The sequence below is a fragment of the Microbacterium dauci genome, assembly GCF_030065535.1.
GTDB classification, from domain to species: Bacteria; Actinomycetota; Actinomycetes; order Actinomycetales; family Microbacteriaceae; genus Microbacterium; species Microbacterium dauci.
This window is the reverse complement of record NZ_JASJND010000001.1, coordinates 619944-674379: the sequence shown is the minus strand read 5'-3', so window position 1 is coordinate 674379 and position 54436 is coordinate 619944. Positions and strand designations below refer to the sequence as shown.

Here is a 54436-nt window from a genome sequence, read left to right as displayed (position 1 = left end):
TCCTTGCCGACGAAGGCCTCCTTGTCGGATGCCACGACCCGGCCGAGGCCAGCCTGCGCGGGATGGGTCTCGAGGCCGAGCTCGTGGCCGTACAGCGGCATGCCCGCCTCGAGACGGAGCGTGTCACGTGCGGCGAGGCCGGCGGGGACGAGGCCGTGCGCGGCACCGGCATCCGTCACCGCCTGCCACAGGGCGGCGGCGTGCCCGTTCGGGATCATCAGCTCGAAGCCGTCTTCGCCCGTGTACCCGGTGCGTGCGATGAAGAGGTGCGAACCCTGGAACGTGCCTGCGGCCCAGGCGTAATAGCCGAGGTCTGCGAGGGCCGGCTCGACCCCCTCGATGCCGGCGGTCTGCTCGAGGATGGCGCGGGCGTTCGGGCCTTGCACGGCGATGAGCGACATCGCATCGGTGATGTCCTCGACGGTCGCGTCGACGATCTCGACAGCGTCGAAGGCTGCGGCGACGGCCGCTCGGTTGCTCGCGTTCGAGATGACGAGGAAGTCTTCGTCGCCCCGACGGTAGACGATGACGTCGTCGACGACGCCGCCGCCGTCCGTCAGCAGGAGCGAGTACTTCGCCTTGCCGACCTTCATCGTCGAGACGCGACCGGCGAGGGCGTAATCGAGGAACGCGGCCGCGCCGGTTCCCGTGACGAGGAACTCCGCCATGTGCGAGATGTCGAAGAGGCCCGCAGCCTGCCGCACCGCGTGGTGCTCGGCGAGGTCGGACGTGTAGCGCACCGGCATGAGCCAGCCGCCGAAGTCGGTGAACGAGGCGCCCAGCGCCGCGTGCACCTCGTGCAGCGGCGAGTGCCGGGGCTGTGGGGTGGGGTCGGTCATCGGCTCCTCAACATTCCACGACGCTGACGGCGAGGCCGCCCTGCGCCGTCTCCTTGTACTTGCTGTGCATGTCGCGCCCGGTCTCACGCATCGTGACGATGACCTCGTCGAGCGACACCCGGTGACTGCCGTCGCCCCACAGCGCCATCTTGGCAGCGTTGACCGCCTTGGCGGCACCGATCGCGTTGCGTTCGATGCACGGGATCTGGACGAGGCCGCCGATGGGGTCGCAGGTGAGACCGAGGTTGTGCTCCATCGCGATCTCGGCGGCGTTCTCGACCTGCCGCGGCGTCCCGCCGAGCACTTCGGCGAGCCCTGCAGCGGCCATGGACGACGCGGACCCGACCTCGCCCTGGCAACCGACCTCGGCGCCCGAGATCGAGGCGCGCGCCTTGTAGAGCACACCGATCGCCGCCGCGGTCAGCAGGAACGGGACGGCCACGTCGTCGCGTGCGCGGTCGGGGGCGGCGTAGTGGGTCGCGTAGTGGAGGACGGCGGGGATGATCCCGGCCGCGCCGTTCGTCGGCGCGGTGACGATGCGACCGCCGGACGCGTTCTCCTCGTTGACCGCGAGGGCGACGAAGTTCACCCACTCCTGCCAGAGCGCGGGATCGTGGCCGGTCGGGTCGGATGCGACGAGCCGCGCGTGCCACGCCGGCGCGCGGCGCGCGACCTTCAGTCCGCCGGGGAGCACTCCCTCGCGAGCGGCTCCCGAGGCCACGCATGCCGCCATGACGTCGGCCAGGGTGTGGATGCCACTTCGGATCTCGGCATCCGAGCGCGTCGACTCCTCGTTGCGCAGTTGCACGTCGGCCATCGACAAGCCTTCGCGCTCGCAGTGCGCGAGGAGCTCGGCCGCCGTCTCGAACGGGAACGGCACCGGCACGTCGACCGCCTGCGCGGCGGTCTCGCCGTCGCGTGTGATGAAGCCGCCTCCGGTCGAGTAGTAGACCGCGTCGTCGAGCAGCACATCGCCGTGCCAGGCCTGCAGGCGCAGGCCGTTGCTGTGACCGGGGAGTTCGGTGAGCGGGTGCAGGACGATGTCGTCCTCGGCGAACGGAAGCTCGGTGACGCCGCCGACGCGGAGTCGGCCGGACTCACGCATCGCGGCGAGGCGCTCGTCGACCTGTTCGGGCAGGATCTCGTCGGGCCGGAACCCCTCGAGACCGAGGAGCACCGCGCCGAGCGTTCCGTGGCCGCGGCCGGTTGCGGCGAGCGACCCGTAGAGGTCGACCTGCAGCCGCGTGACGCGGGCGGCATCCACTCGGGAGATGAAATCGGATGCCGCGCGCATCGGCCCGACGGTGTGCGAGCTGCTGGGCCCGATCCCCACCGTGAACAGGTCGAAGACGCCGATGCTCATGACGGCGCGTTCGTGAGGGTCGCCGGTGGCGAATGGTGGGACGAATAGAACACGGGGAACTCCTGACGGCGCAGCGGAATGCGGTGAGTTCCTCCCCCTCTGTCATAGGCCTGAGAGATTTCACGAGCACTGCTCGCTTGCCCCGTCGGCGGGTACCACGCGGGTACCGCTTTTCAGAGTGACCGTGTCGGCTCGGTACAGGGGCCTGAGAGATTCCGGGGAGGGATTGCTCCTTCGGCAGCCGCGAACGACTTCTCCCGAGACGACGTGATGGTCCGGTCTTCGATTTGTCGCGAGCCTACCAGTGCGGCGTGCCCGCCGTCAGCCGGTGCACGTGCCGGGCATCAGCCGGTGCAGGCGCCGGAGGAGACCGCGTCGGCGTCGGGCGAGACCTCGAGCGCGGGCGCGAGTTCGTTCGTCGTCATGGCGTAGCCGCGCTGCTCATCGTCGTCGCCGCGGGCGAACACGACACCGGTGACCTCGCCGTCCTGCGTCAGCAGCGGTCCGCCCGAGTTTCCGGGACGGACATCTGCCTCGAGGGCGTAGATTTCGCGGGGTGCCGTGCCGTCGTCGTAGATGTCGGCGACGATCGCGTTGCCGACCGACAGCACGTATGCGCCGCCACTCGTGAAAGGCCCGCCGAGCGGGTAGCCCTGCACCGCGACCGGGGTGCCCGCCTCGACCGGCTCGACGATCGCGAGCGGCTCGGCCGCGAGGTCGTCAACCGCGATGACGGCGAGGTCGTCGATCGGGTCGAAGTAGACGATGCGGCCTTCACGGGCGGCCTGGCCGGGCAGCTCGACGAGCGGAGTGTCGACGCCGGCGACGACGTGCGCGTTCGTGACGACGAGGTCGGCAGCGGCGACGAAGCCGGAGCCGGTGAGCGACGCACCGCACGCGTACGCGTTGCCGCTGATGCGGGCGACGGATGCCGCGGCATCCTGTAGCTCCGGATCGTCGAGCGAGACCGGCGGTGCCGTCGGTTCGACCTCGGGTGCGAGGAGCTCGCCGAAGCGCGGGATGCCCTCTTCGACGATGAACCCGCGGAACTCGGCGAGGGCGGAGTCGACGGCGGGCGGGGTGATCGCGTCGATCGCGCCGATGACGCGCGACGAGGCGACGGCGGGCGCGACGACGGGCATGCCCGAACTCACGATCGAGCCGGCGAAGAGGACGACGACCACCGCCGAGGCGGCGAGGTTGACCACGCCGCCGAGGATGCGGTCGAGTGGGGCGAGCTTGGCGCGGTCGACGCCGCGGCGCAGCCGTGCACCGACGGCCGTGCCGATGCTCGCGAGCAGGACGATGATCGCGATCGTGATGATCGCGAGGACGAGGCTCCGGTACTCCCAGGTCGCGAACGTCGGGGCGATGAGCGGTGTCAGCCAGAGCGCGGCGATCACGCCGAGGACGACGCCGACGAGCGTGCCCGCGGTCGCCACGAGACCCCGCAGAAGTCCACCGAGGAGCGCCGCGACGAGCACGAGCACCACGATGATGTCGACGATGAGCACGGGCGTCCTCCTGAGCGCGGGACCGCAGTCGGCCCCTCTCGATCAGCGTACGGTCGCGCACCTGTGAAGCGCCGCAACTTGCACTTCATGTCACAGTGACCCTAAGATCATTCCGAGGTTCACGTCATCATGACCATAACTCCTATCACCCCAGCCGACAGCGGCATCCGCGTCGCCGTCTCGACGGTCATCTTCAGCCAGCGAGACGGCCGCATCGTCCTCCCGCTCGTGCGCCGTACCCGCGACCCGCACGAGGGCCAATGGGCGCTCCCGGGCGGATGGGTGGATGCCGCGGAGAACCTCGACGCCACGGCGTCGCGCACCCTCGCCGAGACCACCGGCCTCGCGCCCAGCTACCTCGAGCAGCTCTACGCCTTCGGCGACATCGGCCGCTCCCCCGAGCGTGTCGTGTCGATCGTCTACTGGGCCCTCGTCCGCGAGGACGTCGCCCGCGCCGCCGAGCAGCACAACGTCGAGTGGTTCGACGTGAGCGAGCTGCCCGAGCTCGCGTTCGACCACACCCAGATCGTCGACTACGCACTGTGGCGCCTGCGTAACAAGGTCGGCTACAGCCGCATCGCGCATGGCTTCCTGCCCTCGCACTTCACGCTCGCCGACCTCCGCGAGGTGTACGAGTCGATCCTCGGCAAACGCCTCGATCCGGCGAACTTCCGCCGCCAGGTCGAGAACTCCGGCACCCTCATCCCGACCGACGACTTCCGCACCGGCAGTCACCGACCCGCGCGGCTCTACCGCTACAACCACGACGTCGAGCTGGCCGAACGCGGCCCGCTCCCTCACTGAAGGACCCCGAGATGTCCGCGACCCTCATCACACTGCAGCCCCGCCCGATCGACCCCTCCGTCGATCACGAGATCCAGGCGATCGTCGCCGGCGAGACCACGGCCGAGACCTGCAACACCGACCTCGCCGCCTCGCCGTGGACCTTCGACACCCGGCCCGGCTACGGTCCCGGCTCGTCGATGGGCGACGTCATCCCGACCGGCGCACCTCGCCAGGGACAGCTCCCGGCCGAGTATCGGGAGGCCGACGAGGAGGAGCTCGCCGCGCGCATCGTCGCGGCGAAGCAGACGCTCGGCGACCGCGTCGTCGTGCTCGGACACTTCTACCAGCGCGAAGAGGTCGTGACCCACGCCGACTACGTGGGCGACTCATTCCAGCTCGCGAACGCCGCGCTCGAGCACCCCGACGCCGAGGCGATCGTCTTCTGCGGCGTGCACTTCATGGCCGAGACGGCCGACCTGCTGTCGCGCCCCGAGCAGGCCGTCATCCTGCCGAACCTCGCCGCCGGCTGTTCGATGGCCGACATGGCCGACATCGACCAGGTCGAGGAGTGCTGGGAGCAGCTCGCCGACGTCTACGGCGATATGGAGACGCCCGACGCCGACGGCCTCCTGCCCGTCATTCCGGTGACCTACATGAACAGCTCGGCCGCGATCAAGGGATTCGTCGGTCGGCACGGCGGCATCGTCTGCACGTCGTCGAACGCGCGGACCGTCCTGGAGTGGGCCTTCGCCCGCGGCCGTCGCGTGCTGTTCTTCCCCGACCAGCACCTGGGCCGCAACACCGCCAAGGCGATGGGCGTCCCGCTCGAGCAGATGCCGATGTGGAACCCGCGCAAGGCGCTCGGCGGCTCGACCGAGGCGCAGCTCGAGGACGCCCGCGTCATCCTGTGGCACGGCTTCTGTTCGGTGCACCGCCGGTTCACGGTCGACCAGATCGCCGCCGCCCGGGCCGAGCACCCCGGCGTGCGCGTGATCGTGCACCCGGAGTGCCCGATGGACGTGGTGGATGCCGCCGACGAAGCGGGCTCGACCGACTACATCCGCAAGGCCATCGCCGCGGCATCCGAACCCACGACCTTCGCGATCGGGACCGAGATCAACCTCGTGCAGCGCCTCGCGGCCCAGTTCCCGCAGCACGAGATCTTCTGCCTCGACCCGGTCGTGTGCCCGTGCTCGACGATGTACCGCATCCACCCGGGGTACCTCGCGTGGGTGCTCGAGGGGCTCGTCGCGGGCGAGGTGCACAACCGCATCACGGTGCCCGCCGACGTCGCCGACCCCGCGCGCATCGCGCTCGAACGCATGCTGGCGGCCAAGCCGTGACCCGCGTCGTGGTCGTCGGGTCGGGCATCGCCGGCCTGACCGCCGCGCGTCACGCCGCAGCCGGCGGCTGCGAGGTGACCATCGTGACGAAGTCGACGGTGGACGCCTCGGCGACGCGGTACGCGCAGGGCGGCATCGCGGGCGTCATGTTCGCGGACGACCGCCTCGCCGACCACCTGGCCGACACGGTCGCCGCCGGCGCCGGGCTCACCGACCCCGATGCCGCTTCGGTGCTCGTCTCTGAGGGCCCCGCGCGCATCCGCGAGCTCGTCGACCTGGGCGTCATCTTCGACCGTGACGAGCACGGCGAATGGGTGAAGGGACTCGAAGCCGCCCACTCCTACCCGCGCATCCTCCACGCCGGCGGTGACGCGACGGGCGCGGCGATCGAGCGTGCGCTGGTCGCGGCCTCGCGCGGCATCCGCGTGCTCGAGCACGCCTTCCTCGTCGACGTCGTCACCCGCGGCGGACGCGCGTGCGGCGTCGACGTGCTGCTGGGCGATGCGACCACCCCGACCCGCCTCGACGCGGATGCCGTGGTGCTCGCCACCGGCGGCGCAGGGCAGCTGTACGCGCACACGACGAACCCGGCCGTCGCGACCGGTGACGGCGTCGCCGCGGGTGTGCGCGCGGGCGCTGCGGTACAGGACCTCGAGTTCGTGCAGTTCCACCCGACCGTGCTGGCCGTGGGGGCCGCGTTCTTGGTCTCCGAGGCGGTCCGCGGCGAAGGCGCAGTGCTGCGCGATGCGCGCGGCCACCGCTTCATGCTCGACGTGCACCCCGACGGCGAACTCGCGCCGCGCGACGTCGTCGCCCGCGCAATCACCGAAGCGATGGCACGGCAGGACGGGCGTCCGGTTGTCCTCGATGCGACCGAGGTGCACAGCGTCGATGCCGCCGAACGGGCGGCATTCCTCGCCCACCGGTTCCCGACGATCGACGCGGCGATGCGCGAGCGCGGGCTCGACTGGGCCCGTGAGCCAGTCCCGGTCACGCCTGCGGCGCACTACCTGATGGGCGGCCTCGTCACCGACCTCGACGGCCGGACGAGCGTGCCCGGGCTATACGCGGCCGGCGAGGTCGCCCGCACCGGCGTGCACGGCGCGAACCGGTTGGCCTCGAACTCGCTGCTCGAGGGTGCCGTCTTCGGGGCGCGCGTCGGCGCCGCGGTCGCGCGCGATGGGGATACCGCGTGGCCGGTCCCGCGCGCAGCCGCGCGGCGCCTCGCCCGAAGCGTCGGAACGACCTTGATGAGCCGCGGCGAGCTCCAGCAGCTGATGTGGGACGCGGTGGGCGTCCAGCGCACCACCGACGGACTGCGTCGCGCGGCGCACGCACTCGCGCAGGCGGCCGTCCCTCTCCGCGCCGGCGCCACAGTGCGCGAACGGGAGGACGAAAACCTCCGTCAACTCGCCGCGCTCGTCGTCGAGGCGGCGCTCGCGCGCCCGGCATCCGTCGGCGCACACACCCGGATCGACGCGGTCGACGCCGCCCACGCCTTGGAAGGGGCAGCCTGATGCTCACCACCGCCGTCATCGACCGGGTCGTCGCGGCAGCCCTCGCCGAGGACGCCCCGTGGGGCGACATCACGAGCGAGGCGCTCATTCCCGCCGAGGCGACGGCGACGGCCGTGCTGGTGCCGCGCGAACCCGGCGTGTTCAGCGGCGGCGACGTGTTCGCCGCCGCATTCCACCTCACCGACGCGGCGACCGAGGTCGAGGTGCGAGCCACTGACGGCACGGCGTTCGCACCCGGCGACGTCCTGGCGGTCGCAACGGGGCCGGCTCGCGCCGTGCTGACCGCGGAGCGCATCGGCCTGAACTTCGCACAGCGGCTCTCGGGCATCGCGACCCTCACCGCCGCGTACGTCGCGGCGGTCGACGGCACCGGTGCGCGCATCGTCGACACCCGAAAGACGACGCCGGGCCTGCGCGCCTTCGAGCGGCACGCCGTGCGCAGCGGCGGCGGTCACAATCACCGGTTCTCGCTGTCGGATGCCGTGATGGCGAAGGACAACCACCTCGCGGTGCTCACGCGGGCCGGCCTCTCGGTGACCGAGGCCCTGCTGGCCGCGAAGGCGCGCCTCCCCCACACGACGCACATCGAGGTCGAGGTGGATCGCCTCGATCAGCTCGACGCGGTGCTCGCCGCCGGCGTCGGCACGATCATGCTCGACAATTTCTCGCTCGACGACCTGCGCGCGGGCGTCGCGCACATCGCGGGGCGCGCCACCGTCGAGGCGTCCGGCGGGGTCTCACTCGAGACGGTCCGCTCGATCGCCGAGACCGGCGTCGACGTGATCTCGGTCGGCGCGCTGACACACTCGGCCCGGGCCCTCGACCTGGGGCTCGACGTCGACATCGCGGGCTGATGCTGTACCTCGACCACGCCGCCAGCGCGCCGGTGCGCCCGGAGGTCCGTGACGCGATTCTCCCGTTCCTGGGCGAGCGCCACGGCAACGCGTCGAGCCACCACACCGTCGGTGAAGACATGGCCGCGGCCCTCGACGACGCCAGGCGTCGTGTGGCGCACGTCTTCGGGATGCGTCCTGGCGACATCGTGTTCACCTCGGGTGGCACCGAGGCCAACAACCTGGCGATCAAGGGCATCGCAATTGCGGCGGCGCTGGGGCGCGGCATCCGTCCCCACATCATCACGTCGCCGATCGAGCACGAATCGGTGCTGGCGTCGTGCGAGTACCTGGAACGCGTGCACGGAGCGTCGGTGACGCGGGTGCCGGTGGACCCCACCGGGCGGATCGACCCGGACGAGGTGCGCGCGGCCATGCGGGACGAGACCGTGCTCGTGAGCGTCGGGTACGCGAACAACGAGGTCGGGACGGTGCAGGACGTCGAGGCGATCGCCGCGGTGGTTGGCAAAGTGCCGCTGCACCTCGACGCGGTGCAAGCCGCCGGCTGGTTGCCGCTCGCCGGGACGGGTGCCGATGCGCTGTCGGTCGCGGGCCACAAGCTGGGCGCGCCGCACGGTACCGGCGTGTTGGCGATCCGCGGTCGGATCCCGCTCGAACCACTGCTGCACGGCGGCGGCCAGGAGCGCGGACGCCGCAGCGGCACCGAGCACGTCGCCGGCGCCGTCGCGATGGCGGTGGCGCTCGAACTTGCCGAGACGGAGCGTGAAGAGACGTCAGCCCGCGTGGGGGCGCTCCGCAATGGATTCACCGCCCGCGTGCTCGAGCTCATCCCCGAGGCGTCACTCACCGGCGACCCGGTGCACCGGCTGCCCGGCACCGCGAGCTTCACGTTCGCAGGTGTCTCGGGCGAAGCGGTGCTGCTCGAACTCGAACGCCGCGGCGTCGTGTCGTCGAGCGGGTCGGCGTGCGCCGCCGGCAGCGACGAGCCGTCGCACGTGCTCGTCGCACTCGGCGTCGCCCCCGAGGTGGCGCAGACCGCCGTCCGGTTCACATTCGGCCACCACGTCGCGGGCGACGCATCCCCCGTCGCCGACGCGGTCGCCGCTGCCGTCGCGGCGGTACGATCGCGATGATGTCCAGCCCGATCGTCACCGTCATCGTGCCCGGTCGCGATGTCGGCGCCTTCGCGGCCGAGGCGATCGCGTCGCTTCGCGCGCAGCAGCTCGAGCGCTGGCACGCGATCCTGGTCGACGACGGCTCGATCGACGAGACGGCCCAGATCTTCGCGGATGCCGCCGCCTCGGACGACCGCTTCACGCTGGTCCGCCACGACGTTGCGCGCGGGCTCGGCGCCGCGCGCAACGTCGCGCTCGATCTCGTCGAGACGCCGTTCGTCGGCTTCCTCGACGCCGACGACGTGATGCTGCCCGGCGCGCTGGCGGCACTCGTCGGGGCGCTCGAACACAGCGGCAGCGACATCGCGGTTGGCGCGTACGTCCGCCTCCGCCCAGACGTCGACGGAGGGTACTCCCCCGGCGTCGTGCAACCGTGGGTGTCGGCGGCCACCGACCCCGCACGCAGCGGTGCGACGCTCACCGACCACCCCGACGTCTCGGGGAACATCGTCGCCTGGTCGAAGGTCAGCCGCATCGAGTTGTGGCGACGGGGCGGCATCCGCTTCACCGAGGGTCGCGCGTACGAAGACCAAGTCGTCGCGCAGCTGCTCTACACGAAGGCCCGCGGGATCGACGTGGTCCCCGACGTCGTCGTGCACTGGCGGGAGCGCGCGGACGGGTCGTCGATCACGCAGCACAAGGCTGCGGTCCCGGTCCTGCACGACTACCTCGACGGGCTCCGGGGCGGACTCGCGGTGCTCGACGCCGGCGGACACCGGGGCGCCGCGGCATCCCGCGTGCGGCTCATCCTCGACATGGACACGCCGCCGCTCGTCCGCATCGCCCGGGCGCACGTGGACGACGCCTACCGGCGCGCGGTCGGCGACTTCGTCCGCGAACTCGGCGCCCGTGCCGAGCGCGAGCAGCTCGTGCTCGACGCGACATCCGCTCCCCTGCTGGGCGCCGCACGGCTCTGGTGACGGTCGCCTAGACCCCGTCGAGACGCCCGGCGGCGAGCTGCTGGGCCGCGAGGTCGGCGTAGAGGCCGCCGAACGCGAGGAGCTCCGTGTGCGTGCCCGACTCGACGATGCGGCCGCCGTCGACGACGTGGATGACGTCGGCGCCGACCACCGTCGACAGGCGGTGGGCGATCGAGAGCGTCGTCCGTCCTCGTGCGGCCGCATCGATGGCCGTCTGCACGACCCGTTCCGACACGGTGTCGAGCGCCGATGTCGCCTCGTCGAGCAGCAGCACCGGCGGATCCTTCAGTAGCACCCGTGCGATCGCGATGCGCTGCTTCTCGCCGCCCGAGAGGCGGTAGCCCCGCTCGCCGACGACCGTGTCGTAGCCGAGCTCGAACCCGGCGATCGCGTCGTGGATGTTCGCCGCGACGCAGGCGGCCTCGATCTCGGCATCCGTCGCATCGGGTCTCGCATACCGAAGGTTCTCTCGGATCGTCGCGTGGAACAGGTACGTCTCCTGCGAGACGAGCCCCACGTGATCGATGATCGACTCCCGGCGGAGCGCACGGACGTCCTCGCCCGCGAACAGCACCGCTCCCGAGGTTGCCTCGTACAGCCGCGGCGCGAGCGACAGGATCGTCGACTTGCCGGCGCCGGACGGGCCGACGAACGCGACATGGCGACCCGGCTCAGCGACGAACGACACGCCGTCGAGCGTGGCACGGGTGTCGGGTGCGGCATCCGGGTAGCGGAACGACACGTCGCGGAACTCGACGCGCCCGATCGGCCCGGGCGCATCGGCCACCGCGATCGCGTCGGCTCGATCACTGATCGCCGGCACCAGGTCGAGATACTCGAAGATCCGGGCGAACAGCGCGCGCGACGTCTGCAGGTCGAGGGCGACGCGCATGAGGCCCATGAGCGGCATGAGCAGTCGCGCCTGCACGGTCGTGAACGCGACGATCGCACCGGCTGACAGTGATGACCCGTCGCCGGTGATGAAGAACCCCGCGACGAAGTAGATGACCGCCGGCACCGACGCCATGATGACCTGCACGACGGCGAAGAAGCCCTGCCCGCTCATCGCCTGCCGCACCTGCAGACCGATCTGCGTGCGATTCTCGGCCGCGTACCGAGCCGATTCGGCACGCTGGCGGTTGAACGACTTCGACAGCAGGATGCCGGAGACGCTCAGCGTCTCCTGCGTGATGGCGCTGAGCTCGGAGAGCGACTCCTGCGTCTGACCGGCGATGCGCGCGCGCACCTGCCCGACGCGCCGCTGGACCGCGACCAGCAGCGGCATGAGGATGACCGCGATGATCGTGAGGCGCCAGTCGATGAGGAGCATCGCGACGACCGCGGATGCCACGGTGACGGTGTTCCCCAGCACGCTCGTGACCGTGTTGGTGAGGACGCCCGACACCCCACCGACGTCGTTCTGCAGCCGGGACTGGATGACGCCGGTCTTGGTGCGGGTGAAGAAGGCGAGGTCCATCGCCTGGAGGTGCTCGAACAGGCGCACCCGGAGATCACCGGTGACGCGGTTGCCGACGGTCGAGGTGAGCCAGGTCTGCGCGATGCCGAGCACGGCCGAGAGGACGAACAAGCCGATCATCACGCCGACGAGGGCGGCGAGGAGCGGCATCCGCGGTTCGGATCCATCGAGCGGGAACAGCGCGTCGTCGAACACACGCTGCACGAGCAGCGGTGGGATGACACCCAACGCGGCGCCGGCGACGACGAGGGTCGCGGTGACGGCGAGACGGGCTCGATAGGGACGGAACAGCGCGACGACGCGCCGGCCGAGGTTCGGCACGCGCGGGGCCTCGGCGTTGCTCCGCCGCTGCGCCTCCTCGTCGACAGCGCGGAACCCGTGTCGCCCACCACCGGGTCCGCGCATGCTCACGTCGTCCACCGTAAACCCGTGCAGGATCCGGTGGACCAATTCGCCCGTTCCAGGAATGGACGGCTCCCAGCATTCGTTAGGCTTGAAAGCTTGCGTCGGCGGTGTCGCCGCACGCCCACGCGACACGTCGCCACGACACTCGGATTCGACACTTCCCAGGAGCCACTCTTTGACCGATTCCGTCCGCACTTCCCCGGCTCCGATGCTTCGCCCCGAGGAGAGCCGCGTCGTCTGGCTGCTGCTCGCGGCCGCGTTCGTCGCGATCCTCAACGAGACCACGATGGGCGTCGCGATCCCGCACGTCGCCGAAGACCTCGGCGTCACCGAGAACGACGCACAGTGGCTCACCACGGCGTTCATGCTGACGATGGCCGTCGTCATCCCGACGACCGGCTTCCTCATCAAGCGGTTCACGACCCGTCAGGTGTTCGTGACCGCGATGTCGCTGTTCTCGCTCGGCACGCTCATCGCGGCGATCGCCCCCGCCTTCCCGGTGCTCGTCGGTGCACGCGTCGTCCAGGCGTCCGGCACGGCGATCATGATGCCGCTGCTGATGACCACGCTGATGACGATCGTGCCGCCGCAGTCGCGCGGTCGGATGATGGGCCGCGTCTCGATCGTCATCTCCTTCGCCCCCGCGATCGGCCCGGTGATGTCGGGCGTCATCAGCGAGGCGCTGAGCTGGCGCATCACCTTCGGCGTCGTCCTGCCCATCGCACTCGTCGCGCTGGCGGTCGGCGCGAAGTGGATCCACAACCTCGGCGAGCAGACGCACGCACCGCTCGACCTGCTCTCGGTCGTGCTGTCCGCATTCGGGTTCGGCGGGCTCGTCTACGGCCTCAGCCAGATCGGCGGTGGCCACGGCGGTTCGACCTCGCACGACGCCGCGGCGCCGTCGCCGATGATGTTGATCGTCCCGATCTCGATCGGCGTGGTCGCGCTCGCCCTCTTCGTGCGGCGTCAGCTGCGCCTGCAGAAGATCGACGACGCACTCCTCGACCTGCGCGTGTTCCGCAGCCGCAACTTCACGCTGTCGATCCTGCAGGCGACCATCATGTCGATGGCGTTCTTCGGCACGATCATCGTCCTGCCGCTCTACATGCAGAACGTCCTCGGGATGTCGTCGACCGCGGCCGGCTTCGCCGTCCTCCCCGGTGCGATCCTCATGGGTGTCGCAGCTCCCTTCATCGGCCGCATCTACGACGCGAAGGGCACGCAGGTGCTCCTCATCCCCGGCGCCGTCCTCGTCGTCGGCACACTGTGGATGTTCACGACGTTCGACGAGAACGTCGCGGTCTGGGCGGTCGTCGTGGCGCAGACGGTGTTGTCGCTCGGGCTCGCGATGTCGTTCACGCCGCTGTTCACCGCAGCCCTCGGCTCGCTCGACAAGGCGTTCGTCTCGTACGGCTCGGCGATCGTCAACACGGTGCAGCAGGTCGCCGGTGCCGCCGGCATCGCGGTCATGGTGACCGTCATGACGTCGATCACCGCGGCGCAGGTCGCCGACGGAGTGGATGCCGCTGCCGCCGGTGCCGCCGGCACGCACATGGCGTTCCTCATCTCGGCGATCATCGCGATCCCGCTGCTGGTTGGCGCGTTCCTGATCAAGAAGCCGGCCGATAACCCGGACGCCCCCGTGGGCGCCGGTCACTGAGCCAGCCGGACAACGACGAAGAGCCGCCCCTCGGGGCGGCTCTTCACGTCTGCGCTACTGCGATCAGTTGGTGCTGCAGCACCCGCCGCCGCAGCAGGACGCGCCTTCGTCGACGACCTCGATGAGGTTCTTGTCGTCGGTGACGATCGGCTGCAGGGTCGGGGCGGGGAGGTTCGAGGTGGCCATGCACGCCATGCTACGCCCGGTAGCCGCAGTGTGGGCCGCGGTCAACCCCCTCCGGCGCGTCGGGGTCGCGAACCTAGCGTCGGAGGCATGAGCACTCTCACCGGAAAGCGCGTCGCGTTCCTCGCGACCGATGGATTCGAAGACAGCGAACTGACCTCGCCGTGGGGCGCCCTCGCCGACGCCGGTGCGGAGGTCGTGATGGTCGCTCCGGCATCCGATCCGATCTCGGGCAAGAACGGCCACGAGCAATCGGTCGACATCACGTCTGCTGAAGCGGATGCCGGCACATTCGACGCCCTCGTCTTGCCGGGCGGCGTCGTGAACGCCGACCACCTGCGGCTCGACGCCGACGCGGTGCGGTTCACGCGTGACTTCTTCGCGCAGCACAAACCGGTCGCGGCGATCTGCCACGCGGCGTGGATTCTCGCCGAGGCCGACGTGCTCGGCGGCCGCAAGCTCACGAGCTACCCGAGCCTGCGAACCGACCTGGTCAACGCCGGCGCGGTCTGGGAAGACGCCGAGGTGATCGTCGACGCCGGGCTCGTCTCGAGCCGCACGCCCGACGACTTGCCCGCGTTCAACGCGAAGGTGATCGAAGAGATCGAGGAGGGCCCGCACGCCGCACAGACGGTGTGACCCCTCACACGAACGACCCCCGGCCCTGATGGGTCGGGGGTCGTTGCGGTGTCTGCGTTGGTTCGGTGCGGTCAGTCCTGGTTCGCAGGTCCGTTCGCGCGCTTGCGGCGGGCGAGGACGAGGATCACGACGAGACCGATGACGACGACGCCGAAGGCGATGCCGGTGATGGCGAGGGTGAGGCTCGCGTCGCTTCCCGCGGGTTGCGTCGGCGTGGCATCCGTCGGCGCTTCGGTCAACGGCTCGGCGTCGCCGACGGCGAACGGAATTGTGCCGCTGATCGGGTGGCCATCGCTCGACACGACGCGCCACTCGATGAGGTAGCCGGCCTCGGGCATGTCGGCCTTCAGCGGGAAGGAGAGGGTGTTCGTCTCGATGACGTGCTCGCCTGCCGCCCACTCCGTGCCCTCGGCGTCGACGACCGTCACGGCTGCACCTTCGGTCGCGATCGCGGCCGAGTACGTCAGCACGACCTCGACCGGCGCGGCGTCGAGCTGCTCGCCCGAGGCCGGGGTGCTGCCGATGAGCTCGTCGTGAGCGGATGCCGGTGCGGCGACACCCACGACGGCGACGGCAGCGAGGGCGATGCCGAGGAGCCCGGCGCGGAGGCGGCGCATGGTCAGTCCCATCCCAGGTAGTCCTCGATCTGGAACGCGGTCTCGCCCGGGTGCGTCATCGGGAACAGGTGTCCGGCGCCCGGAAGGCGGACGACGCTCGCGCGGTCGGGCGCGGTCGCCTGCAGGTCGTCACCGGCGGTCGGCACCGTGATGCGGTCGTCGGCGCCCTGGATGATCAGGATCGGCAGGTTCTGGGCGAGCGAGGCCCACTCGGCGACGGGCGTCGACGCGAGCGCCGCGCTCTGCAGTTCTTCAACGGCGTGGTCGCGCGAGCCGGCGAAGACGCTCCACGCGGCATCCAGGTCGATACCCTCGCCGACGAGGACCGAGATCGCGTCGCGGTCGTCGGTGTCGACCGGCGCGGAGAACGCGACCTGCACGGCCCGCGCGGCGTCATCGTCGACCGGGCGGGTGCCCTCGACGCCGAGGATGAGCACGCCGAGCGCGCGGCCGGGGAAGTCGAGCGCGAAGGTGCGGGCGACGGCGCCGCCGAAGGCGTGACCGCCGATCCATGCGGCGGTGACCTCGAGGGAGTCGAGCACGTCGGCGACGTCCTGCGCGAGGTCGTGCATCGTGACGGGAGCATCACCCGGGCGACGTGAGCCGATGCGGATGATCCGGAAGCCCTCCTCTTCGAGGATGCTCGCGAGGCCGCCGAGGTAGGCGATGTCGAGGCCCTGTGCGGGCACGAGGACCAGCGCGGGCCCCTCGCCCTCGTCGATGAACGGAATGGCGCGGCCGGGCGCGTCGAAGCTCTGGCGCTGGATCTCAGTCAATGGGGGTCCCTGTGTTGAATCGGTGCAGGTGTCCGGTTGGTACGACCCAACGCTACCGGTCCTCGCTTTGGGCGCGCTCGGAACGGGTGGCCGCGGCTCCGCCGAGAAACCACTCCTGCGCGAGAAACCATCCCTGCGGTGGTGTTTCGAGCCGCGAATGGTTTCTCGCGGCGCTACTCCCCTGGAACGCGGATGCCGCCGACTTCGGCAGCTTCGAGCATGAGCCGCTCGGCCTCGTCAGTGCTGCCCCACGTCTGGACGAGCTCCGACCCCTCGACTTCGTACACCCCGACGCCCGGGACGCCCCAGTTCACGACCGTGTACTCGACGTCCGACGCGTCGCCGATGCCGCGAGTCACGCCGACCTCGCCGATCACCACGCCGCGCCCGTTCGGCAACGTCAGGCTGGAGCCCGCGAGGTCGCACGGCTCACCGCGGCCGGCGAGCACCTCCACGGTGAGCGACTCACCCGCACACGACGGGAGATTCTCGTACCCCTCCGGCACCTCGACACCGCCTGGTTCCCCGGCGCATCCCGCGAGCGTGAAGAGAACGATGGCACCGAGTGGAAGGATCGCGCGGCGCATACCTTCACCGTAGTCCGGCGACTGCCCGCCTACCTCGAAGCGCTGGATGCCACGTCCGCAGATCTCGATGGCCTACGCACAGATCATCGGCCAGCCCCGGAGTGTTGCCGCAGTCTTAGGACCCTCTCATATTCGGCGATTCGGTCGATCCCACAATCCGCGTTTGGAATGGTGGGGACTTCTGCCGCTCGCGACATGGACGGACGACGAGGAAGCGGGACGCTCGCCGCACCGATCCCGTGCTGCATCCGACGATGGAACTGGAGATGTGATGGACCCGCTGACGACAGCGATCGTCGCAGTGACGATGCTCGCCGTGTGGAGTTATGTGACATACCTCGCCGTCCGGCGCGGCGTTCGAGATGGACTTCGCGATCGCGATCACGCCTCCTCCGAGAAGCGCGCGGAAGACATCTGAACGGCTCGGTCCGGACCGCGGGGTCTCCGACGAGCGAGGCACGATGACGAACACCCGCCCGAACACCACCGCTGCGCTCAGCTCGCTGCGGTCGACGCGTACCGCTCCGCGAGAGTTGCGAAGGCTTCGGCGAGTTCCGGCGGGCCGACGACCTGCATCGGCACTTCAAACCGGCCGAACGATGCCGCGAGCGATCCCCACGACCACGAGCCCGCCTCGAGGAGCGTCCGGTCGTCACCGTACGCGCGCGCGGTCCCGTCGCCGACGAACGGCAGCACCTTGCGGATCGGGAGGTCGAGGATCACCGATCCGCGGCACGCCCACTCGTTCACGTCGGAGCCCTTGAAGCGCGCGGACACGAACTCGTTCAGGTCCCCGCCGGGCACCTCACGCGGCGCGAACCTCGGTCCGGTCGGGATACGCGGCGTGATCCGGTCGACGCTGAACAGCCGCCAGTCGTCGCGCTCGAGATCCCACGCGACGAGGTACCAACTGCCCTGCGCCGTCACGATGTGGTGCGGCTCGACTCGACGGGGTGGAAGCGCGGCGTCCTCCGGCCGCGCGGCGCCACGCGGCGCGTAGTCGAACCGGAGCACCTCGGCGACCCGGATCGTCTTCGCGAGACTGATCAGCAGATCGGGATCCACTCGCATCCCGGCAGCCTGTCCCGGTCTCACCGTCGATGAGATGACGTCGAGCGCGTCCAATCGATGTCGCAACCGGGATGGCATGACCTGGCGGATGGTCGCGAGCGCTTGGATGGCGGCATCCTCGATCCCCACGCCCGACACCGAGACGGTCTGCAGCGCGACGGCGACCGCGACGGTCTGGTCGTCGTCGAACAGGAGCGGTGGCAGCTCGCTGCCCGCTTGGAGCCGGTACCCGCCGATCGGTCCCAGCGTCGCATGGATGCTGTAGCCCATCTCTCGCAGCCGCTCGATGTCACGCCGCAACGTGCGATCGCTGACACCCAGCCGGGACGCCAGGACTGAGCCTGGCCATTCACGCGGCGTCTGCAGGAGCGACAGCAAAGCCAGCAGCCGGGTGGTCGTGGTCGACATGTTCCCAATCTAGATCTGGTTTAGGACATGAACTGACCTATACGTGCGAAACGCTTGATCAGTGGCCAGGATCGGCCACCGAATCGAGGAGCAGACATGACCATCCAGACCACCACCCATCTGAACTTCCGCGGCGACGCACGCGAGGCGCTCGAGTTCTACAGCTCGGTGTTCGGCGGCCACCTCGTGGTCAACACGTACGCGGACTTCGGCATGCCGGCCGCGGCACCCGGTGCCGACAAGGTCGTGTTCGGCCTCGTCATCGCCGAGAACGGTTTCCGCGTGATGGGGTACGACATCCCCGGCGAAACCGACGGCGGTATCGCCGGCGGCGGATCGACGCGTCGCGAACAGCACACGACCGTGACTGACCAGGCCGTCTTCGTCTCGCTGAGCGCCGACTCGCTCGAGGAGTTGCAGGGCTACTGGGACGCCCTCGCTGTGGATGCGACCATCGTCGAGCCGCTCGCAGCCTCGGCGTGGAGCGCCGGATTCGGCATGCTCACCGACCGCTTCGGCGTGACGTGGAGCGCGTCGGTCACCGCGTCCTGACGCTGGAGGACGGATGCCGCGGTGAAGTGATCAGCGCCGTGGCATCCGTTCCCGACGCCCGACGCCGCGCTCAGCGCCGCTCGCGGCCTCGCTGGGCGCGACGCAGCAGGCCGATGAGGCCGCAGACGAGCACGAACGCGCCGATGCCGAGGATGGCGTAGGCGATCGCGGCGCTCACCTGGAGCTCGAACAGCCAGTCCTGCAGCGCGTTGAGCGCGTCCGATCCGGAGACGAGCCAGAGTCCGCCGGCCGCGCAGGCGAGAAGCACGAGCCCCCAGACGATGCCCGCCCACCGCACTCGCGCACGCTGTTGCGGTTCGGTCGGCGGCGTGGCATCCGCTTCGGTGAGGTCGAGAAGCTCGGTCGTGTTGTCACTCATCAGTTGCCCATCCTGTCTGCTGCGTCGCCCCGCGGCGGCGTGATCCAGATGATGATCGACCCTGCGTCTTGGCTGAGGTCGATGGTCTGCACTGCGGTCGTCCGGTCGCCCGAGACGAGCGTCGCGGAGATGCGCTGGCGTCCGTCCGCGCCGGTGGTCGTCGTGGCGCGTGGGTCGTCGCCGAGGAAGTAGTCGGAGGAGTGGTCCTCGTTGACCCAGATCCCGACCGAGTCGGCGATGTCTGCTGTGAGCCGGAGTTCGACACCGGGATCCACCGAAATCCACGTGGTCCCGGCACGCTTCTCGATCTCGAGCGATCCGCTCTCACCCTCGGGATCGAGGTACACCGACAGGTCACCCCAGAGCTGCCGCACCGTGTCGTCCGATGAGCCCGTCGCGTCGGCGAGATTCGACACCGCGTACGACCCGATGCGCAGGTTGTCGCGCACCGGCACCGCGGTCGCCACCACACCCACGATGAGGGTTACGATGGCGATGAACGCGAGGAACCCGCTCCGCCAGCGCAGCGCGCCCGCGACGACCATGGCCGCGGCGATGACGGCGAGCGCAGCGAACGCGCCCCGGGCGAGGGCGACATCGATCCGCTCCCCCAGCCCCACGACAGCGCCGACGATGACGGCGACGCCGATCGTCGTGCCGACGTAGGCCGCGGGTGTCCGCGGCTTCGTGAGGCGCCGCATCCGACGGCGTTCGGCCGCCTCTGCGGCGAACTCCTCGGCGTGCGCCTGGCGCTCCGCGCGAGCCTCGTCACGCGCGACACGGGCGATGTCCTGCTGCTCGCGGCGCCATGCGTCCTCCTGCGCCCGCCAGGCGGCGTGCTGCGCTTTCCACTGCTCGAGCTCGTCGAGTTCTCTTTCAGGTGAGGGAGAGGGGACGGATGCCGCGAAGCCGGCGGCATCCGTCCCGGTGGCGTCCGCGTGCTCGGTCGTTCCCAAATCGACCGGCTGTGCGAGCGCGTCCGAGGCCGCTGCGGAAGCCGTTCGCGGTGCGGTCTCGGATGGTGTGAGTCCTGCGCGGGTCGCGGCGCGGACGATAATCGCGAGGAACGCGACGGTGAGGATGACGAGGAACAGCGTCCAGAGCAGCCCGATGACGCCCCAGCCACCGCCACCGCTTAACCACCACGGCGCCGTCCCGACGAGAACGCCGACCGGCGCGGGCAGGAGCCCGAGAAGGAGGACCGCCGCGATGCCCGCGTGCGCCGATGCGAGGCGTCCCTCGAGCGCGTCGCGCAGCGGCACTCGCTCTTTTGCGTCAGGGAGCACTGCCCACGCGACGCCGTAGAGAAAGAGCACGGGGAACCCGAAGAGCCCGACGACGATGAGGACGCCGCGGACGACGAGCACGTCGATGCCGATGCGTGCGGCGATGCCGGCGGCGACACCGCCGATCCAGCCGTACCCGCGCACGAGGTCGAAGCGGGCGACCCACGCGAAGAATCGCTCGGTAGCACTGTGGGGCCTCGGCGGAGCCGGTGGCGCAGTGGTCGTGTTCGTCATGCATTCATCGTCGGTCGGGCGGCGCATCGGCCGCGATGGGGTGATCCCCTGACTCGACCCTGATTCGCGCCGTCAGCTCATCGCTCGACACCAAACCGATGGTTTGATTGCGGCATGTCGACCTCTGCTGGTGTGCTCGCCGCCGCTCCGCCGCGCCCCGTGCGTCCGAAGCGGCCGGCATCCCTCCGCGTTCCGCTGACACTCCCCCGTGCGTGCGCGGTGTCGGGCGTCAGCGCCGGGGTCGCTCGCCACCTCGGTGCACCGGTCGACGTCATCCGCGCGCTCTTCATCGTGCTGGGACTTCTCGGCGGCGCGGGCGTCCTCCTCTACGCGTGGATCTGGGCGGTGACGCCGCGAGAGGCCGGCTCCGACACGGTCACCCGCTCGGCCCCCGTCGCATGGCTGCTGCTCGCGGCGACCGGTGCGGGGCTCCTCGCGCTCATCCCGGCCACGCGTGACCCGTGGGGCGAATGGTGGATGATCTCGCCCGACTTCCTTCGGGAGTTCCCCATGCTCCTTGCCGCGACGCTCTCCGCGACCGTCGCGCTCGCGGTAGCCGCCGGCACATGGGCGGCGCTCGTCGATCGCGCAGACCCCTCGCGGGGAGCCCGACACGCGTTCCTCGTCCGCGCCGCATCCGTGATCGCGCTCGTCGTCGCGCTGCTGATCCCGCTCGATCGCTTCGCCACGAGCAGTGTCACCGTTTTGCTGGCGTTTCTCCCCGTCGCAGGCCTGGTCGCGCTGGCATCCACCAACGTGATCGTGAAGCTGCGGGAACTCTCGCACGAGCGCATCACCCGCATTCGCGAGGAGCACCGGGCCGAGATGGCCGCGCACCTGCACGACTCAGTACTGCAGACGCTCGCCCTCATTCAGAACCGCAGCGGTGCGTCGAGCGAGGTCGCACGGCTCGCCCGAGCACAGGAGCGTGAGCTTCGCGCCTGGCTGTACGACGGCGATCAACCCGCCGACAGTGATCTGCCGACCGACCTCCGCGACTTCGGCGGTGCGCTCGAGCTCGACTATCCGGTGCGCGTCGAGGTGGTCTCGGCGGGCCTGTCGTCGGAGCGCGCGAGCGGCGAGATCGCCGCGGCGGCCCGTGAGGCGATGCTGAACGCGGCGCGCCACGCCGGCGGCGACGTGTCGGTGTTCATCGAGGGGCGCCCCTCAGGTGTCGACGTGTTCATCCGCGACCGTGGTGAGGGGTTCGAGGTCGATGCCGTCCCCGGCGATCGGCTCGGTGTGCGGGAGTCGATCATCGGACGGATGCGCCGTGCCGGAGGTTCCGCCACGGTGACGTCGTCCGAGGCCGGTACCGAGGTGCACCTGCAGTTCGGGTCGACGGTCGGCGGCGCCGGTGAGTGACAGCATCCGGGTCGTGATCGTCGACGACCACTCGATCTTCCGCTCCGGACTCCGGGCAGACCTCGCCGAGTCCGTGGAGATCGTCGGCGAGGCATCCGATGTCCCCTCGGCCATCGAGACGATCGCGTCGACGCACCCCGATGTTGTGCTGCTCGATGTGCATCTGCCCGGTGGGAGCGGCACCGATGCGACGGGCGGCGAGGATGTCATCCGGGCCGCGCCGTCGCCGGGCACCCGCTTTCTCGCGTTGAGCGTCTCGGATGCCGCGGAGGATGTCGTCCGCGTGATCCGCGCCGGTGCCCGCGGCTACATCACGAAGGGGTCGTCGGGCGCCGAGGTGAGCCGGGCCGCGCACGCCGTCGCCGGCGGCGATGCGGTCTTCTCGCCGCGACTGGCGGGCTTCGTGCTCGACGCGTTCGGCGCGGCGGCCGGCGAGACAGCGGCAGTCGACGACGAACTCGACCGCTTGTCGGCGCGCGAGCAGGAGGTGATGCGCTTCATCGCCCGCGGGTATGCGTACAAGGAGGTGGCGTCGTCGCTGTACATCTCGATCAAGACGGTCGAGACGCACGTGTCGGCCGTGCTCCGAAAACTGCAGCTCTCGTCACGTCACGAGCTGACGGCGTGGGCATCTGAGCGCCGGCTGCTCTGAGGTATGCCTCAGCGGCGGCGGTAGACGTCGCGGCGATGCTCGATCGTCACGACCTCGATCACCAGTCGGTCGTCCTCGATGCGGTACAGGACTCGGTACTCGCCGCGCCGTGCGGAATAGAGCGGTGCGAGCGGCTCGCGCAGCGGCTTTCCGACTCTGCGAGGGTTCTGCGCCAGCGGGCCGACGATGAACTCGAACGCCGCAGCTGCCACCGACTCAGGGAGTGAGACTTCGAGCGCACGCCTCGCCGATCGTGTGAAAACGACCCCGTACGGGTGCGTCACTCAGAGAGCCGACCACGAGCGATCATCGCCGCGCGAACCTCATCGGCGGACGACACGTCACCCGCTTCGAGCTCGGCGATCGCCGCCCGTAGCGCCGCAACCTCGTCGGGGCTGCTCAGAATGTCGACGGTCTCGACAAGCGCGTCGTAGTCCTCGGCGCTCATCAGGACCGCGACACGAGCGCCGTTCCGAGTGATCTCGAAACGCTCGTGCGTCGTCGACGCCGACTCGATGTGCTTACTGAGTGAGGCCCGAGCGTCTGCCAGCGAGAGAACGGTCATGTACAGAATTCTAGCGCGGAGATCGCGACGAATCGCGAGGTTCGCATTGACACCGGCAAGACCGGGAATGACACGGCGGAGCGTGACTCGCGAGACACCGAGGCGAGCTGCTGCCTCGACGTCGGCCAGCCCGAGTTCTCGGCACGCTCCGCACAGCTCCGATCAGCATGAGTTCTTCCACCACGTTGAGTTCGCTCGGTACCGTTTTCTTCACGCGGTTACTCAAACCTCTCCTCGGGCGTCGGAGCGTGTCCGACACGACGATGGTCAAGGGGCGCTGCGATCCGCGACCGAAGCGAAAGGTCGCCCATCACATCGACCCGTCCGTCGAGGCTCCGCATCGCGGGGCTCGCTATATCCGCGTTGCTCATTGTCGGCGCGATGATCGCACTCGGGACGCTCTGGGTCACCCTGGGCGATCGCGGCATCTCCGCCGACGCGACCGGTACCAGCGGCTACACCAGACCCAGCGAGGTCGTCGCGGGACTGCTCGGGGTCGTCGCGCTCATCACTGGGGTGATCGTCGGCGTGTGGAGCCTCCTTGCACGCAACCGGCGGACGTAGCGAGCTACACACCGATCGAGAGTCGCGGGCCCTTCGCGGACTGCGCACGAAAGGAACTCGGGCGAAACGCCCATTGATCAGGGCTTCATCCGCCCCGTCAGTTGTTGAAGCGGAATTCCACGACGTCGCCGTCCTGCATGACGTAGTCCTTACCCTCGAGGCGGGCCTTGCCCTTCGCGCGGGCCTCGACGACCGAGCCCGTCTCGACGAGGTCATCGAACGAGATGACCTCAGCCTTGATGAAGCCCTTCTCGAAGTCGGTGTGGATGACTCCTGCCGCCTGCGGCGCCTTCCAGCCCTTCCCGATCGTCCAGGCGCGCGACTCCTTCGGGCCCGCGGTGAGGTAGGTCTGCAGGCCCAGAGTGTCGAAGCCGACGCGGGCGAGCTGGTCCAGCCCGGACTCGTCCTGACCGGTGGATGCCAGCAGCTCCGCGGCATCCTCGGGGTCGAGGTCGGCGAGCTCCGACTCGATCTTCGCGTCGAGGAACACGGCCTGCGCGGGAGCGACGAGCGCTGCGAGTTCCGCCTTGCGGGTGGCATCCGTCAGCACGGCCTCGTCGACGTTGAAGACGAAGATGAACGGCTTGGCGCTCAGCAGACCGAGCTCGCGGATCGGGCTCAGGTCGATGCCGGACGCCGACAGCAGCTCGCCGCGCTGCAGCGCCTCCTGGGCGGCCTTCGCTGCCTCGAGGACCGACGGGTCGAGCTTCTTGCCGCGGACTTCCTTCTCGTACCGGGCGATCGCCTTCTCGAGCGTCTCGAGGTCGGCGAGCTGCAGCTCGGCGTTGATGGTTTCCATGTCGTTCTTCGGGTTGACCGCACCGTCGACGTGCACGACGTCGTCGTCGGCGAACCCGCGCACGACCTGCGCGATGGCATCGGCTTCACGGATGTTCGCGAGGAACTTGTTGCCGAGCCCCTCCCCCTCGCTCGCACCGCGCACGATGCCGGCGATGTCGACGAACGACACCGTCGCGGGCAGGATGCGCTCGCTGGAGAAGATCTCGGCCAGCTTGTCGAGCCGCGGGTCGGGCAGGTTCACGACACCGACATTCGGCTCGATCGTCGCGAACGGGTAGTTCGCCGCGAGCACGTCATTCTTGGTCAGCGCGTTGAAGAGGGTGGACTTGCCGACGTTGGGCAGTCCGACGATTCCGATGGTGAGAGCCACGGGACTCGAGTCTACGCGGCGCGCCTGCTTCTGCCGCGCGCCGATGCCGCGAGGGTGGAGGCATGCCCCTGGACTTCACCGCGATCGACTTCGAGACGGCGAACTCCTCCAACGCGTCGGCATGCGCCGTGGGACTCGCCCGCGTGCGGGACGGTCGCGTGGTGGCATCCGAGGGGTGGCTCATCCGCCCGCCGGCAGGACACGACCGCTTCTTCGAGATCAACACCAGCATCCACGGGATCACCGAAGCCGACGTCGCCGACGCTCCGACCTGGGCGCAGCAGTACCCCCGGCTACTCGCGTTCCTCGGCGACGACGTGCTGGTCGCCCACAACGCGGGCTTCGACATGCGCGTCCTGCGCAGCGCCTGCGAGGCGACGGACCTCGTGCCGCCGGCGGCGCGCTCGCTCTGCAGCGTCCAGGTCTCGCGCAAGACCTACGAGCTGCCGTCGTACCGCCTGCCCGCGGTCGCCGCCGCCGTCGGACACCTCGACTTCGCGCATCATGACGCGACGGCGGACGCGCTGGCGTGTGCGCTGATCGTCATTGACGCCGCCGCGCGCGCCGGCGCGACCGACGTCGTCGAACTCGCGATGCTCCTCGGCCTGCGCGTGCCGCAGATGGTCGTCACTGCACCGGCCGAGCCGTCTGCGCCTGCGAAGGCCGACGTCGCCGCCTGACCGCGCGCCGCGCCGACGGATGTCGGAGGCTCCCGTCACCATGGTCCACATGGATGCCGCACTCGTCATCGCCCTCGCCGCACTCTGTATCGCCGCAGGGTTCCTCGCCGGCTGGGCCGCCTCGTCCGCCCGTGCCGCGACACGGCGCGAGCAGCTGAGCGCGCGCCTCGCCGCGGCCGACGCGAGCCGCGCTTCGCTCGAGACGCAGCTCGAGCAGCAACGCTCACTGCAGCGCGACTTCGCCGCGCAAGCCCGCACCGAGCAGGCAGCCCGCGACGAGCGCGAACGGCGCGAGCAATTGCTCCTGCGCGCCCTCGCACCGGTGCAGGAATCCCTCACCTCGATGCAACAGAAGGTCGAGCACCTCGAACGCGACAGGCAGGAGCAATACGGTTCACTCGCTGAGCAGCTCCGCCGGTCCCACGAGTCCGACGAGGCGCTGCGCGCGACGACCGAGTCGCTCGCAGGCGCGCTCCGCTCCGGCAGTGCGCGAGGGGTCTGGGGTGAGACGCAGCTGCGCCGCATCGTCGAGTCGGCCGGCCTCACGCGGTACGTCGACTTCGAGACGCAGACCTCCATCACCTCGGATGCCGGTGCCGGCAGGCCCGACCTGGTGGTGCGCCTTCCCGGCGACAAGGCGCTCGCGGTGGACGCCAAGGTGCCGCTCGACGCCTACCTCGAAGCCGCCGAGATCCCCGTCACCGCGACCGGCGACGCCGGCGCACGCCGCAAGCAGCTCCTCAACCAGCACGTCCGCGCGGTCCGCGCGCACGTCGATGCGCTCGCGAAGAAGCAGTACTGGTCGGGCCTCGACACCAGCCCCGAGTTCGTCGTCTGCTTCATCCCGAGCGAGTCGCTGCTCGCCGCCGCGCTCGAAGAAGACCCGGCGCTGCTCGAGTACGCGTTCGGCCGTCGTGTGGCGCTGGCCTCGCCGGTGAACCTCTGGGCCGTGCTCAAGACCGTCGCGTACACCTGGACCCAGCAGGACGTGTCAGACGAGGCGAAGCGGCTCTTCCAGCTCGGCAACGAGCTGTACCAGCGCCTCGGATCGCTCGCCGGCCACGCCGATGACCTGCGCCGCGCGATCGAACGCACCGTGGACAGCTACAACAAGTTCGCCGGATCGCTCGAAGGCCGCGTTCTCGTCAGCGCGAGACGGTTCCCCGGCATCGACGAGACGAAGCTCGACGCCGTCGCCGCTCCCCCGGCGATCGACGTCAGCCCGCGCCGCCTCACGGCGCCGGAACTGCTCGAGGGGATTGACGACCTCGACCAGCGGACGACCGACAGCGCATTGACGGCCGACCTCGGCGGCATCCGCGAACGGGTGCGCGACCGCGACTGAGCTGCGAAGCGGCTCCCGCGGCTCAGGCCGGGAAGAAGTTCATGAGCGCGATCGTCGCGCCCGAGACGGCGAGGAACGCGCCGATCATCCACCACGCGCTGATCTGGTGCCCGGGAGGCATGCGGCGGCGCAGCAGCACGTCGGGGCGACGCGCGGGGTCGTTCTCGTCGATGACCGGCACCGTCGAGACGACGGGGATCTGACCGGTCACGACGGGGATCTGCCCCGTCGGCGTCACCGGGATCTGGCCCGTGAGGGAGAGCTGACCCGTCCGCGGGTCACTGGATGCTGCGGGCATGGACGCACTCTCCTGACGGACGGATTCGATACCGGCGGACGCCGGCTCCGGGGACCATTCTGCCAGAGCGGATGCCGCACCCCGTGGGATGCGGCCTTTCGAGCGTGTCCCTTGTCAGAGCCACTTCGAGGTGAGATGCTCCGACGAGATGCGCCGCAGCGTGCCCGACGCGCCGCGCAGGACGACACTCTCGGTGTAGACGAAGTCCCCTTCACGTCGCACACCGGCGACCAGCTCACCGTTGGTGACACCCGTCGCGACGAAGATCGTGTTGTTGCCGCGCACCATGTCGTCGGCTTCGTAGACGTGGCCGTCGAGCTTCAAGCCGGCGTCGATGCCGCGCTGCTTCTCATCGTCGTCGCGCGCCCACAGCCGCCCCTGGATGTGCCCGCCGAGCGCCTTGATCGCGCACGCCGTCACGATGCCCTCGGGGCTCCCGCCGATGCCGACGCACATGTCGGTGCGGGCGTTGTGCCGCGCCGCGTTGATGCCACCGGCGACGTCACCGTCGCTCATCAGCCGCGTCCCGGCACCGGCAGCACGGATCTCCTCGATCAGCGCAGCGTGCCGTGGGCGGTTCAGCACCGAGACGACCAGCTCGTCGACCGGCTTGCCGAGCGCCTTGGCGAGGCGGTGGATGTTCTCGGTCACCGACAGGCGGATATCGACGACGCCAACGCCCGCGGGACCGGTGACGAGCTTGTCCATGTAGAACACGGTCGACGCGTCGAGCATCGCGCCGCGGTCGGCGACCGCGAGCACTGACAGCGCGTTGTTGCGCCCCTCGGCGGTCAGGGTCGTCCCGTCGATCGGATCGACCGCCACGTCTGCCTGCGGGCCACGCCCGGTGCCGACACGCTCGCCGTTGAAGAGCATCGGCGCGTTGTCCTTCTCGCCCTCGCCGATCACGATCACGCCGTCGAAGTTCACGGTGGTGAGGAACGCCCGCATCGCGTCGACGGCGGCACCGTCGGCGAGCTCCTTCTTGCCCCGTCCGATGAACGGCACCGAGCGAATGGCCGCGGCCTCCGTCGCCCGGACGAGCTCCAGTGCGAGGTTGCGGTCGGGGTGCAGAGGGCTCATATCGGCAGTCAGGCTCACCATGGTGCTCAGCCTAGGGCGCGGCATCCGCTTGTCCGTACAAGATGAGGGGGCCCAAGCGTGAAGGAATCGCGAATCTTTCGAAATGGGCCACATTCGTCGCGCACGGCGCGCGTGCACGCCCTCCCCGGTGGCCAACGGCGGCATAGCTCGCTTCGATAGAGTGACCAGTGAATCAACGGACTTTCCCGAGGAGCTGACATGCCCGTCGCCACCCCTGATCAGTACGCCGACATGCTCGATCGCGCGAAGGCAGGCGGCTTCGCCTACCCCGCGATCAACGTCTCGAGCTCGCAGACCATCAACGCCGTCCTCCAGGGCCTGACCGAGGCGGGTTCCGACGGCATCCTCCAGGTCACCACCGGCGGCGCCGACTACTTCGCCGGCCACACGGTCAAGGGCCGCGCCACCGGCGCGCTCGCGTTCGCCAAGTACGTGACGGAGGTCGCGAAGAACTACCCCATCACGGTCGCGCTCCACACCGACCACTGCCCGAAGGACGCCCTCCCCGGCTTCGTCCTGCCCCTTATCGAGGCATCCGAAGAAGAGGTCAAGGCCGGTCGCAACCCGATCTTCCAGTCGCACATGTGGGACGGCTCGGCCGTGCCGCTCGACGAGAACATCGCGATCGCGAAGGACCTGCTCCCCCGCATGAAGAACATCAACGCGATCCTCGAGATCGAGGTCGGTGTCGTCGGTGGCGAAGAAGACGGTGTCGCGCACGAGGGATCGAACGACGCGCTCTACACGACCGTCGCCGACGTCTCGAAGGCTGTCGAGGCGCTCGGCCTCGGCGAGCAGGGTCGCTACATTTCGGCCCTCACCTTCGGTAACGTGCACGGCGTCTACAAGCCCGGTGGCGTGAAGCTGCGTCCCGAGCTGCTCGGCGAGATCCAGGAGGGCATCGCTGCGCAGTTCGGTACCGGCCCGAAGCCCCTCGACCTCGTCTTCCACGGCGGCAGCGGCTCGACCGACGAGGAGATCGCCCTCGCCGTCAGCAACGGCGTCGTCAAGATGAACATCGACACCGACACCCAGTACGCGTTCACGCGTTCGGTCGCCGGCTTCATGCTCGCCAACTACGAGGGCGTCCTGAAGGTCGACGGCGAAGTCGGCAACAAGAAGCAGTACGACCCGCGCGCGTGGGGCAAGGTCGCCGAATCGGCGATGGCGCACCGTGTCAACGAGGCCACGCAGCAGCTCGGCTCCGCCGGCAAGTCGCTGGGCGTCTGACCAGCTGTAGCAACGACGAAGCCCCGGTCCGCTCGGACCGGGGCTTCATCGTTGGCGTCAGTAGGAGACCAGGCCGAGGACGTCGCGCGGATACATTACGTACCGGAGCCCGTCGACCGTGAACGCGGTGTGCAGGTGCGGACCGGTCGAGCAGCCGGTCGAACCGACAGCGCCGATCTTCTGCCCTGCCTTCACGGTCTGCCCGGTCTTCACCGAGAACGCGCTCAGATGCGCGTAGACCTGCACGAACGGCTTGCCGTCCATCGTCGAGGTGATGACGACTTCCTTCTGCCGCGTGTTGTTCGGCGCCCATGACGGACAACCCGACGTGATCCACACCTCACGGACCGAGATCTTGCCGCCGCGCATCGCGTAGATGGGCGTGCCGGTTGGCGCGGCGATGTCGTCCCCACTGTGACCGGCGTACGTCGTGAACGTGCCGCTCGGACGGATCGGGAACGCCCACCCGTATCGACTCGGGACGGATGCCGCGGCCGCGGTCGACTCCGAGAAGGCCGCAAGGCTCGCGCTGCTCCACTTCACCTGCCCGTCGGCAGTGACGAGTTCGGCGATGCCGTCATTCCCGAGCTGCAAGGCGGTGACGCCCTGGCCGTCCGTCCCGCTCCGCCACGCGATCCGGTCAGCATGGTCACGGACGATGAGTTCCCCGCTGCGACTGAACTCGAGCATCGCGTCGATCGATCCGGTGGTCTTCGCGGTTCGGAGCGGCGTCGTGCCCGACATGAGCGCGAGGTTGCCGTCGCCGATGAGGCCGAAGCGGAACTTCCGGTTCGGTGAGACCGCAACGGCGCCCGGTCGCATGGTCGTGCCCGGGAGGACCGTGCTGCCGAGCGACCACGAGACCGATCGTGCGGCGCTCGTCTTCGTCGTCGTCACGAAGTCGGGCTTGCTCGCAGTCACGGCGACGCTCACCGCGCGCCCGGCCGCCGACGCCGGCAGCGTCCAGGTCACGCTCGTCGCGCCGGAGACCGCCTTGCCGTCGACGTGCCACTGGTAGGCGAACTTCGCGGGGGTGGGATCCCATGCACCGGGGCTTGCGGTCAGGGTGCTTCCGACCTCCAGCGTGCCGGTGATGGTCGGTGTCGGCGCGTCCGTGAACGCCCACCTGATGTCCGATGCGGCGCTCGTGCGAACCTCGGTCGTGTAGCCGGTCTTGAGGACTGCCACGCGGACCGAGATCCGGCTCGGGGCATCAGCGTCCGTGAGTCGGTACGTGCGCGAGGTCGCGCCCGCGATGGGTTCACCGTCGCGCAACCAGCGATACCGGATCGTCACCGGCGACGGACCCCACGTCCCGATCGACGCGGTGAGCACCGACCCGACGGTGCGCGTGCCGGTCATGCTGATCGTCGTCGGCGCCGTGAGCAGCCGCGGCACCGACAGCACGGGGCTCGATCGGCGCTCCGAGGTGTAGCCCGCGCGAATGCCACCGATCCACAGCGTGATCTGCGCACCGGCATCCGCTCGAGTCAGCGTGTATGAGCTGCTGGTTGCACCGCTGATACGTGCGGAGCCGCGATACCACTGGTAGCGCATGGTGACCTGACCGGGGCCCCACGCCTCGTGCGCGCCGAACAACGTCTGGCCGACTTCGACGGTGCCCGAGACGGTTGGCGCCGGCGTCGCCGTGAACGCCCTCCCGATCCGGACCGCCTTCGACGTGCGGGCCTCGGTGCGATAGCCGGCCTTGCGGACCGCGATCCGCAGCGAGATCGCGCGTGACAGGTCTGCGGCGACCGGCACGTACGTCGAGCTGCGCGCATTCGGGATCGGCTCGCCGTCACGCAGCCACCGATAGACCACCGCGTCGGGCTCGGGCGCCCACGCGCCGATCGAGCCTGTGAGGGTCACGCCGACCGAGGGACTTCCGCTGATCGTCGGCGTCGCCGCCTGCAGCGTCCCCGGCGCGACGACCGCCGTGACGCTCGAGGTGATGGTCCGCGAGCGGTAGCCGGATCGCGATCCGGCGACCCTGACGCTCACGCGCTTGCCGATCGCGGTGGCGGGGAGCACCCAGGTGCGCCCGGTCGCGCCCGGAACGTCGACCCCCTCGAGCCGCCACTGGTAGCGCAACGTCGCAGTCGGCTTCCAGGTACCGGCGACGGCGGTCAGAGTATTGCCGAACACCGGGGTGCCGGTCACCTTGGGCCGCGGGATCGTGGTGAAGGAGCGGAGCGGTGCGGGCGGTGTCGCTGTGGGAGTCGGTGTCGCCGTCGGCGTCGGCGTTGCTGTCGTCGCCACCGCGGTGTCACGGGCCGAAGCGCCCTCCAGCGGCGCGAACAACCCCGCCGCGAGCGCGATCGCAAGCACGCCGATCACCCACGCACCACGACGATTCCCGCCTCGCGCCACGGTCAGCCTCCCGAGTAGCCGCGACGTGGGGCCGCCGCGCACGCGCGAATGTATCAGGCGGGTCGGATGCCACCAAACCACCGAGCCGTGGTCGGCGAAATCGCCGTCGTCTGCCGAATCAGCTCATGAAGTAGGCCGAGACGGCGGGATCGCCGACCATCGGCACGGCGAGGCACACGCTCACGATGAGGAAGGTGACGATCGCTCCCACGAGCGGGATCCACCAGGTCACGCGACGGCGCGAGAGCGACAGCCACGACAGGAACGCGGTGAGCAGCCATCCGCCGATGAAGATGCAGGCGGCGGCGATGCCCCACGCGTTGCCGGCGGAGATGTTCGTGAACTCGCCCTCGACCCCGGCGACCTGCATCCAGGTCTCGGCGAAGCCGGTGAAGTCGACCATCTGGGGCGCCGCACCCATGACGGTGAGCAGGCCGTAGGTGAGCAGCGCGATCGTGATGATGCGGTCGGCGAGTCGGGTGGGTCGTGCCGCGACGGTGGTCGCGGGCCCAGTCGGCGGGTGCGGATGCCGCGCGGGCGGCACCTGCTCCGGGGCGACGACCGGTTCGGGCAGCGGCTGTTTGATCGCGGCGCGCTGCTCTTCCGGCGTCGCGTACTCGCCGTACTGGGGCCTCGGGCGCAGGTCGCTCACGAGCGGGTGCGTCCCCCGAGCGCGCGCTCGTCGCGCTTGCCGGCGAGGTCCTGACGCAGTTCCTTCGGCAGCGAGAACATGAGGTCCTCCTCCGCCGTCTTCACCTCGGCGACGTCGCCGTAGCCGGCACCGGCGAGATCTGCCAGCACCTCCTGCACGAGCACCTCGGGCACGGAGGCGCCGGAGGTCACACCGACCGTCTCGACGCCTTCGAGCCACTCCTGCTGGATCTCGTGCGCGTAGTCGACGCGGTAGGCGGCCTTCGCGCCGTACTCGAGGGCGACCTCGACGAGGCGAACGCTGTTCGAGGAGTTCGCCGAGCCGACCACGATCACGAGATCGGCATCCTTCGCGACCTTCTTGATCGCGACCTGGCGGTTCTGCGTGGCGTAGCAGATGTCGTCGGAGGGCGGGTCCTGCAGGTTCGGGAACCGCTCGCGCAGGCGACGGACCGTGTCCATCGTCTCGTCGACCGACAGCGTCGTCTGCGAGAGCCACACGACCTTGTCCGGGTCCTTCACGACGATCGTGTCGGCCTCGGCGGGCGAGTTGACGACGGTGACGTGATCGGGCGCCTCGCCGGCGGTGCCCTCGACCTCTTCGTGACCGTCGTGCCCGATGAGGAGGATCTCGAAGTCGTCGCGCGCGAAGCGCACGGCTTCGCGGTGCACCTTCGTCACGAGCGGGCAGGTCGCGTCGATCGCCTGGAGGCCGCGATCGGATGCCGCGTTCACGACGGCCGGCGAGACGCCGTGGGCGCTGAACACGACGTGCGCGCCGGTCGGGACTTCGTCGACCTCATCGACGAAGATCGCGCCCTGCGCCTCGAGTTCGGTGACGACGTGGATGTTGTGGACGATCTGCTTGCGCACGTACACCGGCGCGCCGTAGCGCTCGAGCGCCTTCTCGACGGCGATGACCGCACGGTCGACGCCCGCGCAGTAACCGCGCGGCGCGGCGAGGAGCACGCGCTTGCGCCCGGCGACGGGCAGGTCGACGAGGCGTCCGCGGGCTCCCGGAATGCGGGGCATGGGCAGCGAGACGGGTGCGGAGGTCACAGTCTGATTCTACGAACCCGCACCTGGGTGTGGGACGTGTGCGCCAAGATGGGTGACCGTGACGAGTTTCCAGCCCGCAGCCGGCGACACCCCGCCGCCCGACGCGGTGCACCCCCGCGATTCGTCACCACAGACGCCCACGTCGGTGTCGCGCCTCAACGAGACCATCCGCGACTTCGTGCAGAAGTGGGGCGCGGTCTGGGTCGAGGCCGAGATCACCGCGTGGAATCTGCGCGGCGGGCATGTCTTCGGGCGGTTGAAGGATGCCTCGGGCGAGGGCATGCTCTCGTTCCGGATGTGGTCGTCCACGCTGCAGCGCACCTCCGACGATCTGAAGGTCGGCGACCGCGTCGTGGCGTGCGTGAAGGCGGACTACTTCGTCAAGACGGGCGACTTCAGCTTCACGGTCACCTCGATGCGCCACACCGGCCTCGGCGATCAGCTCGAGCGACTCGAGCGGCTGCGCGCGACGCTCCGCGCCGAGGGGCTCTTCGACCCCTCCCGCAAGCGGCCACTCCCCTTCCTCCCGCACGTCATCGGGCTCATCACGGGCGAGCGCAGCGACGCCGAGAAGGATGTGCACCGCAATGCCGAGCTGCGCTGGCCGCACGTGCGGTTCCGCACGATCCACGCCGCCGTGCAGGGCGACCGCTGCGTACCCGAGACGATCGCGGCGCTGAAGACCCTCGACGCCGACCCCGAGGTCGACGTCATCATCATCGCCCGCGGCGGTGGCGACCCGCAGACGCTCCTCGGGTTCAGCGACGAGAAGCTCATCCGTGCCGTCGCGGCGGCATCCACTCCCGTCGTCTCGGCCATCGGACACGAGAACGACCGGCCGCTGCTCGACGACGTCGCCGACCTGCGCGCGTCGACGCCGACCGATGCCGCGAAGCGGGTCGTCCCCGACGTGAGCGAGCAGCGAGCGCTCGTCCAGCAGCTGCGCGCCCGCGCCCGCACGCGGCTGACGCAGCGCATCGCGCACGACATCGCGGGCCTCGAGCAGTTGCGGTCCCGCCCGGTGCTGCGCGACCCGGCCTCGATGCTCACCGGCCGCACGCAGGAGCTCTGGTCGCTCACGACCCGGGGTCGTGACGTCGTGCGACGGCAGATGGATGCCGCGGCCCGCACGACCGCCGAGCTCCGGGCATCGCTGCGCGCCCTCTCCCCCGGCGCGACCCTCGACCGCGGGTACGCGATCGCCCACCTGGCCGACGGGGTGATCGTGCGGGATGCCGCGCAGGCGCAGCCGGGCGACGCGGTCGTCGTGACCGTCGGCCGCGGCTCGTTCGCGGCACGCTCCGAGGGCGAGATCGCGGAGTCCGGGGCGGCATCGGCAGGCGACTCGCCGACCTAGGATGGACAGTATGACCAGCGACGCCGCCGACGTGTCGAATCCCAGCGTCGAAAAGCTCAGCTTCGAACAGGCCCGCGACGAGCTCGTCCAGGTGGTCGCGCAGCTCGAGCAGGGCGCACCGACCCTCGAGCAGTCGCTCGAGCTGTGGACCCGCGGCGAAGCCCTCGCGGCCCGCTGCGAAGAGTGGCTGCTGGGCGCGAAGCGCCGCCTCGACGCGGCTCGCCCGTCCGGAGACGCCGACTGATGGCGAAGCAGCGCATCGTCGCCGAACTCGGCCGCCCCGAGACCGCCGACGAGACCGCCGCGCGCAAGGCCGCGGCATCCCAGCGGTACCGCTCGAGCAAGACGTTCCGCAACCTCGTCGCCGCGATGCTGGTCTGCGTCGCGATCGTCGCGGTCGTGTATCTCGGCGTGCCCCGCGGCACGCCCGAGGAGCCCGCCGCGGTCGACGTCGACACCGCCGCCGCGAGCGCCGCCGAAGCGGTCGGGCACGCGGTGCTCGTCCCCGAAGCGCCCGAGGGGTGGCGCGTCAACTCCGCCCGCATCGAGGGCGGCGTGTGGCGGGTCGTGTACGCACCGGCATCCGGCTTCGTCCGCGTCTCGCAGGCGCTGTCGGTCGAGGACGACTGGGCGGCACAGGAACTCGGCGGGTTCGCACCGACTGGAACCATCACCATCGACGGCATCGAGTGGGACGAGTACGACCTCGCCGCCCCCGTCGACAACATCAGCTACGCGATCGCCACCGACGCCGGCCCCGACACGATCATGATCTCGGGCGCGGCGACCGCCGAGCAGGTCGAATCGGTCGCGGACGGCCTCGGCGATCAGATCCAGGCTCTGCGAAAGGACACACCGTGAGCGAGACCACTACCCCCACCGGCGTCTGGAACGCGATGCTCGAAGGCAACCGCCGTTTCGTCGCAGGCGAGCCGCGGCATCCGCGTCAGGACGCCGAACGCCGCCACGAACTCGCACACGTGCAGCGCCCGACCGCCGCGCTCTTCGGCTGCTCAGACTCGCGCCTCGCGGCCGAGATCATCTTCGACGAGGGCCTCGGCGACCTGTTCGTCGTCCGCAACGCCGGCCAGGTCGTCTCGGACTCGGTCATCGGTAGCCTCGAGTACGCCGTCGCCGTACTGCAGGTGCCGCTCATCGTCGTGCTCGGCCACGACGAGTGCGGTGCCGTGCGGGCCGCGATCGATTCGACCGGCGCCGACGCGCCGGCTCTGCCCGCGAACATCTGGCGCCAGGTCGCGCCGATCGTGCCGGCCGTCCGCCGCGTGCTGAAGGTGTCCGACGGCGCGACGGCCGAGACGGTCGACGCCGAGACCGTCGGGCGCGAGCACCTGCGCGACACCGTCGCCGGCATTCTGCGCGCGTCCGAACTCATCTCCGAGGCGGTCGCCGAGAACCGACTCGCGATCGTCGGCGCGAACTATCGCCTCGCCGACGGCACCGCGATCCCCGATGTCGTCGTCGGCCTGACCGACGCCCAGAACTGACCAGTCACGAGAAACGAGGACGTGCACGACATGACTGAACCGATCGAATACCGCATCGAACACGACACGATGGGCGAGGTGCGTGTCCCGAAGGACGCGCTCTACGCCGCGCAGACGCAGCGTGCCGTCGAGAACTTCCCGATCTCGGGCAGCGGCCTCGAGTCGACGCAGATCGCGGCGCTCGCACGCATCAAGAAGGCGGCGGCGCTCGCCAACAAGGAGCTCGGCACGCTCGACGGCGGCATCGCCGACGCGATCGCGTGGGCTGCCGACGAGGTGGCATCCGGTGCCTACGACGCCCACTTCCCCGTCGACACGTACCAGACCGGCTCGGGCACGTCGTCGAACATGAACATGAACGAGGTCCTCGCGACGCTCGCGACGCAGAAGCTCGGTGCGACGGTGCACCCGAACGACCACGTCAACGCGTCGCAGTCCTCGAACGACGTCTTCCCGACGTCGGTGCACATCGCCGTCACGCAGGCCCTGATCGACGACCTGATCCCCGCGCTCGACCACCTCGCTGTCGCCCTCGAGGCGAAGGCCGAGGCCTGGAAGGGCGTCGTCAAGAGCGGTCGCACCCACCTGATGGATGCCACTCCCGTCACCCTCGGCCAGGAGTTCGGCGGCTACGCCCGCCAGATCCGCCTCGGCATCGAGCGCGTGCAGGCGGTCATCGGCCGCGTCGGCGAGGTGCCCCTGGGCGGCACCGCCGTCGGCACCGGCATCAACACGCCGCTCGGCTTCCCGCAGAAGGTCATCGCGCTGCTCGCGGCCGAGACCGAGCTGCCGATCACCGAGGCGAAGGACCACTTCGAGGCGCAGGCGAACCGCGACGGTCTCGTCGAGGCATCGGGGGCCCTCCGCACCATCGCCGTGTCGCTGACGAAGATCAACAACGACATCCGCTGGATGGGTTCGGGCCCGAACACCGGTCTCGGTGAGCTCCACATCCCCGACCTGCAGCCGGGCTCGTCGATCATGCCGGGCAAGGTCAACCCGGTCGTCCCCGAGGCGACGCTCATGGTCTGCGCGCGCGTCATCGGCAACGACGCCACCGTCGCGTGGGCGGGTGCGTCGGGCTCGTTCGAATTGAACGTCGCGATCCCCGTCATGGGCACGGCGCTTCTCGAGTCGATCCGTCTGCTCTCGAACGCGATGCGCGTGCTCGCCGACAAGACCATCGACGGGCTCCAGGCCAACGTCGAGCGCGCCGCCGCGTTCGCCGGCATGTCGCCGTCGATCGTGACGCCGCTGAACAAGCTCATCGGGTACGAGGCTGCGGCGAAGATCGCCAAGCACTCGGTCGCCAAGGGCATCACGGTGCGCGAGGCGGTCATCGACCTCGGTTACGTCGAGCGCGGCGACCTGACCGAGGCTCAGCTCGACGAGAAGCTCGACCTTCTCTCCATGACCCACCCGGGTTGAGAATCAGACGGTGAACAGCGCCGCCGCACTCCTTCGCACGCCGGGCCTGGGGATCCTCGTCTCCGTCTCGGCTGCCGGCCTCGTGGCCGTGGGTGCGGCGGCGCTCGTCGTCACCCTGCTCCTCGCCCCCGAGGCGGCCGGGTGGGTGGCGCTCGCGTGGCTGCTCGCGGCACTGATCGCGCTCGTGAGCGTCGCGGTCGTGGCGTGGGCGGTGCTCGAGCGCCGCGCCGACGCGGCACCCGCCGCCCGTGAGGTCGTCGAGCGGGCGTTCGACGCGCAGCGTCGGCTGCTCGACGACGTGCGGCACGAGCTCAAGACGCCGATCACGATCGTGCGCGGGCATCTCGAGGTGATGGATGCCACCGACCCCGACGACGTCGAGTCGATCCGCACCCTCGGCATGGCAGAGCTCGACCGGATGACGCGCCTCATCGGCGACATCGACCTGCTCGCGACCGTCGAGGGCGGACAGCTCTCGTACCGCGACGTCGACCTCGCCGGCCTGACACAGCGTGTCGCCGGGATGGTGGCGGTGATCGGCGACCACGAGTGGAGCGTCGAGCAATTCGCCGACGGCGTCATCCGCGGCGACGGCGACCGACTCCTGCAGGCCTGGGTCGCCCTCGCCGACAACGCCGCGAAGTACTCCCCCGCCGGGACGCCGATCGAGATCGGCAGCGCGCTGCACGCCGCCGGCGCCCAGATCTGGGTGCGTGACCACGGCCCCGGCATCCCTCCGGCCATGCGCCGACGCGTGTTCGGTCGATTCGACCGCGGCGCCGTCAAACGACGCGACGGCGGATCGGGGCTGGGCCTCGCCATCGTCGACGCGATCGCGAAGGCACATGGCGGTCATTGCTCCGTCGTGGACACCCCCGGCGGCGGTGCTACGTTCACCCTTGAGATCCCGATCGGCACGGGCGAGGCGCTGCCTTCGCCGCTGCGCGCCGGTGATGTCCTCCTGCAGCGAGAGGCCACTGAATGACCCGCATCCTGATCGTCGACGACGAGCCCCACATCGTCTCGCTCGTCTCACGCGCGATCCGCGCCGAAGGATGGGAGGCGATCGGCGCCGATGACGGCCCCGAAGCACTCGACGCGGCGGCGGACGGGGACATCGACGTCATCGTGCTCGACGTCGGGCTCCCCTCGATGGACGGCTTCCAGGTGCTCCGCGCCCTGCGATCGAAGGGCATCACGACGCCCGTGATCATGCTCACCGCGCGCAGCGGCACGAGCGACACGATCGAAGGCCTCGACGCCGGCGCGAGCGACTACGTGCCGAAGCCGTTCGCGGTCGCCGAGTTGATGGCGCGCGTGCGGTCGCGGCTGCGCGACAGCGTGGCATCCGCTCCCGTCCTCAGCCGTGGCGCGATCACGCTCGACATCCTCGCGCGGCGCGCGACGGTGAACGGCCGCGACGTCGACCTGTCCGCTCGCGAGTTCGCCCTGGCCGAGCAGTTCCTGAAGAACCCCGGCGAGACGCTCACCCGCGAGGTGCTGCTGAGCCGCGTGTGGGGCTTGGAGTTCGACCCGGGCTCGAACGTCGTCGACGTGTACGTGCGCTACCTGCGCGCGAAGCTCGGCCACGACCACATCTCGACGGTCCGCGGCGAAGGCTACCGCTGGGACTGACCCGGCGGCGCTGACCGCTGCCCGGTCGCTCGCGAGAAACCACGTTCCTCGCCAGAAACCCGCGCAGGACTGGTTTCTCGCGCTGGCATGGTTTCTCGCGGGCAGGGCGGGCCGAGCGGATGCCGCGCAACGCGAACGGCCCCCGACGTGCAGTCGGGGACCGTCGGCGTCGCGGGTCAGCTGAGCTCGCCGGCCTCGAGGAGATCGGTCACGAGGGCGGCGATGGCGGAGCGCTCGGAGCGGGTCAGGGTGACGTGGCCGAAGAGGCCGTGGCCCTTGAGCGTCTCGATCACCGAAGCGATGCCGTCGTGGCGGCCGACCCGCAGGTTGTCGCGCTGTCCGACGTCGTGGGTGAGCACGACGCGCGAGTTCTGGCCGATGCGGCTGAGCACCGTGAGGAGGACGTTCCGCTCGAGCGACTGCGCCTCGTCGACGATCACGAACGCGTCGTGGAGCGAACGGCCGCGAATGTGCGTGAGCGGCATGACCTCGAGCATCCCGCGTGCGACCACCTCTTCGAGGACGTTGCCGGAGACGACCGAGCCGAGGGTGTCGAAGACCGCCTGACCCCACGGGTTCATCTTCTCGCCCTGGTCGCCAGGCAGGAAGCCGAGGTCTTGACCGCCGACGGCGTACAGCGGGCGGAAGACGATGATCTTCTTCTGCTGCTGCTGCTCGAGCACCGCCTGCAGGCCCGCGCACAGCGCGAGCGCCGACTTGCCGGTGCCGGCGCGACCGCCGAGCGACACGATGCCCACCTCGGGGTCGAGCAGCAGGTCGATCGCGATGCGCTGCTCGGCCGAGCGGCCGTGCAGGCCGAAGACGTCACGGTCGCCACGGACGAGCTTGTACCCGCCGTTCTTGTCGGTGACCCGGCCGAGCGCCGATCCGCGCTCGGAGTGGACGACGAGGCCGGTGTTCACGGGGAGCCCGCGCACGTCTTCGCTGAGACCGACCTCACTGTCGTAGAGGTCGCTGACGTCGTCGCCCGAGACGTCGATCGACGCGATGCCGGTCCAGCCCGAGTCGATGGCCTGTTCCGCCAGGTACTCCTCGGCGTGGAGACCGAGGGATGCCGCCTTCACACGCATCGGCAGGTCCTTCGACACGACGGTGACGGTCTGCCCCTCCTGCGAGAGGTGCATCGCGACCGAGAGGATACGGGTGTCGTTGTCGCCCAGGCGCATGCCGGCGGGGAGGACGGTCGGGTCGGTGTTCGTCAGCTCGACGCGGAGCGTGCCGCCGTCACCGACGGGAACCGGGAAGTCGAGGCGTCCGTGTTCGACGCGGAGCTCGTCGAGGTGCCGCAGCGCCTGCCGTGCGAAGTAGCCGATCTCGGGGTCGTGACGCTTCCCCTCGAGTTCGGTGACGACGACGACCGGCAGCACGACGGAATGCTCCGCGAACCGGAAGAGTGCACGCGGATCGCTCAGCAGCACCGAGGTATCCAGCACGTACGTGCGCAGATCCTGGTCGCTGGCCGCCTCCGCGGCCGTGCTGAGGTGACGCTGCTTCTCAGGTGCTCGTGTGGCCACAACCCACTCCCGCCCCGGGGGTTCCCCGGCAGTCACGAGTCGACCTGGGTCACGAGTCGTGAGAAGGCCGACTCGAACGGGCTCCGTGCCCGTTGGGATGAACGTAGGCCGCGCACGTGGCATCCGCGCAATCCGACACGCCGTGGAACGGGGACTGCCGTGTGAACAGTGTGTAACGCCGCTGGAGTCAGCTGCCGAAGCGGCGATCGCGGTCGCCGAAATCCCTGATCGCGCGGAGGAAATCGACTTCGCGGAGGTCGGGTCCGAGTGCCTCGACGAAGTAGAACTCGCTGTGCGCGGACTGCCACAGCAAGAAGTCGCTGAGGCGCTGCTCCCCCGACGTGCGGATCACGAGGTCGGGGTCGGGCTGGCCGCCGGTGTAGAGGTGCTCGCCGATCTGCTCGGGGGTGAGGCTCTCGGCGAGCTCTTCGAGCGAGCCGCCCTGGCGGTCGTGGGCGGCGATGATGCTGCGGACGGCATCGACGATCTCGCCGCGACCGCCGTACCCGACGGCAAGGTTGACGTGCAGGCCCGTGTTGTCGCGGGTGCGGTCCTCGACGGTGCGGAGGCTCCGGGCGAGATCGTCGGGCAGGAGCTCGGCACGACCGACCTGCTGCACGCGCCAGCCGGGCTCCTGCGACAGCGTGTCGGCGAGCTCGGCGATGATCTCGATGAGGTCGCTGAGCTCCTGCGAATCGCGCTTGGTGAGGTTGTCGACCGACAGCAGATACAACGACACGACCTTGATGCCGAGGTCGTCGCACCACTGCAGAAACTCGTGCATCTTCGCGGCGCCGGCGCGGTGCCCGTGCGACACCGTCGTGTAGCCGAGCTGCCGGGCCCACCGGCGATTGCCGTCGATCATCATCGCGACGTGGTGCGGCACGCTGCGCGCCTCGATCTCGCGGCGCAGGCGGGAGCTGTAGAGCCGGTACAGCAGGCCCCGTCCCTGGGTCGAACCGGCGCGAGTCACGTGCCTACGCTACCGCTGTCGGCCGCCGTCGCCGCGTATGGACTCCTCGGCATGGCACGGCGCGTAGGCTCGGGCCGTGACCCGACACACCCCCGCCGACGGACCCGAAATGCCCCAGCTTCCGCTGTTGGATGCCGCGGCCCTCGACGCGCACGTCGAGCTGAAACCGACGTGGCGGGGCTGGATCCACGCGGGGACGTTCCCGGTCGCGATCGCCGCGGGCATCGTGCTGATCGTCCTCGCCGAGGGAACGCCCGGCAAGTGGGCGGCCGCGGTGTTCATGGCGACGTCGCTGCTGCTGTTCGGCAACTCCGCCCTGTACCACCGCTTCAACTGGGGTCCGCGGACGAAGGTCGTGCTCAAGCGCATCGACCACGCGAACATCCTGCTGCTCATCGCGGGCACGTACACGCCGATTGCGACGCTCGCGCTCACCCCCGACAAGGGAGTGCTGCTGCTGATCCTGGTGTGGTCGGGTGCGCTGCTCGGCATCCTGTTCCGCGTCTTCTGGATCAACGCGCCGCGCTGGCTCTACGTCGCGCTCTACCTGCTGCTGGGCTGGGCCGCGGTGATGTACCTCGTCGACCTGCTCAACGCGAACGTCGCGATGATGGTGCTCGTCATCGTTGGCGGCCTGCTCTACACAGCCGGCGCCGTCGTCTACGGCATGAAGCGGCCGAACCCGTGGCCGGGCCACTTCGGCTTCCACGAGATCTTCCACGTCTGCACGGTCCTGGCGTTCCTCTGCCACTGGACCGCGTGTCTGCTGATCTCGCTCGACCCGCTCAGTCCTTCGCTGGGTCTCCCGGCGTAGGACCCTCGCCGCGGGCGGCGGCCTCTTCGGCGTCGAGCTGCTCGCGGACATCGACCCGGTACTGCGCGCGGCGCACGCGGCGCAGCATCGCGATGCCCAGCAGCACGATCACGACGGCGATGAGCGCCATCACGAGGAACCCCTCGATACCCGGCGTGACCTGCTCGGCGGAGAGGCCGGGGGTCGGTGTGGGCGTCGGGGTCGCGGCGAGCCAGAGCATGGGTCCTCTTCTTTCAGCCAGAGCGAATAGCCTGGAACTCCAGCCTAGATCGGATGCCGCATGTCCCCCACCGACGTCGACCGGATGCTCGCCGAGCGTTACGGACGCACCGGCACCGTTCGTCGCCGGACGCTCTGGTGGGTTGCGGTCGCAGTCGTCGCCATCGTCGCGACGGGCCTCCTCGGCTGGTCGACCGTGACTCGCTCCCTCGCCTCGGTGGATGCCGACACGACGGGGTACAACATCGACGACGAGCACCTCGTGACGGTGCGCGCGCAGATCAACTTCAACGGCGACGGCCCCATCGCGTGCGCGTTCGAGGCGCAGGACACCGAGCACGGCATCGTCGGCTGGCGGGTCGTGGAGTACGCGGCATCCGAGGAGCGTTCGAGGACTGTCGTGGAGCAGGTGCCGACCGTCGCGGAGGCGACGACGGGTTTGATCCGCTCCTGCTGGACCCCGTAGGCTGTCAGATCACGCGCCCCGGCCCGCTGCCGGGGCGTTCGCTTATATCCACCCCGATCACACGGGAGATCACGATGTCCACTGAGACGTTCCTCACCCAGGAGGCGTACGACCGCCTCGTCGCCGAGCTCGAGCACCTGTCGACCACCGGTCGCGAGGAGATCGCGAAGCGCATCGAGGCCGCACGCGAAGAGGGCGACCTCAAGGAGAACGGCGGCTACCACGCTGCGAAGGACGAGCAGGGCAAGCAGGAGGCGCGCATCCGCACGCTCCAGCAGCTGCTGAAGGACGCCAAGGTCGGCGTCGCACCCGAGTCCGACGGCACGGTGCTCTCGGGCACGGTCGTCACCGCGCTCGTCGCCGGCGGCGAAGAGGTGTTCCTGCTCGGCAACCGCGAAATCGCGGCGAACAGCGAGCTCGACGTGTACAGCGAGGCATCCCCGCTCGGCGAGGCCATCCTCGGCCTCAAGGAGGGCGACAAGACCTCGTACACGGCGCCCAACGGCAAGTCGATCAGCGTCGAGATCGTGAAGGTCGAGACCTACTCGGGGCAGTGACGGTTCGTTGCGCGGCGCTGCGCCGCGCGCGGCATCCACTCGTCTGACCGCGAGAGAACATCCCGCGGCCGAGGGAACAGGTGTAGTCCGTTCTCTCGGCCGTGGGATGTTCTTTCGGCGGGATGCCGCGGCGCGAGAGGGCGCGAGCCCGCGCGAGCGGGCGCGCAGTGATCCCGGGCGCTCAGTCCTGGACGAGGCGGGGCGCGTAGCCGGCCTCGCGCAGGATCGCGAGCACCTGCGCGCGGTGTTCCTCGCCGCGGGTCTCGACCGAGAGTTGCAGGATCACCTCGCTGATCTGCAGACCCTGGCCGTGGCGGGTGTGCAGCACCTCGATGACGTTCGCGCCGACGGTCGACAGCAGCTCCGACACGCGCGCGAGCTGACCGGGACGGTCAGGCAGCGGCACCTGGATGGTCATGTACCGACCGGATGCCGCGAGCCCGTGTGCCACGACGCGTTGCAGCAGCAGCGGGTCGATGTTGCCGCCCGAAAGGATCGCCGCGGTCGGCCCGGTCGGCTTGACCTTGCCGGTGAGGATCGCCGCGACGCCGACGGCGCCGGCGGGCTCGACGACCTGCTTCGCGCGCTCGATGAGCACGAGGATCGCGCGGGCGATGTCGTCGTCGGTCACCGTGACGACCTCGTCGACGAGGTCGCGGATGATCCCGAACGGGATGTCGCCGGGGCGCTTCACCGCGATGCCGTCAGCGATCGTCGGGGTCGTATCGGCGTCGATCGGGTGGCCGGCGGCGAGTGAGGGCGGGTAGGCCGCGGAGTTCTCAGCCTGCACGCCGATGACACGCACGGTGCGCCCTTCGGCGGCGGCGCGCGCCTTGACGGCTGCCGCGACGCCCGCGATGAGGCCACCGCCACCGATGCCGACGAGGACCGTCTCGAGGCCCGGGATCTCGTCCATCAGCTCGAGACCGAGCGTGCCCTGCCCGATGACCACGTCACGGTGGTCGTACGGCGGGATGAAGACGGCGCCGGTGCGCTCGGCGAACTCCTGCGCGAGGCGCAGCGGCGTCTCGAAGGTGGCCCCTTCGAGCACGACGTCGGCGCCGTAGCCGCGCGTCGCGAGGAGCTTCGGAACGGGCACGCCGAGCGGCATGAAGATCGTCGCCGGGATGCCGAGCTTCTGGGCGCCGAGCGCCACGCCCTGGGCGTGGTTGCCCGCGGATGCCGCGACGACACCCCGCGCGCGCTCCTCGGCGGTCAGGCGCGACAGGCGGTAAGTCGCGCCGCGGATCTTGAACGAACCGGTGCGCTGCAGGTGCTCGAACTTGAGGTGCACCGACGCGCCGAGGACGGTCGAGAGGTACTCGGAGCCCTCGACGGGGGTGTGCAGGATGACGCCTTCGAGTTGGGCTGCGGCATCCGTGAACTCCGACAGGGTCGGGTGGGTGGTGGTGTCGTTCACGAGAAGCGCTTCCTGTCGCGGAGATCTTGGCGGGGCACGGTGCTCCAGATGAGGTCGGTGGGTCTCGCATCGACCGGATGCTCCCACCCGCGTCTGGAGAGGTAGAGCCAGACCACGTTGACGAAGGCGGCGAGCGGCACGGCGAAGACGGCGCCCGCGATGCCGGCGATCATCGCTCCCCCGGCGACGGCGAGGACGACCGCGAGCGGGTGCACCTTGACGGCGGCGCCCATGAGGAGCGGCTGGAGGATGTGGCCCTCGAACTGCTGGACCGCGAGGACGATGACGAGCATCCAGAGGGCGATCCACGGGCCGTTGTAGACGAGCGCGAGGAAGACTGCGAGGGCGCCGGTGAGGACGGCGCCGACGAAGGGCACGAACGCGCCGAGGAAGACGAGCACGCCGATGGGGGCGGCAAGCGGCACTCCGAGGGCGAAGGCGCCCACTCCGATGCCGACGGCGTCGATGGTGGCGACGAGGAGCTGGGTACGGGCGTAGTTGATGACGGTGCGCCAGCCGGCGCGGCCGGCGCCGTCGACAGCGGTGCGGGCGCGCTGCGGGAAGAGGCGGACGGTCCACTTCCAGATGCCACCGCCGTCGGCGAGGGTGCAGATGAGGATGAAGATCGCGAGGAGGACGCCGGTGACGATGTGCCCGAGCGTCGAGCCGACGGCGAGGGCGCCCGACCACAGCAGCTGCGCCTGCTCCTGGATGAGCTCGAAGGCCTGGTCGATGGCGCCGTCGATCTGCAGCTCGGTGAGGTGGAGCGGTCCGTCGATGAGGTAGGTGCGGAACTCGTCGAGGGCGACGACGGTGCGGTCGCGCACGCGGCCGGCTTCGCGGGAGATCTGCCAGATGGCGAGCCACAGCAGGCCGGTCGCGACGGAGAGCGCGACGAGGACCGTGATGAGCACCGAGAGCCATCGCGGCATCCGATGGCGGATCAGGAAGCTGAACAGCGGCCAGACGAGCGCCGTCACGAGGATCGCGGCGAGCAGCGGGATGATGAGCAGCTTCAGCTGGATGACGATCCAGATGAGGACGGCGATCGCCGCGGCGATGAGGAGGAAGCGCCACGCGTACGCGGTCGCGAGGCGGAGGCCGCGCGGCATCGAATCGGCGATCTCCGTCGACACCGTGCGCTGTCGGAGGGTGTCGAAGAAGCCGCCGCGTGGCTTGTCGCCGCCGGTGCTCATCCGCTCATCCTAGGTCGGTTCATATGCCACGCGCGGTGCGGCATCCGCTCGTCAGAACTGGATGCGCGGGGGCTCGGCGATCGCGGCGCCGTTCTCGACTTCGAAGAACTCGCGCTCGCTGAAGCCGAGGCGGCGGGCGAAGAGGTTGTTCGGGAAGACCTTGATCTTGGTGTTCAGCTCACGCACGCCGCCGTTGTAGAAGCGGCGCGACGCCTGGATCTTGTCTTCGGTGTCGACGACGGCCTGCTGCAGCTGCAGGAAGTTCTGGCTCGCCTGCAGCTGGGGGTACGCCTCGGCGACCGCGAACAGCGACTTGAGCGCCTGCTGCATGTGGCCCTCGGCGACGCCCGCCTCGGCAGGGCTCGTGGCGGTGAGGGTCTCGGCACGGGCCTGGGTCACGTTCTCGAAGACGGCCTTCTCGTGGGCGGCGTAGCCCTTGACGGTCTCGATGAGGTTGGGGAGCAGGTCGGCGCGACGCTTGAGCTGCACCGTGATGTCGCTCCACGCCTCGTCGACGCGCACGTTCAGCGACACGAGCGAGTTGTACGTCGCCCACAGGTAGATGCCGACGATGACAGCGAGCACGACGACCGCGATGAGCGCCGGGATCAGAAAGTCCATGTCTCCCCCTCGTTCTGAGCGAGTCCATCCTATGGGCGCAGGTCTTGAGGCTTCCTGTGGATTCGGCGGGCGGATTGCGTCGTGTGACAGCGCCGACTTGCACGCGTTCGCTCACGGGTCGAGACTCGAGGAGATCGCAGCATGACGCGAAGCCTCGCGCCCGCCGTCGCTCTTCGGGTGATGTGCACGGGCACGCGCTGCGGCTTCCTGAACATCGATTCAGCAGGCCGCTCGGCCTGCCCGGACAGAACGGCTCGTCATGCGTCTCACCGAATCCTCCGCTCCCGTCTTCTCGATCGAGACGACCCGCTTCGACGAGGACTACCGTCCCGTCGACGGCACCCGGATCACGACGAACTTCGCGAACCTCGCCCGCGGCGAAGAACGCGAGGAGAACCTGCGGAACGCGCTGCGGATGATCGACCGGCGCTTCAACGACCTGGCGAGCTGGGACAACGAGGCAGGCGATCGCTACCGCCTGGAGCTCGACATCGTGACCGTGAGCGTCGACATCGACGACGCCTCGGGTGGTGGGTCGTTCCCGCTGATCGAGGTGCTGCAGCCGCTCATCGTCGACACGAAGACGGGGCAGCGGATCGACGGCATCGTCGGCAACAACTTCTCGTCGTACGTGCGCGACTACGACTTCAGCATCGTGCTGCCCGCCCACAACGAGGGGAAGACGGGCTTCAGTGCGCCCGATGACTTCGGGGTGCTGCACGGCAACCTATTCAAGAGCTTCCTCGAGTCGGACGTGTACGCGGAGCAGTTCGCGACGCTGCCGGTCGTGTGTCTGAGCGTGTCGACCTCGAAGACGTACCGTCGGTCGGCGAACGTGCACCCGATTCTGGGTGTCGAGTACACGAGCGAGTCGTCGCCGACGGATGACTACTTCGCGAAGATGGGCATGCGCGCCCGGTACTTCATGCCGCGCGGCAGCTCGGCGCCGCTCGCCTTCTACTTCGTGGGCGATCTGCTGGGCGACTACACGAACCTCGAGCTGATCGCGACGATCAGCACGATGGAGACGTTCCAGAAGATCTACCGACCCGAGATCTACAACTCGAACTCCGCTGCGGGCGCCGTCTACAAGCCGAGCCTCGGGGCGTCGGACTTCTCGCTGACGCGCGTCGTCTACGACCGCGAGGAGCGCAGCCGCCTGGCTGTGGTGCAGGGGAAGTTCGCGGAGGAGTTCTTCATGACGCCGCACGCCGAGACGCTGAAGAAATGGTCGGCCGGGTTCTCGGCGGCGCACGACGACTTCGCCGGAAACGACGACGAGGAGGGAGACCGATGATGACGAAGCTGCTTCCCACCTCCACCGCCGGCAGTCTGCCGAAGCCGTCGTGGCTGGCCGAGCCCGAGAAGCTGTGGTCGCCGTGGCTGCTCGAGGGCGAGGATCTCGCCGAGGGCAAGAAGGATGCGCTGCGGCTGTCGCTGGCCGATCAGGCGCAGGCGGGCATCGACATCGTGAGCGATGGCGAGCAGACGCGGCAGCACTTCGTGACGACGTTCATCGAGCACCTCGACGGGGTGGACTTCGAGCAGCGCGAGACGGTGCGGATTCGTGACCGGTACGACGCGTCGGTGCCGACGGTGGTCGGTGCGGTGTCGCGCAAGCAGCCGGTGTTCGTGGCGGATGCCGCGTACCTGCGGTCGCAGACGTCGCAGCCGATCAAGTGGGCGCTGCCCGGGCCGATGACGATGATCGACACGCTCTATGACGCGCACTACAAGAGCCGCGAGAAGCTGGCGTGGGAGTTCGCGACGATCCTGAACCAGGAGGCGAAGGAGCTCGAGGCAGCGGGCGTCGACATCATCCAGTTCGACGAGCCGGCCTTCAACGTGTTCTTCGACGAGGTGAACGACTGGGGCGTGGCTGCGCTGGAGCGCGCGTTCGAGGGCCTGACCTGCGATGTCGCGGTGCACATCTGTTACGGGTACGGCATCAAGGCGAACACGGATTGGAAGGCGACGCTCGGTCACGAGTGGCGGCAATACGAGCGGACGTTCCCGAAGCTGCAGGCGTCGGGCGTCGACATCGTGTCGCTGGAATGCCACAACTCGCACGTGCCGGTGGATCTCATCGAGTTGCTGCGCGGAAAGCGCGTGATGGTGGGCGCGATCGACGTAGCATCCGCTCAGGTCGAGACGCCGGAGGAGGTCGCGGCGACGCTGCGGTCGGCACTGCCGTTCGTGGACGCTGACCTGCTGTACCCGTCGACGAACTGCGGGATGGCGCCGCTCCCCCGGTCGGTGGCGCGCGGCAAGCTCGCTGCGCTGGCGGCGGGCGCAGAGATCGTGCGGCAGGAGCTCGCGGGCTGAGCTCGGCCCCGCGCGGTCGTTGAGCGGGCGCAGCGAGACGAAACGCTCGCGCCAGCGGGGCGTCAGAACGGTGCGGCTTCGGTGGGCGAAGCGGCGGCAGGAGTGAAGGCGACGGCCGGGGTGGGTGCGTCTTCTCTGTAGATCCTGCCGAGGGGTGAAGTCCATTCGAGGACGCCACCCTTGAGTTGTCGGACCCTCCAGCACGTGAACTGCTTCATCGAGTGATGTCGCTGACACAAGTGGCAGAGATTGCAGATGTGGGTCTTGCCGCCGAGTGCGTGATCGACGTTGTGATCCACCTCACAACGAACCGCCGCCTGGCGGCATCCGGGGAACCTGCAGTGCTGGTCCCGCGCCTGCAGGTACCGGCGCATCTTCTCCGGCACCCGGTACGAATCGACCGCGAGGACCGCGCCGGTCACCGGATGGGTGACGAGCCGCTCCCACTGCGTGTTCCCTGCCGCGAGCTGTCGAGCAGTTGCCGCGTCGATCGGTGAACGTCCGACGAGGTCGCACGCGTCGTGGTCGTCGCCCGCGAGCGCGTGCGCCGGGATCACCACCTGGATACGGGCACGGATCTTGCCGAGTGGCCCCGCCGAGGTGTCGCGAGTGTCGTCGAGCGCGGGCGTGCCTGCGAGGAGGAGGTCGGCGAGGATGTCGGCGCGAACCTGGTCGGTCGTGCGCGCGTCGGTCGACACGGCCTCGGCACGGGACTCCCCCTCGCCCGCCGTGGCCGCGCCCGCAGAGTCAGCGACCTGCGCGTCGCCCAGCCCGAACGTCAGTCCCGCCGCGGCCCGCTGGTCTCGCGTGTCGACGACAGCGCGTGCCATTCGGGTCAGTCGGTCGTAGGCGCCCTCGACGAGCGCAGTCGGCATCGTCGCGATGAGGTCGCTCATCCCGTCGCGGCCGGGAATAACCCGAACGCACCGCCCGGCCGCGGCCTCTTCGTGCCGCTCCGCGAACGACCGCGGGTGCATGTGCTGCGCGAGAATCTCGAGTTCACCGCGCACGCGGCTGGGGATGTCGCGCTCGCACCGCGTGATCGCGGCATCCGCGAAGGCACCGCGCAACTCGGGCGGCAGGATCGAACCGGCATCCACGATCGCCATAACATGACCGCGGATGATGCGGCCGTCGGCCCACGCCTCGAGCGCGGTCGGGTAGTCATCGACGATCGTGCGGGCCTCATCGATGCGCCGCTGGATCGTCCGGTCGGCGAAGCCCATCACGCCGGCGAGTTCGGCGGCGACGGAGCGGAGCAGCATGTCCTGCTCGCGCACGCGAGCGGGCGAGCCGGATGCCGCGCGCTCGGCGAGCGCACCTGCCGCGGCGAGCCAGCGGATCTCGGCGATCTGCGCCGCCGCGAGGTCACGCCCGACACCCTCGACGCCATGAACCACCTCGGCGAGCGACGCGAGGAACGCGTCGGATCCGGGGGTCTCGGCGGGGGTGGTCATGCCTCAATTCTGGTGAGGGGTTCCGACATTGAGCAGGTGAATTCGGCCCTCAGCACCCCTGCCCAGATGAGGAATCTCTCATCCGATTCCGGTCGAGGTGTTCGAGCGCGGTCGCAACGTTCTCGTCCACTGATCGCATGGAATCGAGCCGCAGGCGGGGCGCATCCCACGCTTCGAATCCGGCGCCTCGGGTGACGACCGATTCCCACGTCGGCTCGGGGAACCCGACGAGTGCACGGTTGCGCCCCTCGAGTCGCCGGCGGTGCGCGGTCTCATCGCTGCAGTACACCTCGATGAAGACCACCTTCTGGCCGAGCTCCGCCGCGAGTGAGGTCCACTGGCCGCGCGCGGCATCCACGTCGTTGACTGCGTCGACGATGGCGTCGTTGCCGAGCACAAGCTGCTCGCGGGCGAGATCTTCGGCCACGACATATGCCGCAACTCCGGTCGGCTGTTCACGGTGGATGCCGGCACGCCACATCGCCGCTTCGATGGGGTCCACCGACAGGAGCGCACAGCCGAGCGACCGCGCGATGCCCTCGGCGATCGTGCTTTTGCCCGAGCCGGGGAGGCCAGCCATCGCGATCAGCATGGTCCGATTGTGGCGCACGGCGTGGCGGCACCCACCCAGTCCCACCAGCGCGTCACACCCGTGACGTAGGGTCGCGAGCGTGACTGGTCAGCGCACGCATCGGTACCTTCGGCTGTCGCTCGTGGGCGTGGTGTTCGCGCTGGCGGTGGCGGTGACGGTCGAGACGATCCGGACCGGCGAGCTGCTGCCGTCGATCAGCGACTACTACTACTCCGCGGCGGGTGGCGTGTTCTCGGCGGCGCTCGCGGCAATCGCGGTCGCGCTGCTCGCGCTGTCGGGGCGCGACCTGGAATCGGTGCTGCTCGACGTCGCGGCGATCTTTGCGCCGCTGATCGCGATCGTGCCGACGGGGTTCCGCAGCGAGCCGGTCGTGCCCGATTCGGTCATGCCGGCCGTGCTGAACGGCGTGACGACGTACCTGGTGGTGCTCGGCGCGGTGCTGGTGATGGCGATCGTCCTCACGATCTGCGGGCAGATCCCGTGGCGCCGGACGATCGCGCTCGGCTCGGTCGCGCTCGTCGTCGGCATCGGCCTCGCGATCCTGACCTTCGCACCCGGCCTCCGCGAGCAGTTCCCGTTCGTCGGCGGCATCAACGTGCACCTCGTGGTGACGGTGTGCTTCTTCGCGGTGTTCGCGGCGATCCCGATCGTGAACGCGCTCCCCCGCACGCGCGACCCCGGCGCCCGTCCGCCGTCGCGCGCGCTGCAGGTGGTGTACTTCGTGATCCCGGTGGCGATGGTGATCACCCTGGTGCTGACGGTGACCATCGGCATCCGCTTGCCTGACACTCCAGCCGTCTTCATCGGCGAAGCAGTCGGCTTGATCTTGTTCGCCGTCTTCTGGGCCGTGCAGACGGTCGAACGATGGGATGCCGCCGACCCGCCGAGCCTCGTGGCGGGGTCATGACCGGCACGCCGAGCGGGTTCGGTTACGTCGCACGTGGATCGCAGGTCGAGATCCGGCACGACGGCCGGCTCGCGGCGACGCTACGGGGTCGCGCTGCGGAGAAGTTCCTCGACGACGTCGAACGACGCGATCCGCAGCACGTGATGGCCCGGGTGACGGGCAACTACAAGCGCGGCAACGAACGTCAGAAGTGACCTGTGACGCGTCGAATCTGGCAGCTATTATGTCTTAAGAGACATATCGAGGAGTCATGGTCACCGCATCGACACTGGTTCGGGCAGCCCGAAAGAGCGAGCGCCTCACGCAGGCAGAGCTCGCCACCCGAGCGCGCCTAGATCAGTCAGCGGTGTCGCGGTCGGAGCGCGGCCGAGACGCCGAGTTCGGCACGGTCGATCGCCTCCTTGCCGGCGCGGGGTACCGCCTCTACGCTGCTCCGACCCGACGTGACGACGCGGCGACGGCTGCCGCCGAGATTCGTCTTCGCCTCCGCGAGGGTGACAGGCCGGGTGCGCTCCGCGCCCTGCTGCAGCTGAACGACAACCTCGTCGCCGAGCGCGGATTGATCCGCGGTGTGCTGACGATCACCGAGCCCGAGCCGACAGGCGAAGCCGTGTGGGATGCCGCGATCGCGGCGCTCGTCGAGTGGCGGCTCCGCGATGAGAAGCTGCCGCTGCCGCCGTGGACGTCATCTTTGACGCGTGCGCTTAGCAACGCGCGCACGCTCGAGGTCGATCCCGCCGACCCGACACCTCCGCGGACCGCGGTGCCCGATGCGTTCGCGAAGCGTGGCGTGCTCGTCTGGGCTGACACGTTCGCGAGTGTGTAGCGGTGGGGACAACGCTCGACCGCGACGCGATCATCGCCGGGCTTCGCGATCTGGTGTCGGAACTCCGCAGTGCGGGCGAGGTCGCTGGAATCAGGCTTGTGGGCGGCGCAGCGCTGAGCCTGCGCTACTTCGACCGTCGAACGACGCAAGACCTGGACTCGCTCCATGTGCAGCCGGGCTCCGATGCAGCCGTGGCGGCAGCAGCGGCCCGCGTAGCCCTCGCTCATGAATGGGCGCCGGACTGGCTGAACTTCAACGTCGCGCGTGTCGACGCGGTGCCGAGTTTCGGTCGGCGACCGGTCGAGTGGATCACGATCTTCGACGACCACGGCATCGTGATCCAGGTCGCGTCGAAAGAGGCACTCCTCGCGATGAAACTCCGCGCGAGCCGCCCCGGTCGGGACACCGACGACATCCGTCAGCTCCTGGCGCTGTGCGAGATCGGCACCCTCGACGCCGCCGAGTCCCATTACGACGACTTCTACCCTGGCGACGGGCTCAGCGATCGAGCGGTCGCGATGGTGACGCGGATCCTCGAGCTGGGCCTCCCCGTTCAACCTCCGGCTCCGGGCCCGATCGATCTCGGCCCGGGTTCCAGGAACTGACTCGTCTCAGCCCTTCGCAACGCGCGTCGGCCGCCGCTCGAGCACTCCCCCGCAGTTCGGACACGCCCGCCCAGGGAACCCGTCGACGCACCCCGCGCACCAGGTGCACTCGTACGAGCAGATGTACGCCTCGCTCTCCATTGCGGTGGCGGTACCGCAGGACTCACAGTTCGGGCGCATCTCGAGCATGACCCGACCGTATCGAGCCACCGAACGCCTCAGCCCTGCACCGAACGGCCAGCCACCGTGTGATTCCGGCCACACGCGCAACCCCCTCCCCCGAACGGCACCCGAAGGCGCACGATCGGAGCATGGCAAGCATTCTTTCGATCGTGTGGGGCGTGCGCGACATCGCG

60 protein-coding genes and 2 riboswitches (2 of these 62 only partly in view) are annotated in these 54436 nt (G+C 69.6%); of the genes, 32 read left to right on the top strand and 28 right to left on the bottom strand.

What is annotated here, in order from left to right; all coding sequences use genetic code 11:
- The 3 genes from gcvT to QNI14_RS03235 form a co-directional block, all read right to left on the bottom strand.
- Positions 1-839, bottom strand: the 5' portion of a protein-coding gene (gene gcvT / locus QNI14_RS03245; protein ID WP_283714770.1) for a glycine cleavage system aminomethyltransferase GcvT. Its footprint begins 280 nt before the window's first position; the window shows 839 of its 1119 coding nt (coding positions 1-839); the start codon lies at positions 837-839; the stop codon falls past the left edge of the window.
- Positions 840-846: 7 nt separating this feature from the next.
- Complete coding sequence (locus tag QNI14_RS03240; RefSeq protein ID WP_283714769.1) at positions 847-2202, bottom strand: L-serine ammonia-lyase; 1356 nt, start codon at positions 2200-2202, stop codon at positions 847-849.
- A gap of 89 nt (positions 2203-2291) precedes the next feature.
- A riboswitch (glycine riboswitch) is annotated at positions 2292-2384 on the bottom strand.
- 1 nt (position 2385) lies between these two features.
- Positions 2386-2472, bottom strand: a riboswitch (glycine riboswitch).
- Between the two features lie 74 nt (positions 2473-2546).
- A complete protein-coding gene (locus QNI14_RS03235; RefSeq protein ID WP_283714768.1) occupies positions 2547-3716 on the bottom strand; it encodes a MarP family serine protease in 1170 nt (389 codons plus the stop codon).
- A 129-nt stretch (positions 3717-3845) separates the two neighbouring features.
- Between QNI14_RS03235 and QNI14_RS03230 the strand changes: the two genes are divergently transcribed.
- From QNI14_RS03230 to QNI14_RS03205, 6 genes are read left to right on the top strand one after another with little or no spacing between them, the layout of a single operon-like run.
- Entirely contained in the window at positions 3846-4520 is a 675-nt protein-coding gene (locus QNI14_RS03230; protein ID WP_283714767.1) for an NUDIX hydrolase, read from the top strand.
- Between the two features lie 11 nt (positions 4521-4531).
- Positions 4532-5845, top strand: coding sequence for a quinolinate synthase NadA (gene nadA, locus QNI14_RS03225; RefSeq protein WP_283714765.1), 1314 nt, complete (start codon positions 4532-4534; stop codon positions 5843-5845).
- Positions 5842-7362 (top strand): L-aspartate oxidase, encoded by a 1521-nt coding sequence (nadB, locus tag QNI14_RS03220; protein ID WP_283714764.1) that lies wholly within the window; start codon positions 5842-5844, stop codon positions 7360-7362. The genes nadA and nadB overlap by 4 nt, the downstream gene beginning before the upstream one ends.
- Complete coding sequence (gene nadC, locus QNI14_RS03215) at positions 7362-8216, top strand: carboxylating nicotinate-nucleotide diphosphorylase (RefSeq protein WP_283714763.1); 855 nt, start codon at positions 7362-7364, stop codon at positions 8214-8216. The genes nadB and nadC overlap by 1 nt, the downstream gene beginning before the upstream one ends.
- Entirely contained in the window at positions 8216-9349 is a 1134-nt protein-coding gene (locus QNI14_RS03210) for a cysteine desulfurase family protein (RefSeq protein WP_283714762.1), read from the top strand. Before nadC ends, QNI14_RS03210 begins: the two co-directional genes overlap by 1 nt.
- Complete coding sequence (locus QNI14_RS03205) at positions 9349-10311, top strand: glycosyltransferase family 2 protein (protein ID WP_283714760.1); 963 nt, start codon at positions 9349-9351, stop codon at positions 10309-10311. Before QNI14_RS03210 ends, QNI14_RS03205 begins: the two co-directional genes overlap by 1 nt.
- A gap of 7 nt (positions 10312-10318) precedes the next feature.
- On the opposite strand, the gene QNI14_RS03200 is transcribed toward QNI14_RS03205, so the two are convergent.
- The gene (locus tag QNI14_RS03200; RefSeq protein ID WP_283714882.1) at positions 10319-12193 is read right to left on the bottom strand and encodes an ABC transporter ATP-binding protein; all 1875 of its coding nucleotides are present in this window, start codon (positions 12191-12193) and stop codon (positions 10319-10321) included.
- A gap of 208 nt (positions 12194-12401) precedes the next feature.
- Between QNI14_RS03200 and QNI14_RS03195 the strand changes: the two genes are divergently transcribed.
- Positions 12402-13853 carry an MDR family MFS transporter gene (locus QNI14_RS03195; protein WP_283714881.1) on the top strand — a complete coding sequence of 484 codons (1452 nt, stop codon included), beginning with the start codon at positions 12402-12404 and terminating at the stop codon, positions 13851-13853.
- Between the two features lie 63 nt (positions 13854-13916).
- Here QNI14_RS03195 and QNI14_RS03190 read toward each other — a convergent pair whose 3' ends face one another.
- A complete protein-coding gene (locus QNI14_RS03190; protein ID WP_283714759.1) occupies positions 13917-14039 on the bottom strand; it encodes a hypothetical protein in 123 nt (40 codons plus the stop codon).
- An 87-nt stretch (positions 14040-14126) separates the two neighbouring features.
- Here QNI14_RS03190 and QNI14_RS03185 point away from each other — a divergent pair, with 87 nt between their 5' ends.
- Positions 14127-14675 (top strand): type 1 glutamine amidotransferase domain-containing protein, encoded by a 549-nt coding sequence (locus QNI14_RS03185; protein WP_283714757.1) that lies wholly within the window; start codon positions 14127-14129, stop codon positions 14673-14675.
- 71 nt (positions 14676-14746) lie between these two features.
- Here QNI14_RS03185 and QNI14_RS03180 read toward each other — a convergent pair whose 3' ends face one another.
- From QNI14_RS03180 to QNI14_RS03165, 4 genes are all read right to left on the bottom strand, one after another.
- Complete coding sequence (locus tag QNI14_RS03180; protein ID WP_283714755.1) at positions 14747-15304, bottom strand: copper resistance CopC family protein; 558 nt, start codon at positions 15302-15304, stop codon at positions 14747-14749.
- Positions 15295-16068, bottom strand: coding sequence for an alpha/beta fold hydrolase (locus QNI14_RS03175; RefSeq protein WP_283714754.1), 774 nt, complete (start codon positions 16066-16068; stop codon positions 15295-15297). Before QNI14_RS03175 ends, QNI14_RS03180 begins: the two co-directional genes overlap by 10 nt.
- Positions 16069-16241: 173 nt before the next feature.
- Entirely contained in the window at positions 16242-16655 is a 414-nt protein-coding gene (locus QNI14_RS03170; protein ID WP_283714753.1) for a hypothetical protein, read from the bottom strand.
- 495 nt (positions 16656-17150) lie between these two features.
- Complete coding sequence (locus QNI14_RS03165) at positions 17151-18134, bottom strand: helix-turn-helix transcriptional regulator (RefSeq protein ID WP_283714752.1); 984 nt, start codon at positions 18132-18134, stop codon at positions 17151-17153.
- A 96-nt stretch (positions 18135-18230) separates the two neighbouring features.
- Here QNI14_RS03165 and QNI14_RS03160 point away from each other — a divergent pair, with 96 nt between their 5' ends.
- Entirely contained in the window at positions 18231-18686 is a 456-nt protein-coding gene (locus QNI14_RS03160; protein WP_283714751.1) for a VOC family protein, read from the top strand.
- 70 nt (positions 18687-18756) lie between these two features.
- Here the strand turns inward: QNI14_RS03160 and QNI14_RS03155 are convergent, their stop codons facing one another.
- Positions 18757-19065, bottom strand: coding sequence for a hypothetical protein (locus QNI14_RS03155; protein WP_283714750.1), 309 nt, complete (start codon positions 19063-19065; stop codon positions 18757-18759).
- Positions 19065-20585, bottom strand: a complete 1521-nt coding sequence (locus QNI14_RS03150; protein WP_283714749.1) for a PspC domain-containing protein — start codon at positions 20583-20585, stop codon at positions 19065-19067. Before QNI14_RS03150 ends, QNI14_RS03155 begins: the two co-directional genes overlap by 1 nt.
- 114 nt (positions 20586-20699) lie before the next feature.
- Between QNI14_RS03150 and QNI14_RS03145 the strand changes: the two genes are divergently transcribed.
- Both QNI14_RS03145 and QNI14_RS03140 read left to right on the top strand, forming a co-directional pair.
- On the top strand, positions 20700-21950 hold the full coding sequence (locus QNI14_RS03145; protein ID WP_283714747.1) for an ATP-binding protein: 1251 nt from the start codon (positions 20700-20702) through the stop codon (positions 21948-21950).
- Positions 21943-22602 carry a response regulator gene (locus QNI14_RS03140; protein ID WP_283714745.1) on the top strand — a complete coding sequence of 220 codons (660 nt, stop codon included), beginning with the start codon at positions 21943-21945 and terminating at the stop codon, positions 22600-22602. Before QNI14_RS03145 ends, QNI14_RS03140 begins: the two co-directional genes overlap by 8 nt.
- A gap of 8 nt (positions 22603-22610) precedes the next feature.
- Here the strand turns inward: QNI14_RS03140 and QNI14_RS03135 are convergent, their stop codons facing one another.
- Both QNI14_RS03135 and QNI14_RS03130 read right to left on the bottom strand, forming a co-directional pair.
- Positions 22611-22814 carry a type II toxin-antitoxin system RelE family toxin gene (locus QNI14_RS03135; protein ID WP_347177822.1) on the bottom strand — a complete coding sequence of 68 codons (204 nt, stop codon included), beginning with the start codon at positions 22812-22814 and terminating at the stop codon, positions 22611-22613.
- Positions 22815-22882: 68 nt separating this feature from the next.
- Positions 22883-23167 carry a type II toxin-antitoxin system Phd/YefM family antitoxin gene (locus tag QNI14_RS03130; protein ID WP_283714743.1) on the bottom strand — a complete coding sequence of 95 codons (285 nt, stop codon included), beginning with the start codon at positions 23165-23167 and terminating at the stop codon, positions 22883-22885.
- A 381-nt stretch (positions 23168-23548) separates the two neighbouring features.
- On the opposite strand from QNI14_RS03130, the gene QNI14_RS03125 reads away from it, so the two are divergent.
- Positions 23549-23731 (top strand): hypothetical protein, encoded by a 183-nt coding sequence (locus QNI14_RS03125; protein ID WP_283714742.1) that lies wholly within the window; start codon positions 23549-23551, stop codon positions 23729-23731.
- A 97-nt stretch (positions 23732-23828) separates the two neighbouring features.
- Here QNI14_RS03125 and ychF read toward each other — a convergent pair whose 3' ends face one another.
- Entirely contained in the window at positions 23829-24902 is a 1074-nt protein-coding gene (ychF, locus tag QNI14_RS03120; protein WP_283714741.1) for a redox-regulated ATPase YchF, read from the bottom strand.
- A 62-nt stretch (positions 24903-24964) separates the two neighbouring features.
- Between ychF and QNI14_RS03115 the strand changes: the two genes are divergently transcribed.
- Together QNI14_RS03115 and QNI14_RS03110 are read left to right on the top strand one after the other, a co-directional pair.
- Positions 24965-25582: a 3'-5' exonuclease gene (locus QNI14_RS03115; RefSeq protein ID WP_283714740.1), complete on the top strand. Its 618-nt coding sequence runs from the start codon at positions 24965-24967 to the stop codon at positions 25580-25582.
- Between the two features lie 49 nt (positions 25583-25631).
- Positions 25632-26927 (top strand): DNA recombination protein RmuC, encoded by a 1296-nt coding sequence (locus tag QNI14_RS03110; RefSeq protein WP_283714738.1) that lies wholly within the window; start codon positions 25632-25634, stop codon positions 26925-26927.
- A gap of 22 nt (positions 26928-26949) precedes the next feature.
- On the opposite strand, the gene QNI14_RS03105 is transcribed toward QNI14_RS03110, so the two are convergent.
- The gene (locus QNI14_RS03105) at positions 26950-27225 is read right to left on the bottom strand and encodes a hypothetical protein (RefSeq protein WP_283714736.1); all 276 of its coding nucleotides are present in this window, start codon (positions 27223-27225) and stop codon (positions 26950-26952) included.
- A gap of 114 nt (positions 27226-27339) precedes the next feature.
- Positions 27340-28329 (bottom strand): class II fructose-bisphosphatase, encoded by a 990-nt coding sequence (gene glpX / locus QNI14_RS03100; protein ID WP_283714735.1) that lies wholly within the window; start codon positions 28327-28329, stop codon positions 27340-27342.
- Between the two features lie 198 nt (positions 28330-28527).
- Here glpX and fbaA point away from each other — a divergent pair, with 198 nt between their 5' ends.
- Complete coding sequence (gene fbaA / locus QNI14_RS03095; RefSeq protein ID WP_283714734.1) at positions 28528-29559, top strand: class II fructose-bisphosphate aldolase; 1032 nt, start codon at positions 28528-28530, stop codon at positions 29557-29559.
- 57 nt (positions 29560-29616) lie between these two features.
- Here the strand turns inward: fbaA and QNI14_RS03090 are convergent, their stop codons facing one another.
- From QNI14_RS03090 to QNI14_RS03080, 3 genes are all read right to left on the bottom strand, one after another.
- Entirely contained in the window at positions 29617-31899 is a 2283-nt protein-coding gene (locus QNI14_RS03090; RefSeq protein ID WP_283714733.1) for a peptidoglycan DD-metalloendopeptidase family protein, read from the bottom strand.
- Between the two features lie 151 nt (positions 31900-32050).
- Positions 32051-32584: a DUF6264 family protein gene (locus tag QNI14_RS03085; RefSeq protein WP_283714732.1), complete on the bottom strand. Its 534-nt coding sequence runs from the start codon at positions 32582-32584 to the stop codon at positions 32051-32053.
- Positions 32581-33615, bottom strand: a complete 1035-nt coding sequence (locus tag QNI14_RS03080; RefSeq protein ID WP_283714880.1) for a 4-hydroxy-3-methylbut-2-enyl diphosphate reductase — start codon at positions 33613-33615, stop codon at positions 32581-32583. The genes QNI14_RS03085 and QNI14_RS03080 overlap by 4 nt, the downstream gene beginning before the upstream one ends.
- Before the next feature lie 85 nt (positions 33616-33700).
- On the opposite strand from QNI14_RS03080, the gene xseA reads away from it, so the two are divergent.
- From xseA to QNI14_RS03045, 7 genes are read left to right on the top strand one after another with little or no spacing between them, the layout of a single operon-like run.
- Positions 33701-34999, top strand: a complete 1299-nt coding sequence (xseA, locus tag QNI14_RS03075) for an exodeoxyribonuclease VII large subunit (protein ID WP_283714731.1) — start codon at positions 33701-33703, stop codon at positions 34997-34999.
- Between the two features lie 10 nt (positions 35000-35009).
- Positions 35010-35243 carry an exodeoxyribonuclease VII small subunit gene (locus QNI14_RS03070; protein ID WP_283714730.1) on the top strand — a complete coding sequence of 78 codons (234 nt, stop codon included), beginning with the start codon at positions 35010-35012 and terminating at the stop codon, positions 35241-35243.
- On the top strand, positions 35243-35860 hold the full coding sequence (locus tag QNI14_RS03065) for a DUF4245 family protein (RefSeq protein ID WP_283714729.1): 618 nt from the start codon (positions 35243-35245) through the stop codon (positions 35858-35860). Before QNI14_RS03070 ends, QNI14_RS03065 begins: the two co-directional genes overlap by 1 nt.
- A gap of 35 nt (positions 35861-35895) precedes the next feature.
- Entirely contained in the window at positions 35896-36504 is a 609-nt protein-coding gene (locus QNI14_RS03060) for a carbonic anhydrase (protein WP_430539236.1), read from the top strand.
- 30 nt (positions 36505-36534) lie between these two features.
- Entirely contained in the window at positions 36535-37932 is a 1398-nt protein-coding gene (locus tag QNI14_RS03055) for a class II fumarate hydratase (RefSeq protein ID WP_283714727.1), read from the top strand.
- A gap of 10 nt (positions 37933-37942) precedes the next feature.
- The gene (locus QNI14_RS03050; protein WP_283714726.1) at positions 37943-38917 is read left to right on the top strand and encodes a sensor histidine kinase; all 975 of its coding nucleotides are present in this window, start codon (positions 37943-37945) and stop codon (positions 38915-38917) included.
- The gene (locus tag QNI14_RS03045) at positions 38914-39567 is read left to right on the top strand and encodes a response regulator transcription factor (RefSeq protein WP_283714725.1); all 654 of its coding nucleotides are present in this window, start codon (positions 38914-38916) and stop codon (positions 39565-39567) included. The genes QNI14_RS03050 and QNI14_RS03045 overlap by 4 nt, the downstream gene beginning before the upstream one ends.
- A gap of 176 nt (positions 39568-39743) precedes the next feature.
- Here the strand turns inward: QNI14_RS03045 and phoH2 are convergent, their stop codons facing one another.
- Together phoH2 and QNI14_RS03035 are read right to left on the bottom strand one after the other, a co-directional pair.
- On the bottom strand, positions 39744-41102 hold the full coding sequence (gene phoH2 / locus QNI14_RS03040; RefSeq protein WP_283714724.1) for an RNA 5'-3' helicase PhoH2: 1359 nt from the start codon (positions 41100-41102) through the stop codon (positions 39744-39746).
- Between the two features lie 187 nt (positions 41103-41289).
- Positions 41290-42075 carry an isoprenyl transferase gene (locus QNI14_RS03035; protein WP_283714723.1) on the bottom strand — a complete coding sequence of 262 codons (786 nt, stop codon included), beginning with the start codon at positions 42073-42075 and terminating at the stop codon, positions 41290-41292.
- A 109-nt stretch (positions 42076-42184) separates the two neighbouring features.
- Between QNI14_RS03035 and trhA the strand changes: the two genes are divergently transcribed.
- A complete protein-coding gene (gene trhA / locus QNI14_RS03030) occupies positions 42185-42889 on the top strand; it encodes a PAQR family membrane homeostasis protein TrhA (protein ID WP_283714877.1) in 705 nt (234 codons plus the stop codon).
- Here trhA and QNI14_RS03025 read toward each other — a convergent pair.
- The gene (locus QNI14_RS03025) at positions 42861-43109 is read right to left on the bottom strand and encodes a hypothetical protein (protein WP_283714722.1); all 249 of its coding nucleotides are present in this window, start codon (positions 43107-43109) and stop codon (positions 42861-42863) included. The two genes, trhA and QNI14_RS03025, sit on opposite strands and share 29 nt — an antisense overlap.
- Positions 43110-43169: 60 nt before the next feature.
- On the opposite strand from QNI14_RS03025, the gene QNI14_RS03020 reads away from it, so the two are divergent.
- On the top strand, positions 43170-43574 hold the full coding sequence (locus QNI14_RS03020) for a DUF4307 domain-containing protein (protein ID WP_283714721.1): 405 nt from the start codon (positions 43170-43172) through the stop codon (positions 43572-43574).
- 74 nt (positions 43575-43648) lie between these two features.
- The gene (gene greA, locus QNI14_RS03015) at positions 43649-44131 is read left to right on the top strand and encodes a transcription elongation factor GreA (protein ID WP_283714720.1); all 483 of its coding nucleotides are present in this window, start codon (positions 43649-43651) and stop codon (positions 44129-44131) included.
- Between the two features lie 181 nt (positions 44132-44312).
- On the opposite strand, the gene ilvA is transcribed toward greA, so the two are convergent.
- From ilvA to QNI14_RS03000, 3 genes are read right to left on the bottom strand one after another with little or no spacing between them, the layout of a single operon-like run.
- Positions 44313-45551 (bottom strand): threonine ammonia-lyase, encoded by a 1239-nt coding sequence (ilvA, locus tag QNI14_RS03010; RefSeq protein WP_283714719.1) that lies wholly within the window; start codon positions 45549-45551, stop codon positions 44313-44315.
- Positions 45548-46747, bottom strand: coding sequence for an AI-2E family transporter (locus QNI14_RS03005; protein ID WP_283714718.1), 1200 nt, complete (start codon positions 46745-46747; stop codon positions 45548-45550). Before QNI14_RS03005 ends, ilvA begins: the two co-directional genes overlap by 4 nt.
- A gap of 51 nt (positions 46748-46798) precedes the next feature.
- Positions 46799-47368, bottom strand: a complete 570-nt coding sequence (locus tag QNI14_RS03000) for a LemA family protein (RefSeq protein ID WP_283714716.1) — start codon at positions 47366-47368, stop codon at positions 46799-46801.
- A gap of 259 nt (positions 47369-47627) precedes the next feature.
- Between QNI14_RS03000 and QNI14_RS02995 the strand changes: the two genes are divergently transcribed.
- Both QNI14_RS02995 and QNI14_RS02990 read left to right on the top strand, forming a co-directional pair.
- Positions 47628-48665, top strand: a complete 1038-nt coding sequence (locus tag QNI14_RS02995; protein ID WP_283714715.1) for a putative oxygenase MesX — start codon at positions 47628-47630, stop codon at positions 48663-48665.
- Entirely contained in the window at positions 48665-49693 is a 1029-nt protein-coding gene (locus QNI14_RS02990) for a methionine synthase (RefSeq protein WP_283714713.1), read from the top strand. The genes QNI14_RS02995 and QNI14_RS02990 overlap by 1 nt, the downstream gene beginning before the upstream one ends.
- A gap of 62 nt (positions 49694-49755) precedes the next feature.
- Here the strand turns inward: QNI14_RS02990 and QNI14_RS02985 are convergent, their stop codons facing one another.
- Positions 49756-51150, bottom strand: coding sequence for an HNH endonuclease (locus QNI14_RS02985; protein WP_283714712.1), 1395 nt, complete (start codon positions 51148-51150; stop codon positions 49756-49758).
- A 49-nt stretch (positions 51151-51199) separates the two neighbouring features.
- Complete coding sequence (locus tag QNI14_RS02980; protein ID WP_283714711.1) at positions 51200-51742, bottom strand: P-loop nucleotide/nucleoside kinase family protein; 543 nt, start codon at positions 51740-51742, stop codon at positions 51200-51202.
- A 79-nt stretch (positions 51743-51821) separates the two neighbouring features.
- Between QNI14_RS02980 and QNI14_RS02975 the strand changes: the two genes are divergently transcribed.
- From QNI14_RS02975 to QNI14_RS02960, 4 genes are read left to right on the top strand one after another with little or no spacing between them, the layout of a single operon-like run.
- On the top strand, positions 51822-52649 hold the full coding sequence (locus QNI14_RS02975) for a hypothetical protein (RefSeq protein ID WP_283714709.1): 828 nt from the start codon (positions 51822-51824) through the stop codon (positions 52647-52649).
- Positions 52646-52843, top strand: coding sequence for a hypothetical protein (locus QNI14_RS02970; protein WP_283714708.1), 198 nt, complete (start codon positions 52646-52648; stop codon positions 52841-52843). Before QNI14_RS02975 ends, QNI14_RS02970 begins: the two co-directional genes overlap by 4 nt.
- Positions 52844-52899: 56 nt before the next feature.
- Positions 52900-53475 (top strand): helix-turn-helix domain-containing protein, encoded by a 576-nt coding sequence (locus tag QNI14_RS02965; protein ID WP_283714706.1) that lies wholly within the window; start codon positions 52900-52902, stop codon positions 53473-53475.
- 2 nt (positions 53476-53477) lie between these two features.
- Entirely contained in the window at positions 53478-54080 is a 603-nt protein-coding gene (locus QNI14_RS02960) for a hypothetical protein (RefSeq protein WP_283714704.1), read from the top strand.
- Between the two features lie 6 nt (positions 54081-54086).
- On the opposite strand, the gene QNI14_RS02955 is transcribed toward QNI14_RS02960, so the two are convergent.
- Positions 54087-54260 carry a DUF1272 domain-containing protein gene (locus QNI14_RS02955; RefSeq protein WP_283714876.1) on the bottom strand — a complete coding sequence of 58 codons (174 nt, stop codon included), beginning with the start codon at positions 54258-54260 and terminating at the stop codon, positions 54087-54089.
- Positions 54261-54391: 131 nt separating this feature from the next.
- On the opposite strand from QNI14_RS02955, the gene QNI14_RS02950 reads away from it, so the two are divergent.
- A protein-coding gene (locus tag QNI14_RS02950) for a VOC family protein (RefSeq protein WP_283714702.1) crosses the window boundary here: on the top strand, positions 54392-54436 show its 5' portion. Its footprint extends 300 nt past the window's final position; only the first 45 of its 345 coding nucleotides appear in the window; its start codon is at positions 54392-54394; its stop codon lies beyond the right edge, outside the window.

Bases quoted from the DNA above. Each gene is read 5' to 3' on its own strand.
- QNI14_RS03240 (WP_283714769.1), bottom strand. From the start codon at position 2,202: ATGAGCATCGGCGTCTTCGACCTGTTCACGGTGGGGATCGGGCCCAGC.
- QNI14_RS03230 (WP_283714767.1), top strand. From the start codon at position 3,846: ATGACCATAACTCCTATCACCCCAGCCGACAGCGGCATCCGCGTCGCC.
- nadA (WP_283714765.1), top strand. From the start codon at position 4,532: ATGTCCGCGACCCTCATCACACTGCAGCCCCGCCCGATCGACCCCTCC.
- nadC (WP_283714763.1), top strand. From the start codon at position 7,362: ATGCTCACCACCGCCGTCATCGACCGGGTCGTCGCGGCAGCCCTCGCC.
- QNI14_RS03210 (WP_283714762.1), top strand. From the start codon at position 8,216: ATGCTGTACCTCGACCACGCCGCCAGCGCGCCGGTGCGCCCGGAGGTC.
- QNI14_RS03205 (WP_283714760.1), top strand. From the start codon at position 9,349: ATGTCCAGCCCGATCGTCACCGTCATCGTGCCCGGTCGCGATGTCGGC.
- QNI14_RS03200 (WP_283714882.1), bottom strand. From the start codon at position 12,193: ATGCGCGGACCCGGTGGTGGGCGACACGGGTTCCGCGCTGTCGACGAG.
- QNI14_RS03195 (WP_283714881.1), top strand. From the start codon at position 12,402: ATGCTTCGCCCCGAGGAGAGCCGCGTCGTCTGGCTGCTGCTCGCGGCC.
- QNI14_RS03190 (WP_283714759.1), bottom strand. From the start codon at position 14,039: ATGGCCACCTCGAACCTCCCCGCCCCGACCCTGCAGCCGATCGTCACC.
- QNI14_RS03185 (WP_283714757.1), top strand. From the start codon at position 14,127: ATGAGCACTCTCACCGGAAAGCGCGTCGCGTTCCTCGCGACCGATGGA.
- QNI14_RS03180 (WP_283714755.1), bottom strand. From the start codon at position 15,304: ATGGGACTGACCATGCGCCGCCTCCGCGCCGGGCTCCTCGGCATCGCC.
- QNI14_RS03170 (WP_283714753.1), bottom strand. From the start codon at position 16,655: ATGCGCCGCGCGATCCTTCCACTCGGTGCCATCGTTCTCTTCACGCTC.
- QNI14_RS03165 (WP_283714752.1), bottom strand. From the start codon at position 18,134: ATGTCGACCACGACCACCCGGCTGCTGGCTTTGCTGTCGCTCCTGCAG.
- QNI14_RS03160 (WP_283714751.1), top strand. From the start codon at position 18,231: ATGACCATCCAGACCACCACCCATCTGAACTTCCGCGGCGACGCACGC.
- QNI14_RS03155 (WP_283714750.1), bottom strand. From the start codon at position 19,065: ATGAGTGACAACACGACCGAGCTTCTCGACCTCACCGAAGCGGATGCC.
- QNI14_RS03150 (WP_283714749.1), bottom strand. From the start codon at position 20,585: ATGACGAACACGACCACTGCGCCACCGGCTCCGCCGAGGCCCCACAGT.
- QNI14_RS03145 (WP_283714747.1), top strand. From the start codon at position 20,700: ATGTCGACCTCTGCTGGTGTGCTCGCCGCCGCTCCGCCGCGCCCCGTG.
- QNI14_RS03130 (WP_283714743.1), bottom strand. From the start codon at position 23,167: ATGACCGTTCTCTCGCTGGCAGACGCTCGGGCCTCACTCAGTAAGCAC.
- QNI14_RS03125 (WP_283714742.1), top strand. From the start codon at position 23,549: ATGATCGCACTCGGGACGCTCTGGGTCACCCTGGGCGATCGCGGCATC.
- QNI14_RS03115 (WP_283714740.1), top strand. From the start codon at position 24,965: ATGCCCCTGGACTTCACCGCGATCGACTTCGAGACGGCGAACTCCTCC.
- QNI14_RS03110 (WP_283714738.1), top strand. From the start codon at position 25,632: ATGGATGCCGCACTCGTCATCGCCCTCGCCGCACTCTGTATCGCCGCA.
- QNI14_RS03105 (WP_283714736.1), bottom strand. From the start codon at position 27,225: ATGCCCGCAGCATCCAGTGACCCGCGGACGGGTCAGCTCTCCCTCACG.
- glpX (WP_283714735.1), bottom strand. From the start codon at position 28,329: ATGGTGAGCCTGACTGCCGATATGAGCCCTCTGCACCCCGACCGCAAC.
- fbaA (WP_283714734.1), top strand. From the start codon at position 28,528: ATGCCCGTCGCCACCCCTGATCAGTACGCCGACATGCTCGATCGCGCG.
- QNI14_RS03080 (WP_283714880.1), bottom strand. From the start codon at position 33,615: ATGCCCCGCATTCCGGGAGCCCGCGGACGCCTCGTCGACCTGCCCGTC.
- QNI14_RS03070 (WP_283714730.1), top strand. From the start codon at position 35,010: ATGACCAGCGACGCCGCCGACGTGTCGAATCCCAGCGTCGAAAAGCTC.
- QNI14_RS03065 (WP_283714729.1), top strand. From the start codon at position 35,243: ATGGCGAAGCAGCGCATCGTCGCCGAACTCGGCCGCCCCGAGACCGCC.
- QNI14_RS03060 (WP_430539236.1), top strand. From the start codon at position 35,896: ATGCTCGAAGGCAACCGCCGTTTCGTCGCAGGCGAGCCGCGGCATCCG.
- QNI14_RS03055 (WP_283714727.1), top strand. From the start codon at position 36,535: ATGACTGAACCGATCGAATACCGCATCGAACACGACACGATGGGCGAG.
- QNI14_RS03045 (WP_283714725.1), top strand. From the start codon at position 38,914: ATGACCCGCATCCTGATCGTCGACGACGAGCCCCACATCGTCTCGCTC.
- trhA (WP_283714877.1), top strand. From the start codon at position 42,185: ATGCCCCAGCTTCCGCTGTTGGATGCCGCGGCCCTCGACGCGCACGTC.
- QNI14_RS03025 (WP_283714722.1), bottom strand. From the start codon at position 43,109: ATGCTCTGGCTCGCCGCGACCCCGACGCCCACACCGACCCCCGGCCTC.
- QNI14_RS03020 (WP_283714721.1), top strand. From the start codon at position 43,170: ATGTCCCCCACCGACGTCGACCGGATGCTCGCCGAGCGTTACGGACGC.
- greA (WP_283714720.1), top strand. From the start codon at position 43,649: ATGTCCACTGAGACGTTCCTCACCCAGGAGGCGTACGACCGCCTCGTC.
- QNI14_RS03005 (WP_283714718.1), bottom strand. From the start codon at position 46,747: ATGAGCACCGGCGGCGACAAGCCACGCGGCGGCTTCTTCGACACCCTC.
- QNI14_RS03000 (WP_283714716.1), bottom strand. From the start codon at position 47,368: ATGGACTTTCTGATCCCGGCGCTCATCGCGGTCGTCGTGCTCGCTGTC.
- QNI14_RS02995 (WP_283714715.1), top strand. From the start codon at position 47,628: ATGCGTCTCACCGAATCCTCCGCTCCCGTCTTCTCGATCGAGACGACC.
- QNI14_RS02990 (WP_283714713.1), top strand. From the start codon at position 48,665: ATGACGAAGCTGCTTCCCACCTCCACCGCCGGCAGTCTGCCGAAGCCG.
- QNI14_RS02985 (WP_283714712.1), bottom strand. From the start codon at position 51,150: ATGACCACCCCCGCCGAGACCCCCGGATCCGACGCGTTCCTCGCGTCG.
- QNI14_RS02980 (WP_283714711.1), bottom strand. From the start codon at position 51,742: ATGCTGATCGCGATGGCTGGCCTCCCCGGCTCGGGCAAAAGCACGATC.
- QNI14_RS02970 (WP_283714708.1), top strand. From the start codon at position 52,646: ATGACCGGCACGCCGAGCGGGTTCGGTTACGTCGCACGTGGATCGCAG.
- QNI14_RS02965 (WP_283714706.1), top strand. From the start codon at position 52,900: ATGGTCACCGCATCGACACTGGTTCGGGCAGCCCGAAAGAGCGAGCGC.
- QNI14_RS02955 (WP_283714876.1), bottom strand. From the start codon at position 54,260: ATGCGCCCGAACTGTGAGTCCTGCGGTACCGCCACCGCAATGGAGAGC.